Annotated in this window: 30 protein-coding genes and 2 pseudogenes; 22 read left to right on the top strand and 10 right to left on the bottom strand. The window is 63.7% G+C overall.

The genetic code is table 11. The features are described 5' to 3' along the window. Positions 1-379: 379 nt before the first annotated feature. From OZ10_RS20665 to OZ10_RS22875, 8 genes and pseudogenes are all read right to left on the bottom strand, one after another. Positions 380-1,702, bottom strand: coding sequence for an XVIPCD domain-containing protein (locus OZ10_RS20665; protein ID WP_039565234.1), 1,323 nt, complete (start codon positions 1,700-1,702; stop codon positions 380-382). Positions 1,703-1,861: 159 nt separating this feature from the next. After that, positions 1,862-2,491, bottom strand: coding sequence for a hypothetical protein (locus OZ10_RS22880; RefSeq protein ID WP_039565238.1), 630 nt, complete (start codon positions 2,489-2,491; stop codon positions 1,862-1,864). An 80-nt stretch (positions 2,492-2,571) separates the two neighbouring features. Then, positions 2,572-3,243, bottom strand: coding sequence for a hypothetical protein (locus tag OZ10_RS12725; RefSeq protein WP_052210028.1), 672 nt, complete (start codon positions 3,241-3,243; stop codon positions 2,572-2,574). An 86-nt stretch (positions 3,244-3,329) separates the two neighbouring features. After that, a pseudogene (locus OZ10_RS21350) lies at positions 3,330-3,541 on the bottom strand (SymE family type I addiction module toxin); the annotation flags it as partial. Positions 3,542-3,569: 28 nt separating this feature from the next. Further along, positions 3,570-5,048, bottom strand: a complete 1,479-nt coding sequence (locus tag OZ10_RS12715; RefSeq protein WP_039565232.1) for an XVIPCD domain-containing protein — start codon at positions 5,046-5,048, stop codon at positions 3,570-3,572. Positions 5,049-5,062: 14 nt separating this feature from the next. Then, positions 5,063-5,701 (bottom strand): hypothetical protein, encoded by a 639-nt coding sequence (locus OZ10_RS12710; protein WP_162183135.1) that lies wholly within the window; start codon positions 5,699-5,701, stop codon positions 5,063-5,065. An 86-nt stretch (positions 5,702-5,787) separates the two neighbouring features. Next, entirely contained in the window at positions 5,788-6,204 is a 417-nt protein-coding gene (locus OZ10_RS12705) for a SymE family type I addiction module toxin (protein WP_039565229.1), read from the bottom strand. Further along, positions 6,201-6,470: a hypothetical protein gene (locus OZ10_RS22875; RefSeq protein WP_236726977.1), complete on the bottom strand. Its 270-nt coding sequence runs from the start codon at positions 6,468-6,470 to the stop codon at positions 6,201-6,203. Before OZ10_RS22875 ends, OZ10_RS12705 begins: the two co-directional genes overlap by 4 nt. 443 nt (positions 6,471-6,913) lie before the next feature. Here OZ10_RS22875 and OZ10_RS12700 point away from each other — a divergent pair, with 443 nt between their 5' ends. Continuing rightward, positions 6,914-7,744 carry a hypothetical protein gene (locus tag OZ10_RS12700; protein WP_039565227.1) on the top strand — a complete coding sequence of 277 codons (831 nt, stop codon included), beginning with the start codon at positions 6,914-6,916 and terminating at the stop codon, positions 7,742-7,744. A 126-nt stretch (positions 7,745-7,870) separates the two neighbouring features. Here OZ10_RS12700 and OZ10_RS12695 read toward each other — a convergent pair whose 3' ends face one another. Both OZ10_RS12695 and OZ10_RS12690 read right to left on the bottom strand, forming a co-directional pair. Then, positions 7,871-10,840, bottom strand: a complete 2,970-nt coding sequence (locus OZ10_RS12695) for an ATP-binding protein (RefSeq protein WP_139051324.1) — start codon at positions 10,838-10,840, stop codon at positions 7,871-7,873. 209 nt (positions 10,841-11,049) lie between these two features. After that, a complete protein-coding gene (locus OZ10_RS12690) occupies positions 11,050-14,205 on the bottom strand; it encodes a TonB-dependent receptor (RefSeq protein WP_202903010.1) in 3,156 nt (1,051 codons plus the stop codon). Positions 14,206-14,994: 789 nt separating this feature from the next. Here OZ10_RS12690 and OZ10_RS12685 point away from each other — a divergent pair. From OZ10_RS12685 to OZ10_RS12580, 21 genes and pseudogenes are all read left to right on the top strand, one after another. Beyond that, positions 14,995-15,735, top strand: a complete 741-nt coding sequence (locus OZ10_RS12685; RefSeq protein ID WP_039565224.1) for a flagellar motor protein — start codon at positions 14,995-14,997, stop codon at positions 15,733-15,735. Positions 15,736-15,741: 6 nt separating this feature from the next. After that, on the top strand, positions 15,742-16,716 hold the full coding sequence (gene motD, locus OZ10_RS12680) for a flagellar motor protein MotD (protein WP_039565222.1): 975 nt from the start codon (positions 15,742-15,744) through the stop codon (positions 16,714-16,716). 1 nt (position 16,717) lies between these two features. Further along, positions 16,718-17,500, top strand: coding sequence for a ParA family protein (locus OZ10_RS12675; RefSeq protein WP_039413665.1), 783 nt, complete (start codon positions 16,718-16,720; stop codon positions 17,498-17,500). After that, positions 17,497-18,762 carry a chemotaxis protein CheW gene (locus tag OZ10_RS12670; protein ID WP_039565220.1) on the top strand — a complete coding sequence of 422 codons (1,266 nt, stop codon included), beginning with the start codon at positions 17,497-17,499 and terminating at the stop codon, positions 18,760-18,762. The genes OZ10_RS12675 and OZ10_RS12670 overlap by 4 nt, the downstream gene beginning before the upstream one ends. Positions 18,763-18,859: 97 nt before the next feature. Next, positions 18,860-19,168 carry an STAS domain-containing protein gene (locus tag OZ10_RS12665; RefSeq protein ID WP_039413671.1) on the top strand — a complete coding sequence of 103 codons (309 nt, stop codon included), beginning with the start codon at positions 18,860-18,862 and terminating at the stop codon, positions 19,166-19,168. Next, on the top strand, positions 19,165-19,530 hold the full coding sequence (locus OZ10_RS12660) for a response regulator (protein WP_002806565.1): 366 nt from the start codon (positions 19,165-19,167) through the stop codon (positions 19,528-19,530). The genes OZ10_RS12665 and OZ10_RS12660 overlap by 4 nt, the downstream gene beginning before the upstream one ends. A 33-nt stretch (positions 19,531-19,563) precedes the next feature. Further along, complete coding sequence (locus OZ10_RS12655) at positions 19,564-21,576, top strand: chemotaxis protein CheA (protein WP_039565218.1); 2,013 nt, start codon at positions 19,564-19,566, stop codon at positions 21,574-21,576. Between the two features lie 243 nt (positions 21,577-21,819). After that, on the top strand, positions 21,820-24,096 hold the full coding sequence (locus OZ10_RS12650; protein ID WP_039565215.1) for a methyl-accepting chemotaxis protein: 2,277 nt from the start codon (positions 21,820-21,822) through the stop codon (positions 24,094-24,096). A gap of 297 nt (positions 24,097-24,393) precedes the next feature. Next, entirely contained in the window at positions 24,394-24,927 is a 534-nt protein-coding gene (locus tag OZ10_RS12645) for a hypothetical protein (protein WP_039413694.1), read from the top strand. A 310-nt stretch (positions 24,928-25,237) separates the two neighbouring features. Next, positions 25,238-27,415 carry a methyl-accepting chemotaxis protein gene (locus OZ10_RS12640; RefSeq protein WP_039565212.1) on the top strand — a complete coding sequence of 726 codons (2,178 nt, stop codon included), beginning with the start codon at positions 25,238-25,240 and terminating at the stop codon, positions 27,413-27,415. A gap of 196 nt (positions 27,416-27,611) precedes the next feature. Beyond that, positions 27,612-30,319: pseudogene (locus OZ10_RS12635) on the top strand (methyl-accepting chemotaxis protein). 237 nt (positions 30,320-30,556) lie between these two features. Then, a complete protein-coding gene (locus tag OZ10_RS12630) occupies positions 30,557-32,809 on the top strand; it encodes a methyl-accepting chemotaxis protein (protein WP_039565210.1) in 2,253 nt (750 codons plus the stop codon). Between the two features lie 363 nt (positions 32,810-33,172). Next, entirely contained in the window at positions 33,173-35,431 is a 2,259-nt protein-coding gene (locus OZ10_RS12625; protein WP_039565207.1) for a methyl-accepting chemotaxis protein, read from the top strand. A 107-nt stretch (positions 35,432-35,538) separates the two neighbouring features. After that, positions 35,539-38,010 (top strand): methyl-accepting chemotaxis protein, encoded by a 2,472-nt coding sequence (locus OZ10_RS12620; RefSeq protein WP_039565206.1) that lies wholly within the window; start codon positions 35,539-35,541, stop codon positions 38,008-38,010. A gap of 647 nt (positions 38,011-38,657) precedes the next feature. Continuing rightward, on the top strand, positions 38,658-40,916 hold the full coding sequence (locus OZ10_RS12615; protein ID WP_039565203.1) for a methyl-accepting chemotaxis protein: 2,259 nt from the start codon (positions 38,658-38,660) through the stop codon (positions 40,914-40,916). Positions 40,917-41,625: 709 nt separating this feature from the next. Beyond that, the gene (locus OZ10_RS12605) at positions 41,626-43,869 is read left to right on the top strand and encodes a methyl-accepting chemotaxis protein (RefSeq protein ID WP_039565198.1); all 2,244 of its coding nucleotides are present in this window, start codon (positions 41,626-41,628) and stop codon (positions 43,867-43,869) included. A 452-nt stretch (positions 43,870-44,321) separates the two neighbouring features. After that, a complete protein-coding gene (locus tag OZ10_RS12600; RefSeq protein ID WP_039565196.1) occupies positions 44,322-46,994 on the top strand; it encodes a methyl-accepting chemotaxis protein in 2,673 nt (890 codons plus the stop codon). 1,311 nt (positions 46,995-48,305) lie between these two features. Beyond that, entirely contained in the window at positions 48,306-49,097 is a 792-nt protein-coding gene (locus OZ10_RS12595; RefSeq protein ID WP_039565195.1) for a flagellar brake protein, read from the top strand. Positions 49,098-49,220: 123 nt separating this feature from the next. Continuing rightward, positions 49,221-49,706, top strand: coding sequence for a chemotaxis protein CheW (locus tag OZ10_RS12590; protein ID WP_005993869.1), 486 nt, complete (start codon positions 49,221-49,223; stop codon positions 49,704-49,706). Positions 49,707-50,037: 331 nt separating this feature from the next. After that, positions 50,038-50,421 carry a hypothetical protein gene (locus tag OZ10_RS12585; RefSeq protein ID WP_039408161.1) on the top strand — a complete coding sequence of 128 codons (384 nt, stop codon included), beginning with the start codon at positions 50,038-50,040 and terminating at the stop codon, positions 50,419-50,421. Positions 50,422-50,502: 81 nt separating this feature from the next. Beyond that, on the top strand, positions 50,503-52,819 hold a 2,317-nt coding region (locus OZ10_RS12580; protein WP_039565192.1), incomplete at its 3' end, for a methyl-accepting chemotaxis protein.

Genomic DNA, 52,819 nt, shown 5'->3' with positions numbered 1-52,819 from the left:
GATCTAACGACAACGGCTGCGTACTGCGGCCGTTGTCGTTCCACTACCAGCATCGCTGCCGATCTATGCCGCCACGCGCGCAGGCATGGACGCGATGGTTTAGCGACGGCTAGGCTGCCGTGGACTTGAAGCTGGAACCGTCATTTGCGGGTTCCCCCTTTTTCCCGCGAGCGTTTCTCCTTCCCCCGCTTGCGGGGGAAGGTGCCCGGAGGGCGGATGGGGGCAGCGGTCTCGCGTTGTCCCTAGATGCAGCGCACGACCTCAACCGCGCGGGAGAAAGCGATGGATTGCCAGCGCTGCAGCAGTCCGGCCAACGCCTCTCCCTTATTGTCCTATTTGGGAACCGTTATTTGGCCCCCGTTATCTCGTTGCGAAACACTCAGCGCGTCATCGACGGACCAGCCTGGCTGACGGCTTGCTGGGGCTGCTCCAGCGCCTGCTGCTGTTCGCGCGCCTGGGCCTGAGTCTGGTTGATTGCCTGCAGGCGATCGAACGACTGGGTCTCTGGTGTCTGCACGGCGTCCACGGTCGGCATGTGTGCGCGCTGGTGTGCCGGATCGTTGAGGGCGCCCTGGACGACGAAGACCTTTTCGCCGGCGGCTAGCTGCGGTGTTGGGTTATTGAGCACCACATGGTCCACCCGCGACAATCCTTCCTCTTTTGCCAGCGCAAGCAGGCTGGCGGTCATGCGCTGGCTTGATGCATCCCACTCCCTGCCATGCAGGGCGTCTAGCTGCGTCACGCCACCCTTGATCTGCTGGTAAAGCGCGTGGTCTGGGTGGCCTGGCTGTGAAGGCGTCTGCGCCGGGGACCGTGGCGATTGTGGGTCGCGCTCTCGCAGCTCCTGCTCCAGCGCCTGAGCAGAAATCGGCGAGACGTGCAGGTGAGTGTCCTTGCTGTGCTGGAAGAGCCCAGGGGTTGGCGGCTGCTTACTACTGTCCAGGTATGGCATGGGACGGGTGTCGCTGCCCAGGTCAATGCCGTTGTGCTCCAAAATTTCTTCATTGAATCCCAGGCGTTGCATGTCCAGGATCATTGGCTGCTCCGGCTCGCCGGGCTTTGACTTGTTGTAGTGTCGCTCGTAGATGGCGGCTGTGCCGACCACCCAAGGACCGTAATGGTTGACGTAGTCGGACTGGCCCGCATGACCGATACGGGTGTCCTTGACCGACTTGTCGAAGTAATTCGCTCCCATTGCCTCGACATTATCCGCCGTGGGCGACAACGTCAGGTCGCTATTGAACGTCAGGTTTGCCTTGGGCGTATAGACGCTTGGATAACCGCTGCGCGTGACGAAATCTCTGGCCCGACCATCCGCAAACAGGTACACATCTTCAAGCGTAGGATTAGGATTACGACTCTTGACCGCGCTCACGATAGCGTTCCATCCGGCTATTTCGGCCGTTGCTTCGTCCGTACGATTACTGGCCAGCACCTTCTCGCCAGCAGCAGTGTAATCATGCGTGCTACGGGCAATTTTTATTGCCTCTGTTTTGAACTGTTCCCGCGCAAGCGCAGCAGTGGGGCTGTAAAGGCTATGCTGAATTTCATGTCCCATGACGAAGGTCAAATCGCCTGCTGCTGCATGCTTGCCGTTGGCATCATTCACCAGCGCTGCAAGCGGCAGATGAATTTTCTGATCGCGTGGATCATAGGTGCCTCCCGCATGCGGATCGTTTAACGGCGCGAAGCCTTTCAGCACCTTTTTTTTGCACCGCCTCGTTGATCTGGCGGGTCAACTCGGGCGAATCGTTCAGGACCCGGTTGAAGTTGTCCAGATGCTCACGTGTGACACCTGGTTGCTGACCAAATGACGCCACCACTGCACTTGCTTCTTGACTCAACATGTCCGCTCCTTGGACTAGCGAATTTGAACCCACTCTATGCACTGATGAGTGGTGCGCGCCAAAGGTTCGTCAGCCTCGCCACGCGGGAAGAGCTCCACGCGCATCCCTGGGCGTTGAAAAATATCGCTCATCCATCGCCCATCTTCGACAAGATTGCGCTGCCGCGAAAAACCCATTTTCTCGAGGTGCGCCGCAAATGCCTCGAAGTCGATCTGGCAGATATCCGACATAGTCGGAGACGCTTCTGGCGGATTAGGCAGGAACAGGAACTCGAACCATGCTCCCTTTACTTCGGTTTTGTTGACACCAAACCCGTAGTTCCAGTTTCGGGTCAGCACTCCGCTGGCACCGAACCGCCCGGAACCATCATCGCGATGCTGTACCGACTGGCCCATTGCTCGAGACACATGGTCGGCAGTGAACGATTCAATACTGGTGCTTGTGCGAATCAGCTCCAGTACCCGCTCCAATGCTTCCTGCGCGGTACGTGGTCCACCTTTGGAAGGATCTGCAGGTACGCGATCGGCTGAGGAACTCATGGCAGATGTCTCCGTGACGGTTGCCGGGGCTGGGGTGGCTGCTGTGTGGGCGCATGCGCCCAGGGCGAAGATGGCGAGCAAGGCGTAGAGGGGGCGCGCGATCATGAAGCGTCCGTTGTGCGCTGGTGTGGCTGCGACGCTAGTGGCATCGGGCACCGACGTCAATCGCAAGGTCTCTGGCACCCTCATCGCCGCACGCTGCGCACCTTGGCCGGCATCTCCACCGGCGGCAACACCTCCCTTCGGATGTAGACCCACTCGACGCATTTGTGCGCCACCAACTCTTGCGGTTCCGCAGCCTCGCCTCGTGGGAAGACCTCTACACGCATCCCTGGGCGGCTAAAGAAATCACTCATCCAGCGACCGTCCTCGACGATGTTGCGCTCGCGCGTGAATCCCATTCTTTCCAGCTGCTGGGTAAAGCGGTCGAAGTCCAGGCCGCAGATCTCGGTCATCGGGGGCGATGCGCCAGCCACATTGCGATCAAAACGGAATTCGAACCAGCGTCCATCGAGCTTGGTTTCATCGACACCAAAGCCGTAACTCCACTCTTTGGTGAGCCGGCCAAAGGCGCGGTATCGGCGTTCATCGTCTTTCACGAACTGAACCACCTGCCCCATCGCCGAATTCAGACGCTCGGGAGTGAAGTCGTAGATGGTCTGGCTGCCCTCGATCAAGGCAAGCAGCTGTCCAAGCAAATTCTCCGCAGTGGGCTTGTCAGGCGGCACAGTGGCAGGGCTGGATGAACTCAGGGCGGATGTCTCCGTGACGGTTGCCGGAGCTGCGCCGCCGGCCGCGTGGGCGCAAGCTCCCAGAGCCAGGATGGCGAGCAAGGCGTAGAGGGGGCGCGCGATCATGAAGCGTCCGTTGTGCGCTGGTGTGGCTGCGACGCTAGTGGCATCCGGCACCGAGGTCAATCGCAGGGCTTCTGGCAACCGCCGCATCATCGCCGCACGCTACGCGCCCTGGCCGGCGCCTCCGCCGGCGGCAACACATCATCAGCAGCTGCCCCGCGCTGGCGGTGATGCGCAGCTTGGTGCCGATGGCGAAGCCCAGTTGTTCCAGCCATAGGCCGCTGAGGCGGACATGGGGCACGTGCTGGTCGCCGGCGCCCGCGGCAATGAGGTAGCTGACGGCGGATTGGCGCGCTTGGCGTGTGGGCTTCACCCCGCTTTGTTGAACCTCAACGCGTCATCGACGGACCGGCCTGGGTAACGGCTTGCTGGGACTGCTCCAGCGCCTGCTGCTGTTCGCGCGCCTGAGCCTGAGTCTGGTTGATTGCCTGCAGGCGATCGAACGACTGGGTCTCTGGTGTCTGCACGGCGTCCATGGTCGACATATGGGCACGCTGGTGAGCCGGGTCGTTGAGGGCGCCCTGAACGATGAAGACCTTCTCCCCGCCCGCCAGCTGAGCCGTTGGGTTGTTGAGCACCACATGATCCACCCGCGACAACCCTTCCTCTTTTGCCAGCGCAAGCAGGCTGGCGGTCATGCGCTCGCTCGATGCATCCCACTGCCTGCCATGTGCGCTATCGAGCTTTTGCACCCCGCCTCTGATCTGCTGGTATAGCGCGTGATCCGCATGGCCTGGATCTGACGGAAGAAGGTGAAGTGACGTTCCTTGCGATGGGGATTCACGCGCACGGAGCTCCTGCTCCAGCTCTTGTGCAGAGATCGGCGAGACATGCAGATGCGTGTTCTTGCTGTGCTGGAACAAGCCCGGCGTCGGGGGCTGGGTGCTGCTATCCAGGTAAGGCATCGGGCGCGTATTGCTGCCCAGGTCAATACCATTGCGCTCGAGTATTTCTTCTTTCAATCCCAGACGTCGCATATCCAGAATCATCGGCTGTTCTGGCTCTCCGGGCTTTTGCTTGTTGTAGTGGCGCTCGTAGATGGCAGCTGTTCCAACTACCCACGGGCCGTAGTGATTGGCGTAGTCGGACTGACCCGTATGGCCGATGCGAGTGCCCTTGGCATCCTTGTCGAAGAAGTTTGCACCCATCGCCTCAACGTTGGCAGGAGTGACGGGCATCGTCATATCTGCGTTCAAGGTAAGGTTGGACTTGAGCGCGTAATTGAATTGCGGCATTCCGCCGGTTCGATCAATGAAGTCGTGCATACGGCCGGGTGCTTCCCGAAAGATATCTTCCAGGGAGGCATCCGGCTTCGCTTGCTTTACCCTGCTGACGGTTGCATTCCAGCCTGCAATTTCTGCGCTTGCTTCATCTACACGGTTGCTTGATAAAACCTTCTCCGCTGCGTCCGAATAATCGTGCGTGGTCTTGGCTATCTGCACCGCCGCGGTTTCGAACGCCTTACGGGAAGCAGCTGCGGTTGGGCTGTACATGGCGTGCTGTAGTTCATGCCCCAGCACAAACGTCATGTCACCGGAATCAAGCAACTTTCCGCCAGGCCCATTGGAAAGCCTGGACAGCGGTAGCCGGATGGAATGCTCACCTGGCGTGAACGTTCCGCCTGCATTCGGATCAGTCAGCGGCTTTAGACTGAGTACGCGCTGCTTGGCAACCGCATCATTGAATTGGTCAAGCAAAACGGGCGATGCGGCTAGCACACCCTGCAGATTGGTGACATGTTCCGGGGTGACACCTGGCTGGCGGCCGAAGTCATCAACAATGGCTTGCGCCTGTGGACTCAAAGGCATGACCGTTCCTTGGATTAACGAATGTAGATCCATTCAACACAGTGGTGCTCCACCCGCTCCTGCGGTGCATCAGCCTCACCTCGTGGAAACACCTCCACGCGCATGCCTGGCCGGCTGAAGAAGTCACTCATCCATCGCCCGTCTTCCACCATGTTGCGTTGACGTACAAACCCGGCGTTTTCCAGCTTCTTGGTAAACGTATCGAAATCGATCCCGCAGATCTCCGCCATGGACGGGGAAGCACCCGCTTGCGCCGGAATAAAAGTGAACTCGAACCAACGCCCCGCAGTAGGCGTCTGGTCCATGCCAAAGCTGTAACCCCACTCACTGGTAAGCGGAGCACTGGCGCCATAACGCTTGGGATCAGCTGCCGCACGCGTCACCGGAACCCCCATTTTGGACTGCAGGTAGTCAGGTGTCAGATCGTCCAGTCCATCAATAGCTTGAATCAATGCAAGCATGCGGGTGAGCGCATCCTCTGCCGTTCGTATTGGCCCACTGGGTTCACTGCCAGCGGGAGTGACTGCGGATTCGGATGAGGAACGCATGGCAGATGTCTCCGTGACGGTTGCCGCGGCTGGGGTGGCCGACGTGTGGGCGCATGCGCCCAGAGCGAGGGTGGCGAGCAAGGCGTAGAGGGGGCGCGCGATCATGAAGCGTCCGTTGTGCGCTGGTGTGGCTGCGACGCTAGTGGCATCCGGCACCGAGGTCAATCGCAAGGCTTCTGGCAGCCGCCGCATCATCGCCGCACGCTGCGCGCCCTGGCCGGCACCTCCGCTGGCGGTAACACCTCCATCAACAACTGCCCCGCGCTGGCGGTGATGCGCAGCTTGGTGCCGATGGCAAAGCCCAGTTGTTCCAGCCATAGGCCGCTGAGGCGGACGTGGGGCACGTGCTGGTCGCCCGCGTGGTCGTGGGCGCCGGGGTAATGGGTGTAGCTGACTGTGCATTGGCGCGGGCGGCGGGCGCGGCGGGGTGCGCGCAGCGTGCCGGGACCTTGCGGGGAGGCGTCCGGGTCGGGTGGCAGCATCGGTGGCAGCTTGGTGCGGTCGGGTTCCACAACGACCCACTGCACCCGCTTGGGTGGCGCGGAGCGCGCACGCGTGCGGGTGGGCCGTGCGTTGGCAGATGCCTTGGGTGGGCGGCGGCGTGTCATGGCGCCTCCGGGTGATGGCGGGTGATGGTTGCAGCGACGTACTGCTGCAATGGCACAGCTCTGCGTGCCGACAGGCGGCGCGAGGTGTGCGGCAATACACCGAGCTGGCGACTCAGCGGATGCGCGGTATGGTCTCTCGCCTGCTCAATAGCTGTGCTTGCATCGAGCCTGCGCAGCACATCGCCCAGATCCCACCGCAGGCGGTGAGCGGAAGCTGGCAACAGATCAACCGGCACAGATGCCGGCATGGATGGTGCGGTAGACATGGCAACGCCCTCCTGGAACAACCCAAGAACCGCCGCCAACGGCGACGGGATGTCGGGAGGTTCGAAACCGCACGTAGCCGGCGGGCATATTCCCCTTGCGGGTGTTGTATTAGCCGCCCTCCCGACGCAGGCATTGCGTCGGCTTGTACCTGCAGGATGCAGGCACAAAAAACCCACCGGTTTGACGGAGGTGGGTACCGCTACGTGAGGAGTTTCGACGCTCCTTGGGCCTAGATTGCAAGTACGCGGTCTGGCGTGTCAATACACGCTTGCGGGTCTCGCGCGGGTGTGTGCGCCGCTGGCGCAGTTCCATACGGGCCACGCAAGCCGAGCGCCGTCGTCTGATAAGTGCACCTGACGCCATCACGGTCCTTCCACAGCCCAGCAGCACAACGCATTAGGCCGGTGATGACGCGCCTCCCCAACCCCAGTAGCCTACCTTGATGGCCCTCTACAACATCACCGACCCGCTGGCCCGGGCAAGAGAACTTATCGCAACCGGCAACGAGCATTCACTGCTCTATGCAGCGCTTGAACTCCGATTCTGCTTCGAGTCCGTGGCCTACCAGAACTTGGCGGCATATGGAGAAGAGGTTTCGGCGGAGCTTACCCGCGAGTGGCGACCTGACCAGATCATCCGGATGCTGGCGCAATTCGACCCACACTCCGATCAAACGGCGAGCTTTTCCATCTCCGTTTCACCGCTTCCAGACGACCTCAACTTCGAAACCAGCGACTTGAAAAAGTTGTTTGGCGATCAAGAGTTCTTGCCCATAGGCGAAGCAAAGCGCATCCCTTGGTCAAAGTTCCGCACCTACTACAACACGCTGGGCAGCTACCTCCACCTCCAGAAGGACAGGCGCACGAAGCCCCCTAGGGTGGAAAAGCTCCAGCTTTGGATTTCCGAGCTGGAAGATGTAGCGAACTCAACCTTGATAGCGGCAGCCAAAGACATCGCCACCAGTAAGTGTTCGTGCGGCCAAGTGTTGATCTTGGGGCCCGCAGAACAAGCCGGTGACAAGGCAATCTTCTGTCCTAGCACCAAGTGCAACGCCAGCTACATCGCAATCAAGAACGATCCAGAGCATCGGATCGAAAAGATTCTGGCCGTCGGCCTTCTCTGCAAATGCACGGCCATGGTTCCCTTCGCCCCTGACAAGCTTCTCAAGCCAACCGTCTGCCCCAACTGCAAGGCATACGTTCGTGCGCATATCGGCGCTGACGTGATGATGCTTTCCGACCCACCCATGCGCGAAGACGAATCGGGCAGCTAGTTGCACCTCAAGTCCGACACCTCGTCCAGGCCCGGCAGGCCGCGTGGCGGTATGGGCGCGATTGTTTGGCGACGGCTGGGCTGCAATGAAATGAACCTGGAACCGTTATTTCAAGGCTAGCCCCCCCTACTGGTCCGCAGTCTCTCTTTCATCGGCCGACTCTGACTGTGCTTCCTTTGAGGGTCGCCTCTGACGTAAACAGAATTCAATATAATTTATCTGATCCTTCTTAAGTGCAGCTAAAGCTTTCAGCCGCTCGATTTCCATAGCATATTTAGCCTTCACCGCCTCCGGGGCCTGCGTTAATCCTGCGGTCTTTGTCTCAAGCCGATCGATCTTGCTTTCAGCAAGGACAAGCGAGCTTAAGCAGTACTCCTTTCGCTGAAGTGGGAAGAGTTGACATTCGAAACGATCAATTGCTTCATAAATGGCCAAAACTTCGCGACTTGTCTTAGAATGCACAAAATTAAAGCTGAATTCATCAAATGCATGATGCTCCTGATTTTGCGCCCCCCAATTTATCAGGTCGCGTTTAATGGCATGATAATTAGAAAAATCATAGGATATGTAATCCTCAACGAGGCTGAAGGTTTTCTCAAGACTTATTTGCAGTAAATTAGCTTTATGCCGCTGCCGGGGAGTAAAAGTCGCGGTAACCTGTATTTTATTATCTAAACAGAACTGGACAACCATTGTTTCGAACCAAATTCTGCAGTAGAGCAGAGCCTGTCTGATGTCGTAAACTTCTAACGCATTCTCTATCTTGGCCTTAAAGCCGCCTGCATAGTCAAAAGACACGATTCCATGATTAGTACACGTTAATATTCTGCTACAGCTTTGGTCTGCATGAGTACTACTTTCAGATACCATGCAAAATCGCTCCCAGAAGAGTCTGTCATGCGTCGTAACTACCATCTGAATTTTCTTCAAGTACGGATCATTAAAGAAAAGATGAATGATATTTGCCCTATGCTCAGTATCAATGGCGTTCACCACGTCATCAAATACAATGAGGGGCAAATTATTCTTCTGAGCCATCGCAAGAAGCAAAGATAGCCCAAGCACTCTCAAATGACCCTCACTTAGCGTGGCAAAAGCATCGGCAACTAGAGAGTCCTGGCCTTTGATATTGATTCTATAACCACCGTTCACACCTGAAAAACTGATACCAAGTATCTGCTCATGCTCGTCGTCGTGCGCATTAATTTCCTTGTAGTAATGCGCTGCCTTCTCTTCAATCCCTGAAATTCTGGCTTTTTCTATAGATACTTTGAAAGCGGCAAGATCTGAGTGCAGATTTGAGTATTCCACCTGCGTCTGCCTAATCAAATCGTTATAAGCGCTATCTCGACTGGTCAGCTCTTGCAGCCTTTTGATCTTAGCTAAAATATCCTGAATGCCGCGACCAGCAATCTTGTATGAGCTTTGACATTGCTTCTTATTCGAAAAAATACTTTTAATCTCGTCGAGCTTGTGCGAGATTTTTTTCACGTCGCCCAGAAGTTTCCGAACCCTCTCATCGCTGCTGCTGTACCTGTCAAATGCTTCTCGGCAGTGGCCCACGTATTCATCCACGGCACTTTCTTGCCCCGCCAAATTTGAGGCAATAGTGCTCAATAGAGATGTGGCCCCGCCAACTCGATCAGCAGAAATATGAAACACGCTGACGCTCTCAACAAACTCCGCTATGTCTCCCTTGAATTCTATTCCTGCCTTCTCATTGTCAAGAAAATCCTGGTACCAAGTAGCAATCCGTGCTGCCAATGCAATCGTCTTAAGCTCTAACGCGTGCTTGGATCGCTTTAAATCCGTTAACCTTTCAATGGAGCCAAGTTCATTTCTAGCACGCAGGAACGGATCCCTTGAGACTTTGTCCAGGGGAGTGCAACACGCGGGACAATAGTCAGGGCGCTCATCACCTTCCCCCATTGCCTTAATCGCTTCGAAAAGCGCCTGGTAGTTGATAGCTGATGAAAGTTTTGCGAACTCCCCATCGATCTTCTCAAGCCTTGATTTCAGCCTCGCCCCTATACTTATCACTCGATGGATAGCAGATTTACTGAAGACGAGCGGCTTGGCTGCCACCTTGAGTCGCTCAGCAACTCGAATCTTCATGTCGTGCAACTCTAAGAGCCTTAAATATCGAAGCCGGATTGCAGCAACCTCACCTTTAGGAATACCTAAAAGTCTCAGGACATTCTGAGTATCCAACGCCATGGATTGGATCGCAGAAGATCTCAGCCCCTTAAGCCGATCATGTTCCTCACGTGCCCGAGCTAGCTGCTCATAGTTGCCTGACTTTAGAAATCCCAGGAGATCGAAACTAGCTGGTCGGACGAACTTTGAAATGACGTCTTGTAGCTCCTCAAGACCGAAGAGCGTTGCCACTACATCGCTTTCGTTGCTTCCTGTGTCTTTAGAGCCCAGGAGCGAGAACTCCTGCAAACGATTACGATCTACAAAGCAAGCAGACCAAGATTGGCTTTTTACTATATCGACCCCATGCTTATCGCGCACAAAAACAGACTGCTTCTTACTGCCCCTTGCAATATAGTCTTTCAACTTCGTTTTGCGTCGATCTGCCTCTTTGATAGCCCCAGTCGTCCCGAACTCTATCGCTTCGCAAAGAGAAGTTTTGCCACCTCCATTAGGAGCATAAAAGATATTCTTTACTTTACCAAATCTTATAAACGTCCCCCTATCGTCGGCACTCAACTCCCCAAATCCTCGAAAATTTTTTACATTCATTTCCGCCAAGGCACTTAGGCCAGATGGGGCAACCCAGTCCAGTTCAGCCCTGCCATCGAGAACTTTCTTGAACCTAGCAGCGTTACGGGCTATACGCTCGCTAAATAACCCCTTACTGCTTCCATCAAATATTTTATCGCTGTTTCTCGAAAGGTAGCTTTTGATTTGATCGGAATATCTACCTGTTTTGCTGTACCCTTTATACAGGCACCACAACAAAATTAGGTAAGCCTCTGACTTACCTTCTAAATTGTGTTTTGCAAAGTTCAATAAGTATTGACTCACTCCCGCCCCGCCCCCTTCGACTAAGGACCGATAGTAAGCGGGGAATAAAAAGAATCCAATCACCAAATACTGTAGTGCCCGCTTAGCTCTCGACGGTGCGATAGGACTCTTGCGCCCTCGGCAATCATCCCGGAAAGAGTCTATGCAACTTGCTGCGAGCGAAATAACGGTCCGAAATAACGGTTCCAGGTTCACTTCCACTACAGCCCGGCCGTCACCGAACCATCGCGCCCACACCGCCACGTGGCAGGCATGGGCGCGACACGCTGGAGCTAGAACTTGTAGGTCAGCCCCAGGTACGCCAGCCGGCCTGCGTAGCCGCCGGTGTAGAAGCGGGCGCGGGTGTCTTCGCCCAGGTGCGAGCGGGACTCCTGCTTGGTCAGGTTCAGCACCGAGGCGGTGAGGCTGAGCGCCGGGGTGATGTTGTAGGCCGCGTTGATATCGATCTGGTAGTACGGCTCCTCAAAGACGTTCAACCCGTTGACCAGGCCTTGCACAAGCTCGCCGCGACGGTTGTACGAGGCGCGCAGCAGCAGGCTGTCGGTCTCGTAGAACACGGTGAGGTTGGTCTGGTTCTTGGCGCTGCCCGGCATGGAGGTCTTGCCGACCTCGGTGCCGTCCTCCAGCCGCACCGCGGCCTTGCTGGCATCGTTGTAGGTGTAGTTGAACTGCACACCAAGACCGAATGGCAGCGTGTGCTGCGCGTAGAGCTCCACACCCTGCGAGACCGCGTCCTGGCCGCCGGCCTGGGTGCTGTAGTTCTGCACGGTGACCGGTTGCCCGTCGACCATCATGTTCACGTCGCTGATGACGTCGACCGCAAAGTTCTCCACGTTCTTGCGGAACAGTCCCACACCTGCCACCGAGCCCGGCTGGAAATACCATTCCAGCCCCAGGTCGAACTGGTTGGCCTTGTACGGCTCCAGGTTCTTGTTGCTGCCCGAGCCGTACCAGCCCTGCTCGCTGGCACCGCCGGTCAGGCGCCGGTCGGCCACGTACTCGGGACTGTAAAACTCCAGGCTGCCGGGCGCGGCGATGTCGTTGTAGCTGGGACGTGCGATCACCTTGGCGGCTGCCGCGCGCAGCAGTAGGTTCTCGGTCAGGTCGTAGGCCAGGTTGAAACTCGGCAGCACGTCGGTGTAGTTGCGGTCCAGCCCGCTGACCACGAACGACTCGGTGCGTTGCACGCTGTCGGACAAACGCCAGTAGCCTTCGGTCCCGCAATAGGTGTCGGCCGGGGCGCCGCCGGGCATGGCGGCGCCCTGCTGGCAGGCCAGCGGATTGCCGTCGGCGCCATCGAAGAAGTAGTCGTTGTAGGCGGTCACCTTGTCGGTGGAATCGGCACGCTGGCCGGTGCGCGCCACCCGCACGCCGACGTTGCCACGCAGCCGCTCGGTGTGGAAGTTGAGTTGCAGGTAGGTGGAATAGATTTCCTCGTCGACGTTGTAGACGAAGTTGTCTTCGCTGCGGGTCTGCATCGCGCCGTAGGTCTGGTTCAAGTAGCCGATGTAACCCGGGAAGTTGATCGCCGGGAACGCGCTGGCGTTGACGCCACCGGCCAGGTTGTCCTGCGCGAACAACAGGCCCGGCGAGAACTGGGTGGCGATGGCATTGCAGCGCCCGTTCCAGTAGCGGTTGTCGTAGTCGCCCGGGTCGGTGCCCGGGCACACCCAGTAGTTGTTGCCGGTACTGCGGTGGATGCCGCCGTCGCGACGCTTGAGGCCGAACTGCAGCGAGTCGACGACCTCGCCATCGAAATGCCAGGTGGTATCGATCTGCGCGTACTGCTGCTGATTGGTGTTACGGGTCCAGGACGAGCCGGTCGAGCCCAGGTCGACCTGCAGGATGCCGTCGCGCAGGTTCTGCATCAGCTGCGGCGAGAATGTCATGGACGGCGTGCCGGTCAGGTCCCAGGCGCTGGCGAAGTTGCCATTGCTCCAGCTGCCATCGGCGTTCTGCAGGCGCGGCTTGATCGGCAGGGAGAACTGCAGCTCCGGCCCGCCCTTGGCCCAGGTGCGGCCGACCTTGAACGCCACGTCCACCTGCTCGCCACGCCATTCGCCGCCCAGGTCCACCGTCTGCGACTGCGATTTCTCGATGTTGTAGCTGCCGGTGATCTGCGGCGTCGGCACGGTGCAATCATCCGAGCCCCAGCCGCCCGGCGGCAGGCCGGCCGCGGCGGCCTGCGCCTCGCTGCAATAGTAGGTCTTGCCCGGACGCAGGCTGTAGGCGGCGCCAGTGACAATCGTGCCGCTGGGATCGAACTGCAGGCCGTCGAGCAGACGGCCGCCGCGCCAGTTGCCGTCGCCGTTATAGCGGGCAATGTTCCACTCGGGAATCTTGATGGTATTGGTCTGCGAGTCTTGCGACAGGTCGAAGCGGAAGTAGTTCGCGGTCAGGGTCAGGTCGTCGGTCGGCTTGAACTGCAAGGTCAGTTGCCCACCCTTGCGCTCGCGCTCCTCGCGTTTGGCCTCCAGACTGACCGCCGTCGGCATCATGAAACCGGTGGAGTAATTGCCGTCCTGGTTCCAGAAACCGGTACCGCCCCACCAGTTGGCGTTGAAGTCCGACGGATTGCCGTTGACGTCGACCGCCGGGCCGACTTCGTCGCGGCCGTACCACTGCCAGCTCTCGGTACTGGCATTGAGCGTGCGCGCGGTGCGCTTCTGCTGCGTGTAGCCAACGAAGACACCGAAGCGGTTGTCCTTGTCGTGCCACGAGTACGAACCGGAGAACTGGCCGTCGGTCTTCTTGCTGGTATCCGACCAGGTGCCCTCGGCCGAGACGAAGCCGGAATGTGGCTCCAGTTCCAGCGGGCGCCGCGTCTGCAGGATCACCGTGCCGCCGATGCCGCCTTCGTCGATGCGTGCTTCCGGGGTCTTGTACAGCTCCGCGCTGCCCAGCAGGTTCGACGGCAGCAGCGTGTAGTTGAACGAGCGCGTCGGGTCGCCGTTGGATTCGGCGGTGGCGATGTAGTTGCCGTTCAATTCGGTCAGCACCAGCTCCGATGACAGGCCGCGCACACTGACGTTCTTGCCCTCGCCGCCGTCGCGGCTGATGACCACGCCGGGCACGCGCTGCAGCGCATCGGCCACGTTCTTGTCGGGGAACTTGCCCACGTCCTCGGCGGTGATCACATCGACCACGGCGTTGGCGTTGCGCTTCTGCTCCAGGCTTTTTTCGATCGCGTAGCGGTAGCCGGTCACCGTCACCGCATCCAGGTCCGTGGCCTGCACCTCGGTCTGGCCGGTGGGCGCCGGCGTGGCGTCGGCCTGCTGGGCGGCAGCGGTGGTAGAGGCGGCGCTCGCGAACAAGACGATGGCGATACCGGCGGACAGCGTGCTGCGGTTGCGTGCGAATGGCATGCAGTTCATGTCGATCATGCTCTCCCAATAGTGATCGGCTTCGGCGGATTCCTGTCGATCCAACGATCGGACAAGAACGCCGCGCGAAGTGACACTGAAATAACCGCGCCGTTGCAGCGACCCGGCCCCCTCCTCTTGCGTCCGCTATCGTGCAGATGCAATTAGATCGTTCTAATGCAATGGGAAACTAAGTATCACAGCCCATGCAGCTACGCATTCTGCCGCGCAGCAGGCCCGCGGCGTCGTGGGGCATCCACGATGTGCGAAAGGCTTGCCACGCCTGAGCGGTGCACGGTACAGCCTGCCTGCAGCAACGCGCTCACGGACAGCAAAACGCCTCGCCCGCAACCAGACGCAAGCGGTTTATCGAAGCGACTGTACTCTTCCCTTCATTCGCAACCGAGCTCAACGCGAGACACGGCCGACATGCGTGTTGGCGCACGCCAGAACACGGCCCACCACACGCCGCTCGGCTCCCAGGGATGTGCCGTGATGGCGAGTCATAAAGCATGTTTGGGCAGCCGAAGAGACGTCTGTCGGCAGCGCTCGCACTTCTCATCGAAGCCGGCGACCGAAAGCTGCGCCTGGACGTACCCTCATCCCAACCCCTCTCCCGCAGGAGAGGGGCTCAACCCCGCGCAGGCGGTGCGTTTGCTCTGCTCTCCTAAAGCAGGGCTAACGCTGGGTATCACTGAGTTCGTTGAGACCTTTCCCGACCGGGAACCGATCCCCGGCCGTGCACACCGCCCGCGAAGCCGGCAATTGCAGACCCATACCCCGGAACGACAACTTTCTGGCGCCCCAACCCGGCGCATCTATCAAGTCCGCCGCGCTTGGGCCGATACCCCATGCATGGACAGATTGAGCATCATCGGACTGGTGCTGGCGATCGTGGCGATCGTCGGTGGCAGCGTATTGAAGGGCGCCGGCATTTCGTCGCTGTGGTCGCCTGCTGCCTTCGTGATCGTGATCGTTGGCACCGTGGCGGCAATCCTGCTGCACACCTCGCCGGCAGTTTTCCGGCGCGCGTTCAAGATTCTGCGCTGGGTGGTGCAGCCGCCGGCCAGCGACCGGCCGCAGCTTGTCGCGCGGATCGTGGAATGGAGCAACATCGCGCGTCGCCAGGGCCTGCTGGGCCTGGAAGACCAGCTGCCGCGCCAGAGCGACGCCTTCCTGCGCAAGGGGCTGCAGATGCTGGTCGATGGCGTGGAGCCCGAAGCCATGCGGCACATGCTCGAGATCGAAGTGGACAATCAGGAGCGTCAGGATCTTGCCGCGGCCAAGGTGTTCGAGGGCATGGGCATCTACGCCCCCACCCTGGGCATCATCGGCGCGGTGCTCGGGCTGATGGCGGTGATGAAGAACCTGGCCGACCCGGCCATGCTCGGCCACGGCATCGCCGCGGCCTTCACTGCCACCATCTACGGCATCGCCTCGGCCAACCTGCTGTTCCTGCCGGTGGCGGCCAAGCTCAAGAGCGTGATCCATTGCAGCACCAACGAACGCGAAATGGCGATCGAAGGGCTGATTGCGATCGCCCAGGGCGAGAACCCGCGCAACATCGAGTCGAAATTGGCAGGCTACTTGCATTAGCGCATTATGGCCCGTCGTCGCAAACACCACGAAGAACATGGCAACCACGAAGCGTGGGCGATTCCGTATGCCGATCTGATGACGCTGTTGCTGGCGTTTTTCGTGGTGATGTACGCCATCTCCTCGCTCAACGAAGGCAAATACAAGGTCATGGCGCAGGCACTGACCAGCGCCTTCGGTGGCTCGTCCAAGAATGCCAGCCCGGTCCAGCTGGGCAAGACCCAGAGCCTGGGCGCCGATTACGACCGGCCGTCGGTGATCAAGGCCGGCGCGCCGATGGCCGCCTCCAACGGTCCCACCGACCCCACCCTGCTGCCGTCCATGGCCGCGCAGATGCGCATGCCAGTGTCGTTGCGCAACCAGGCGCAGCTGGCGCGTGCGCAACGCCAGATGGATGCGGTGGCCCAGCAACTGGGCAAGACGCTGGCGCCGCTGATCGACAAGCAACTCATCACCATCCGCCGCAACGACCTGTGGATCGAGGTGGAGATCAACAGCGACATCCTGTTCGGCACCGGCTCGGCCTCGCTGGCCGGCAGCGCCCGCGGCACCCTGTCGGCGCTGGCCGCGGTGCTGCGCGATGCGCCCAATGGCGTGCGCGTGGAGGGGTATACCGACAACCAGCCGATCGCCACCGCACAGTTCCCCTCCAACTGGGAGCTGTCGGCCGCGCGCGCCGCCAGCGTGGTGCACCTGTTTGCCGACGACGGCGTCGCCCCGCAACGATTGGCGATGGTGGGCTATGGAGAATTCCGCGCACGTGCCGATAACAGCACTGAGGCGGGACGGAATGCGAACCGGCGTGTGGTGTTGATCATCCTCGCTGACTCAGCTGGCTCACTCGCACCCGATCCGCCATCGCAATTAAATGCGACCGCCGCCGGGGCGCCAAAGCTACCCAAGTCTGACGGCGGCCAAACGGCCGTCACCACCGAAAGCGGCACAAGTTCCGTCCCCGCCGTAATTCAAGGAGTGCAGTGAGATGCGTATCTGGGCAATCGCCAACCAAAAGGGCGGCGTCGGCAAGACCACCACGACGCTGGCATTGGGTCGCGGCCTGGCCGCGCTCGGCCACCGGGTATTGTTGATCGACCTCGATCCGCACTCCTCGCTCACCCGCGCGTTCGGCGTGGCGATCGACCCGCCGCCGCGCGGAGTGCTGGACCTGTTCGGCACCCCGCCCAGCGATCTGGCCAGCCTGGCGCACGAAAGCAGCATCCCCGGTCTGTCGTATGTCTGTGCCCAGGCCGCACTGGCCACCCTGGAACGCCGCAGCGCCAACCAGCCCGGCCTGGGCCTGGCATTGCAGAACGCCATGACCCGCCATGCCGGCCAGCACGATTACATCCTGCTCGACTGCCCGCCCACGCTCGGGCTGCTGATGATCAACGCATTGGCCGCCTGCGACCGCGTGGTGGTGCCGACCCAGGCCGAGCCGCTCGCGCTGCATGGCCTGGCCAGCATGGTGCGGACTGCCGACATGGTGCAGCGTTCGCGCCGCCGCGAGTTGCCGGTGTCGATCCTGCCGACCCTGTTCGACCGTCGCACCCGCGCCGGCACCGAGACACTCAAGGAGATGCAGGACACCTACGGCGCCGTCGTCTGGGAAGACGCGGTGCCGGTGGATACCCGAATCTGCAATGCCGCCGCACTGACTGTCCCCGCCACCGGCGGCGACTACCAGGGCCGCGGCCTGTCCGCCTATCGCCGCGCGCTGGAATGGGTGCTGGCCGATGACGCGATGCGTATGGAGCAAGCCGCATGAGCAACCACACCGCCAACGGTGAGCTGGACGATTATCTGGAAGGCCTGTTGCACGACGCCGGCGTCGAGATCCCCGCCCCGGTTGCTGCGGCCACTGCCGCCCCTGCTGCCAGCGAAACTCCGGCGCCTGCGGACGCAGACCTCGCGCTGGCCGAGCCGCCGGTGAAGGCTGCCGCGGCTCCCGAAGCCGCCGCTGTGTCGGAAGCGGCGACATCCAACGCGATTGCCGCGGTACTGAGCGCCGACGCGATCGCGGCCGATTTCCTCGCCGAAATGGATGCCGACCCGGCCTTCGGGCCGCCGGTGGTCGCCGCGCCCAGCGCCGCAGACATCGCTGCCGATTTCCTGGCCGAAATGGATGCCGACCCGGCCTTCGGGCCGCCGGTGGTCGCCGCACCCAGCGCCGCGGACATCGCTGCCGATTTCCTCGCCGAAATGGATGCCGACCCGGCCTTCGGGCCGCCGGTGGTCGCCGCGCCCAGCGCCGCGGACATTGCTGCCGACTTCCTCGCCGAAATGGATGCTGATCCGGCCTTTGCCACCGCTGCACCCAGCCCGTTCATGAGCACGGCCGACCTGATGGCCGAAATGGATGCCGACCCGGCCTTCGCCACGGCGGCCTCCGGCGCCGACCTGCTGGCGGCCGATCTGCTGTCGGAGATGGATGCCGACCCGGCCTTTGCCGATGCCGCACCTACCCCGCCGGCACCGGCGCGGCCTGCACCGGCACCGATGCAGGCACCGCACCGCGCACCGCCGCCGCCGATCTACCCGCAAGGCCTGCAGGCGCTGCTGGCGCCCGGCCAGGCCGAGCACATCCAGGCCGAGCGGCGCGCCAGCGAACGCAGTACGCGCTGGCTGCGCCTGCGCTGCGGCGAGCAGACCTACGCGCTGGAATTGCTCAAGGTGCAGGAAGTGGTGCTGCCGGTGCCGCTGCTGCCGTTGCGCGGCACCGCCAGCGCAATGCTCGGCATCATGAACCTGCGTGGCCAGGTGGTGCCGGTGATCGACCTGGGCATCCATTTGGGCTCGACGCCGATCGACATGGACCTGCAAACGCGTGTGGTGGTGCTGGAAGAAAACGGCGAAACCATGGGCCTGCGTGTGTCGGCCGTGGAAGATGTCACCAGCCTGACCGATCAGCAGATCGAGCCGCCGGACAACGCCCGCCTGTGCCGCATTTCCAACAACCTGTTCCGCGGTGTCGCGCGCCTGGGTCATCAGCCGATGATCCTGCTCGATGCCACGCACCTGCTGCATTGATACGCAGCTTGCACAATCTGGCGTGTTGCCGATTCACCGTTAAAGCTTTTCCGCCTTCCGCCGTTAGTACGCATAGAACCATCCGTTCGGAGCAACAATGAGCACAGTGACATTGGGTGAGGATCTCGGCATCGAGACCAGCGCCGACCTCAAGCAGAAGCTTGCCGGATTCCTTACCCAGGACGGCGACCTGGTGCTTGATGCCGGTGAAGTCCGGCGTATCCACACCGCCAGCGTGCAGTTGCTCTGCGCCTTTGTGCAGAGCCGCCGCCAGGCCGGTCTGCACACCGAGTTCGATGGCTGCAACGACACTTTTAGAGATGCGGCACGTCTGCTCGGCGTCACCGACGCACTGGGGCTTTCCGCATCCAATGACAACCTGAAATCTGTGGAGAACGCCGCATGAGCGCACGTATCTTGGTGGTGGACGATTCGGCGTCGATGCGCCAGATGGTCTCTTTCGCCCTCACCTCTGCCGGCTTTGCCGTCGAAGAAGCCGAAGACGGCGCCGTTGCGCTGGGCCGCGCGAAAGGCCAGCGCTTCAATGCGGTGGTCACCGACGTCAACATGCCCAACATGGACGGCATCTCGCTGATTCGCGAGCTGCGCCAGCTGCCGGACTACAAGTTCACCCCGATGCTGATGCTCACCACCGAGTCGGCGGCCGACAAGAAGTCCGAAGGCAAGGCGGCCGGGGCCACCGGCTGGCTGGTCAAGCCGTTCAATCCGGAACAGCTGATCGCCACCGTCCAGAAGGTTCTGGGTTAATTCCTTTTCGCTTCACTTTCGGATTTCACGCCCATGAGCATGGACCTGCAACGTTTCCACGCCACCTTTTTCGAGGAAAGCCGCGAAGGGCTCGATGCGATGGAGGCCGGGCTGCTGTCCCTTGAAGAGGGCAACCGCGACCCGGAAATCATCAACTCGGTGTTCCGTGCCGCGCACTCCATCAAGGGCGGCGCTGCCACGTTCGGGTTCGAGGCCGTGGCCGGCCTGACCCACGTGCTGGAGACGCTGCTGGACGAGTTGCGCTCCAACAAGCGCCAGCTCGAACCCAATGCGGTCGATGCCATGCTCGGCTCGGTCGACGTGCTGCGCGCCCTGCTGCGCGAAGCCGAACACGGCACGCCGGCCGACCCGGCCGCGGTCAAGGCCGTGCACACGCGCCTGAACGCGGTGCTGGCCGGCGAAGCCCCGGCAGCCGCCGCGGTTGCCAAGCCGAAGGAAGAAGAGCCCGAAGCCTGGCACATCGGCTTCACCCCGGCGCCGTCGCTGTTCATGAGCGGCAACGACCCGTTGCGCATCATCCGCGAGCTGGAGCATCTGGGCCCGCTGCAGATCGCCGCACGCCTGGAGCGCATGCCCGGCTTTGAAAACATCGACCCGCTGGAAGCCTATCTGGCATGGGATCTGGGCCTGATCGGCAAGATCCCGCGCAGCAAGATCGAAGACACCTTTGCCTGGGTCGTGGACGACTGCGAACTGGACATCCGCCCGATGGCGGTGCCCGGCCCGCCGCCAAGCCTGGCAGTGGACGCACCGGCCGCACCGGTGGCCGCCGCAGCTCCAGCGGCTCCGGCCGCTGCCGCCGAGCCGGTGGCCGCTGCTGCCGCAACGCCGGCCAAGGCCGCGGCTGCCGAAGCGGAAAGCTCGATCCGCGTCAGCGTCGACAAGGTCGACGCGCTGATCAACCTGGTCGGCGAACTCGTCATCACCCAGGCCATGCTCAAGCAGGTCTCCACCGGCCTGGACCCGGCGCATGCCGAGCGTCTGTTTGCCGGCCTGGACCTGCTCGAACGCAATACTCGTGACCTGCAGGAAGCGGTCATCGGCGTGCGCATGCTGCCCGTCGATGCGGTGTTCCGTCGCTTCCCGCGGCTGGTGCGCGACCTGTCCAGCCGTCTCGGCAAGCAGGTGCGCCTGCGCACGATCGGCGAAGGCACGGAACTGGACAAGGGCCTGATCGAAAAGATCGCCGACCCGCTCGTCCACCTGGTGCGCAACTCGATCGACCACGGTCTGGAAATGCCCGATGCGCGTCGCGCCTCCGGCAAGGACGAGACCGGCACCATCACGCTGGCGGCCTCGCATCAGGGCGGCCACATCGTGATCGAGGTCAGCGACGACGGCCGTGGCCTCAACCGCGCCAAGATCCTGGAAAAAGCCGCCGAACGCGGCATTGCCGTGCCGGACAACCCGACCGATTCGCAGGTGTGGGACCTGATCTTCGCACCCGGCTTCTCCACCGCCGATGCGGTCACCGACCTGTCCGGGCGTGGCGTGGGCATGGACGTGGTCCGCCGCAACATCCAGGGCCTGGGCGGCGAAGTGCAGCTGGAAAGCAATGCCGGCAGCGGCACCCGCGTGCTGATCCGTCTGCCGCTGACCCTGGCCATCCTGGACGGCATGACCGTGTCGGTGGCTGGCGAAACCCTGATCCTGCCGCTGGCCTATGTGCTCGAAGCCCTGCAGCCGGCCGCCGAAGACATCCGCTCAATGGCCGGCGACGGCCGGGTGCTGCGGGTGCGCGGCGAATACCTGCCGATCCTGTCGCTCACCGATTACTACGGCTTCGGCGGGCAGCAGTCCTCGCAGGAACCGCTGGTGGTGGTGGTCGAAGGCGATGGCCAGAAGATCGCGCTGGAAGTGGACGAACTGCTCGGCCAGCAACAGGTGGTGGTCAAGAACATCGAGAACAACTACCGCCGCATCCCGGGCGTGTCCGGCGCCACCATCCTGGGCGATGGCCGGGTCTCGCTGATCGTAGACATTGGTGGGCTGGTGCGCTCGCTGAAGGTACCGCAGGCCGCATAACGCACCACCTTGCGGCAGGGACGCCGCAATGCAAGGCTCCACGAGACGACCGCCAAGCGGCCGGACCCGGAGCGATCGCCGGCAGTATGGGGACTGCCGGCATCAGTGACACCCGTCCGGCCCGACACGACCGACGGAGATTCTGGCCCTTTGTCCGGATCTTTCGACTCCGCCATCGTCTTTGGCCCGCCTAGTGACGGCGCCCACGAGGCCAGTCGTTCTCTGCAACACGAGAAGACCACTATGAACTGGTTCCGCAATCTTGCCGTTGCCCGCAAGCTGGCCGTGGCGTTTTCCTTTACCGCATTGATCACCCTGAGCCTGGGCGTGTTTGCGCTTGCGCGCATGCAGTCGAGCGCGCACCTGTTGCGCGAGATCGGCAACGTGTGGGCGCCGGCAGTGCAGCAGCTGAGCGAAATGCGCGCGCTGCTTGGCGAATTCCGCACCTACGAGCTGGCCCAGCTGGCGCACGCCGACGACCCGAAGGCGGTGCAGAATTATTTCGAACGCATGGACAAGGCGCGTGCCGATGTGGACGCCGCGCAGAGCGCCTATGCCAAGACCACCACGCCGGGCAAGGAGACCGAGTTGTACGAGGCGGTCAAGCTGACCCTGGCCGACTATTACAAGGCCAACGCCGCGCTCAGCGCCGCAGTGCGCGCCGGCGATCTGGTGACCGCCAATACCGTGTCCGACGAGCAATCGCGTCCGGCGCGGCGCGAGCTGTTTGCCAAGCTGGTGGAGCTCACCAAGTTCAATACCGCACACATGACCAACGAGATCGATCAGGCCGAAGCAGCCTATCGACGCTCGGTACAGGTGATGGTTGCAGCGATGATCCTGGCGGTGCTGCTGGCCGCGTTCGCGGGCTGGTTCATCGCCCGCAGCATCGCCGGCCCGCTCGGCCGTGCGACCCGCGTGGCCGGTGCCATCGCCCAGGGCAAGCTGGATAACGTCATCCAGGTCGATAGCCGCGACGAAGCCGGGCAATTGCTGCACAGCATGCAGGGCATGCAGCAGCAGTTGCAGGCCGTGCTGGCCGCCCAGTCGGACATGGCGCAACGCCATGACGCCGGGCAGATCAGCTACCGCATGGATCCGCAGGCATTTCCCGGCGATTTCGGCACGATGGTGCACGACACCAACAACCTGGTCGGCGCGCACGTGACCCTGCAGACCAGTCTGGCGCAGATCATGTCGCGCTACGCCATCGGTGACCTGAGCCAGGACATGCAGCGCCTGCCCGGTGAAAAGGCCGTGCTCAGCGACACCATGGATACCGTCAAGGCCAATCTTTCGGCGATGAACCGCGAGATCAAGACGCTGGCGCAGGCCGCCGCCAACGGCGATTTCAGCGTGCGCGGCGATGCGCAGCGCTTCCAGTACGACTTCCACGCCATGGTGGACAGCCTCAACCAGCTGATGGCCACCGCCGACGCCAACCTGGCCTCGCTGTCCAAGGTGCTGCAGGCCATTGCCGCCGGCGATCTGAGCGAACGCATGCACGGCCAGTTCCATGGCGTGTTCGCGCAGATGCGCGATGACGCCAATGCCACCACCGAGCAGCTGTCGGGCATCGTCGGGCGCATCCAGCACGCCACCACCTCGATCAATACCGCCGCCAGCGAAATCGCCGCCGGCAACCAGGATCTGTCGCAGCGCACCGAGCAGCAGGCGGCCAGCCTGGAAGAAACCGCCGCCTCGATGGAAGAGCTCACCTCCACTGTCAAACAGAATGCCGAGCATGCACGCCAGGCGAACCAGTTGGCGATCGGCGCGGCGTCGGTCGCCTCGCAGGGCGGCAGCGTGGTGGCGCAGGTGGTGACCACCATGTCCGGGATCGAAGTCTCTTCGAAGAAGATCGCCGAGATCATCAGCGTGATCGACGGCATCGCGTTCCAGACCAACATCCTGGCGTTGAACGCGGCGGTGGAAGCCGCGCGTGCCGGCGAACAGGGGCGTGGGTTTGCGGTGGTGGCTTCGGAGGTGCGCACGCTGGCGCAGCGCAGCGCCGGTGCCGCGAAGGAGATCAAGCACCTGATCGACGACTCGGTGAGCAAGGTGTCCGAAGGCTCGGCGCTGGTGGACCAGGCCGGCAAGACCATGGCCGACATCGTGGCCAGCGTGCAACGCGTCACCGACATCATGGGCGAGATCTCCGCCGCCTCGCAGGAGCAATCGTCCGGGATCGAGCAGGTCAACCTCACCGTGACCCAGATGGATGAAGCCACCCAGCAGAATGCCGCTCTGGTGGAAGAAGCCACGGCGGCCGCGCGGGCGATGGAGGAACAGGCCGGCCAGCTGGCCGATGCCGTGTCGATCTTCAAGATCCATCCCGGCGCAACGCAGCCGGCGGCGACGCACCGCCCTGCCCCGCAACACCTGGCAGGCGTCGCTTCGACGGTCGCTCCCCGGCAGCCCGGATCTGCGACAGCCAGGCCTGCAGCCAGATCCGCCGCGGCGCAGCGGCCGGCCTTGGCAGTCGCTGCCGATAACGATGCGAGCTGGCGCGAGTTTTAAGTTCAGGGCTGCTGAACCGATCTCCCCCCGAGAGAGGGGTTGGGGTGCGGGTACGGCCCGACGCAACAGCGCCAGACAGCGCACAACCCGGCGCTTCAAGATCCGTCGAAACGCCCCGGCCACCCCGGGGCGTTCTGCTATCCGGACACAGGACCCCATCGCCGCGCACTTCACCAGGGCACCAATTCACCACGCTGCAGTGCCGTTGGTCGAAAGGTGATCAAGCACACGCGTCTGCGGCCGATACACATGGCACTGAGGGCCGCATCGCCCGCGCATCGTTGAAGGACGTCCCGCATGCACACCGCCAATCCCATCCGCTCTGCCCGCAACGTGCTGGGCGCCGTGTTTGCCGTTGCCGTGCTGGCCGCGGGCGTGTCGTTGCCACCCTCCTTCGCCGCGCCGGCCGCCCCGGTGTCCGTCTTGCTCGACAACGTGCCGGTCAGCGCACTGCAGTCGCTTGCCGTGGACCTGGTGCAGCTGCGCAACGATCAGCGTGCCCAGCTGGCCGCAGCGCAGGACCCGGCGCGCGTGCAGGCCTACGACGAGCGTCTGGGCAATCTGCGCCAACGCATCGCACGTCATGCGGGCTATTTCCAGGCCAGCGCGCCGCAGGGCGAACAGGCGCGCCAGTTTGCAGTGGTGCAGCAGCAGCTGGGCCAGTATCTGGCGCAGCACCGCCAGGCCAATCGCGCCCTGCATGACGGCGATCTGCACGACGCCCAGGCGCTGGCGCTGGGCCATGCCGGCGACACCCGCCAGCTGCTGTGGACCGAACTGCAGAACCTGCAGGCCTCGATCAGCCCCGTCGGCGCGTCGCCGCGGCACTGAGCTCGCCCGGTGTGCGGCCAGGCGGCCGCTCACCCTGCACCGCTGTCTGCCAGCCCCCACGCTGCGCATGCCATGCGCTCTGTCCTGCAGAGCGACGTGTGCGATGTGCGGTGCGATGTGCGGTGTGCCGCGCGTGAGCGCGTGCATCGGCGCGGGGCATCACGTCGGTTGAACGCTCAAGCGCCCGGATGGCGCTGAAATCGGCTGTGCACCTCGTTAGCACAAACAGCGTCAAGCGGTGCTCAACATTTTTCCCAATGGGTCGCTATTCGACTTATCCCGGTCACAATCCTCTCGCTGGATACCTGTCATGACGTTCAAGAGCTCGCTCGCAAAGACGTTGGCCAACGTGCCGCTCAAGCGCAAATTCCTCGCCCAGACGGCGCTGGTTGCGGTGGGCATCATCATCCTGGCCGTGATCGCGGCACGCATGCAGTACGTGGATCTCACCGACACCCGTCGCGATGGCCTCAAGAGCCAGATCGAGATGGCGATCGCGGTGGTCAATGGCTACGCCGAGCGCGCGCAAAAGGGCGAGATGGACGTGGACGCCGCCAAGAAGGCCGCGTTGCACACCTTGTCGACCATGCGCGCACGCGGTGGTGTGGATTACATCTATGTCACCGACCAGGCGCCGGTGATGCTGATGCACCCTACCCGGCCGGATCTTAATGGCAAGCCGCTCAACGACGTGCTCAGCCCCGACGGCAAGCGCATCTTTCCCGCGTTCGTGACCGCCGCGCAGGCCGGCGGCGGCTATGTCGATTACACCTGGGCCAAGCCCGGGCAGAAGGACCCGGTGCAGAAGACCTCCTACGCGGCGCTGTACAAGCCGTGGGGCTGGGTAATCGGCACCGGTGTCTACCTCGACGACACCCAGTCGCAGGCGCTGGCCTTCACCGGCATCGTGACGCTGGCCGGTGCCGTACTGGTGCTGCTCAACCTGCTGGTGGGCTGGATGATCGGCAACTCGATCCTGGAGCCGGTCTCGCGCGCCCTGGCAGCGATCAAGGGCGTGGCGCGCGGTGATCTAAGCGTGCGCACAGCCGACCACGGCAACGACGAAATCGGCCAGATGCTCAAGGCCACCGACGACATGGTGCACACCCTGGAGCGCTTCTCCGCGCAGACCAAGGTGATGATGCACATGCACGCCGGCGACGACGTTACCCACCGCATGCCGACCGACTTCCCGGGCGTCTACGGCGAACTGGCGGGCGGCATCAACACCATGATCTTCGAGCACCTGGATGCCATCGTCGATGCCATCGGCATCCTCAACGAATACGCGCAGGGCGACCTCTCGCGCGACGCCGCGCGCCTGCCGGGTACGCGTGCGGTGCTGCACGAAGCCATGGATGCGGCCAAGGCCAGCCTGCTGGCGATCAATAACGAGATCAAGCGCCTGGCGCAGGCCGCCGCCAACGGCGATTTCAGCCAACGTGGCGATGCCGCTCGCTTCAAGCATGATTCGGCGCGCATGATCAACGACCTCAACGCCATGATGGAGGTCAGCGACCGCAATCTAGGCAAGCTGTCCGAGCTGCTGACCGCGCTGGCCGAGGGCGACCTGACCGCACGCATGGACGGCGAGTTCCACGGCGTGTTTGCGCGCATGCGTGACGATGCCAACACCACCGCCACCCAGCTGGCCGGCATCGTCGGGCGCATCCAGCAGGCGGCCGCCTCCATCACCGGCTCGGCCAGCGAGATCGCTGCCGGCAACAACGACCTGTCCCAGCGCACCGAGCAGCAGGCCGCCAACCTCGAAGAAACCGCCGCCTCGATGGAAGAACTCACCTCCACCGTCAAGCAGAATGCCGAAAGCGCGCGCCAGGCCAACCAGCTGGCGATCGGTGCCGCCGGCGTGGCCTCGCAGGGCGGCCAGGTGGTGAGCCAGGTGGTGGAGACCATGTCCGGCATCGAACATTCTTCGAAGAAGATCGCCGAGATCATCAGCGTCATCGACGGCATTGCGTTCCAGACCAATATCCTGGCGCTCAACGCCGCGGTGGAAGCGGCACGCGCCGGCGAACAGGGGCGTGGGTTTGCGGTGGTGGCCTCGGAAGTGCGCACCCTGGCGCAACGCTCTGCCGGTGCGGCCAAGGAGATCAAGCACCTGATCGACGATTCGGTCGGCAAGGTCGCGCAGGGCTCGGCGCTGGTGGACCAGGCCGGCAAGACCATGGCCGAGATCGTGTCCTCGGTGCAACGCGTCACCGACATCATGAGCGAGATTTCGGCCGCTTCGCAGGAACAGTCCGCCGGCATCGAGCAGGTCAATCTCACCGTCACCCAGATGGATGAGAGCACCCAGCAGAACGCCGCCCTGGTGGAAGAAGCCACCGCCGCGGCCAATGCGATGCAGCAGCAGGCGCAGCAACTGGACGATGCGGTGTCGATCTTCCGGGTGGTGGCGACAACGGCCAGCTCCCACGGCAACGTGGGTGCGCGCGCACCCAAGCGCGTGGCGCTGGCCACCTACTAGCCGCGGCCGACGAATGTCGTGCGCGTGAGCTCCAGTGGGTGCGCACTGCGCGCCCGGATGGCAGCCGGCGCAGGCGCCATGCGGGGTTCTGATCGCAGCCGCACCTGCCCGGCGGTCGAACAGCAGGTGCGCTGCCTGCTTCGCCTGTAGATTCCCCGCCCCGGCGGGGCCTTCTCCCTTCTCCGCGGCCACACCCATGACTTCGCTTTCCACGCACTCACGTTTCGGCGGACGCCTGGCGTATCGCCTGATGTTCGGCACTGCGGTCATTGCGTCGTTGTGCTTCGGGCTGACCGCGGCCATCACCTACTGGCAGAGCAGCGGCGCATTGAGTACATCGGCGCAGGCCACGATGCAGAACGCTGCGCGCTACCAGGCCGAGCAGATCGGCAGCGAACTGGGTCAGGCGCTGACCACTGGTCAATCCCTGGCCACCACCTTGCTGGTGCAGCGCGCCAACGGTGGCATCAGCCGCGACACCGCCGCCGCGGTGGTGCACGATCAATTACAGGACCATCCCGAATGGGTGGGCATGGGCACCTTGTGGGAAGCGCAGGCCTTCGATGGCAAGGACAGCGCCTTCGCCAATGCCCAGGGCCACGACGCCACCGGCCGTTTCATGACCTACTGGGGACGCGACGGCCACACCCTGGTGCGTGAGCCGCTCACCGACTACGAAACTCCCGGCCTGGGTGACTGGAATCTCAAGCCGCGCGCCCTGCTGCGGCAGACCGTGGCCGAACCGTACGATTACAAGATCGGCGGCAAGACCGTGCTGATGACCACCTTGTCCACGCCCATCCTGCAGGACGGTACCTACCTGGGCGCAGTGACGGTGGACGTGGCACTGGCAGCGTTGCAACAGCGCCTGGGCGCCCTGCGCCCGATGGACAGCGGGTATGTGGAGCTGCTGTCGCCGGCCGGCGTGGTGCTGTCCTCGCGCGACAGCACGCGCATCGGCAAACCGCTGACCGATGCACGGCACCGCACCATGCTGGAGGCCATCACGGCTGGCAAGGATTCGGTCGATTTCACCCCCGACGCGGCCGGCATGGTCAGTGCCTATGTGCCGCTGCAGATCGGCAAGGCGCAGGAACGTTTCGCGCTGGGCGTGGTGGTGCCCTACGCGGCCATCATGCAGCAGGCGCATCGCCTGCTGTGGACGATCCTGCTGGTGGGGCTGGGTTCGGCGGTGGTGCTCAGCGGTGCGCTGTTCCTGCTGTTGCGTCGCCAGGTGGTGCGTCCGCTGGAGTCGGCGGTGGGCGTGGCCGATGCAATCGCCTCCGGCACGCTCGACAACCAGATCGCCGTGCAGCGCCAGGATGAAGTGGGCCGGCTGATGGGTGCGATGCAGCGCATGCAGAACGATTTGCGCGCGCGCATCGAGCGCGACACCGCCGTCGCCAACGAAAACCTGCGCATCCGCACCGCGCTGGAGCACTCCGAGATGGAAGTGCTGCTGGCCGACGAGCACCACAACGCGGTGTTCATCACCGAAGCGCTGCACACCTCGTTCAAGCAAGGCGAACCGGCCTTCCATGCCAAGGGCCAGGCCGGTTTCAGTGCGGATGCGGTGGTCGGCAAGCCGCTGGAATACGTGTTCGGCACCGACGCCGACGGCAGGGGGCGCACGCAGCGATTGCAGCAACTGCAGACCACCGTGTCCGAGCGTTACACCTTCGGCCCGGTGACCCTGGACCTGACCATGACCCCGCTGTACGCGCCGGACGGCCATCGCAGCGGCAGCATGCTGTTGTGGCGCAACGTCAGCGCCGAAGTGAGTACGCAAAAAGAAGTGGCCACTCTGGTGCAGTCTGCCTTGATGGGCGACTTCGGCCAGCGCCTGGCGCTGGACGACAAGCACGGCTTCTATCTGGAATTCGGCCGTCAGCTCAACGGCTTGCTGGAAACCACCTCGCAGGGGCTGGAGCGTATTTCCAGCCTGCTCAGCGCACTGGCCGAAGGCGACCTCAGCGTGCGCATGGATGGGCAGTTTGCCGGCGTCTTCGCACGCATGCGGGACGATGCCAATGCCACGGTGGCGCAGCTTACCGGCATCGTCTCCGGAATCCAGACCTCGGCCACGCAGATCAATGCCGCAGCCAGCGAGATCGCCGCCGGCAACAGCGACCTGTCGCAACGTACCGAGCAACAGGCCGCCAACCTGGAAGAAACCGCTGCCTCGATGGAGGAACTCACCTCCACCGTCAGGCAGAACGCCGAACACGCGCGCCAGGCCAACCAACTGGCCATCGGCGCGGCCGACGTCGCCGCGCATGGCGGCGCGGTGGTGGCGCAGGTGGTCACCACCATGTCCGGGATCGAGGTCTCTTCGAAGAAGATCGCCGAGATCATCAGCGTGATCGACGGCATCGCCTTCCAGACAACATCCTGGCCCTGAACGCGGCGGTGGAAGCCGCGCGCGCCGGCGAACAGGGGCGCGGTTTTGCGGTAGTGGCCTCGGAGGTGCGCACGCTGGCGCAGCGCTCTGCCGGTGCCGCCAAGGAGATCAAGCACCTGATCGACGATTCGGTGAGCAAGGTGTCCGAAGGCTCGGCGCTGGTGGACCAGGCCGGCAAGACCATGGCCGACATCGTGGCCAGCGTGCAACGCGTCACCGACATCATGGGCGAGATCTCCGCCGCCTCGCAGGAGCAGTCCGCAGGCATCGAACAGGTCAACCTCACTGTCACCCAGATGGATGAAGCCACCCAGCAGAACGCCGCACTGGTGGAAGAAGCCACCGCCGCCGCGCGTGCGATGGAAGAACAGGCCGGCCAGCTCGCGCAGGCGGTGTCGCGCTTCACGCTTGCCGATACGGCCCCAGCCATCGCATCCACCGGCAGGCCCACGCTCACCGCCGTCGCCGCCCTCCCTGCCAGGCCATCGCGCACACCGGCCTGAACCGCTGCGGTCGCGCCCGGTCACGGGCGCGGTAGCTGGGCGTGTGATACGTCACGATGACCTGCCGCACACGGCATGGTTAGACGCCGGACCGTGTCTTCCGTGGCGCGCTTCACCGCAGATCGCCACGCGGCGCGTCGCCGAACACGCCGCGTTCATCCTTGCAAAGTAAAGAATCCGGGCCCCGGGCCGTTAGCGTGCAGGACACACATCGCCTTGCATCGCCCGGAGTACATGATGAACAAGTTCAACGATTGGCCCATCCGCCGCAAACTGATGTTTGCGTTCTGCCTGAGTGCCGTGCTCACCGCCCTGCTGGGTGGGTTGGGCTTCTCGCGCATGAAGCAAATGCAGCAGCAGGCCGTGCTGATCAATGAAAATGTCGTGCCGGTGCTGAGCAGGCTGTCGGAACTGCGCGCCTTCGGTGGCGAATTCCGCATCTACGAGTCGGGCCAGTTCGTCAATCTGGATAATCCCGAGCGCTACGCCTACTTTCTCACCCGCATGGACGAGATCCAGGCCAGCTACCTCCAGACACAGAAGGCACTGGGGGCCAAGGTCGATGCCGGCTCGCCGCTGAAGGCCGGCTACGACAAGCTGGCCAAGGAAAGCGCAAGTTACTTCGAGGCCAACAAGACACTGCGTGCGCTGTACAAGCAGCCCGACTACGCCGCCGCCATCCTGGCGAACAAGCAGTCCGGCGACATCCGCAAGGTGCTGTTCCAGACCATCGACAAGATGTACGCCGAGCAGTCCACTGCACTGGCCAACATGGTTGCGGCCAGCAGCGCCTCGTTCAAGCTGACCAGTGCGGTGCTGCTGATCGGCACCTTGCTGATGGCGGCCCTGTCGGTGACCTTTGGCTGGTTGATTGCACGCAGCATCACCAACCCGCTGTCCAGGGCGCTGGGCGCCATCCAGGCAGTGTCGCGGGGCGATCTCAGCGTGCAGATCGGCAAGACCAGCAAGGATGAAATCGGCCAGATGCTGGACGCCACCGGCGGCATGACCCTGATGCTGCGCCGCTTCTCCGACGAGACCGCGCGCATGTCGCACCTGCATGCGGCCGAAGACATCACCCACCGCATGCCGGAAGATTTCCCCGGCGTGTACGGCACGCTGGCTGGCGGCATCAACACCATGATCTTCGAACATCTGGATGCCATCACCGACTCGGTGCGCATCCTCAACCAGTACGCACAAGGCGACCTGACCCAGGACGCCCGCCGTCTGCCGGCCAGCCGCGCGATCCTGCACGAAGCGATGGATGCGGCCAAGGCCAGCCTGTTGTCGATCAACACCGAGATCAAGCAGCTGGCGCAGGCGGCCGCGGCTGGCGACTTCAGCGCCCGCGGCGATGCGGCACGCTTCAAGTACGACTTCGCGGTGATGGTGGCGGATCTGAACTCGATGATGGAAGTCAGCGATCGCAACCTGGGCAAGCTGTCGCAGCTGCTGGGCGCGGTGGCCGATGGCGACCTGACCGCACGCATGGACGGCGAATTCCATGGGGTGTTCGCGCGTCTGCGTGACGATGCCAACGCCACCGTGCAACGCCTGACCGACATCGTGGGCCGCATCAAGCACTCCACCCTGGCCATCAACACGGCGGCCGGCGAAATCGCCGCGGGCAATCAGGATCTGTCGCAGCGGACCGAACAACAGGCCGCCAACCTGGAAGAAACCGCTGCCTCGATGGAGGAGCTCACCTCCACCGTCAAACAAAATGCCGAACACGCGCGTCAGGCCAACCAGCTGGCGATCGGTGCGGCAGGGGTGGCATCGCACGGCGGCAGCGTGGTCGGCCAGGTGGTCACCACCATGTCCGGCATCGAAACCTCGTCCAAGAAGATCGCCGAGATCATCAGCGTCATCGACGGCATCGCCTTCCAGACCAACATCCTGGCCTTGAATGCGGCCGTGGAAGCGGCGCGTGCCGGCGAACAGGGCCGCGGTTTTGCGGTCGTGGCTTCGGAAGTGCGCACGCTGGCGCAGCGTTCGGCCGGTGCCGCCAAGGAAATCAAGAGCCTGATCGACGACTCGGTGAGCAAGGTGGCCGAAGGCTCGGCACTGGTGAACCAGGCCGGCAGCACCATGAGCGAGATCGTCTCCTCGGTGCAGCGCGTCACCGACATCATGAGCGAGATCTCCGCCGCCTCGCAGGAACAGTCGGCCGGCATCGAGCAGGTCAACCAGACCGTGACCCACATGGACGAGGCCACCCAGCAGAACGCCGCGCTGGTGGAAGAAGCCACCGCCGCCGCGCGCTCGATGGAAGAACAGGCACAGCAGCTCACCGAAGCGGTGGCCTTGTTCCGCCTGTCGGCCGAGCTGGAAGCGGTGACCCGCGCCGCGCCGGTGGTGCGCCCCATCACCGCCAAGCGACCGGCGGCGGTCAGCGCGCCGGTCGCAACGCGTGCGGCCCGTCCTGCAGCGCGTAGCGCGGTTGCAGCGGCGCCGTCCAGCGAGTCGGATTGGGCGGAATTCTAAGCCCCAGTTTCAATGCGAGTTTCATCAAAGCCGCGCTCGCAGGAGCGCGGCTTTTTTATTGGCTACACACGCAGCAAAGCAGACACGGCAGTCAATCAATCCAATACTTTTATATCGAGCACATTCAATTACTGTATTAAATTAACTGCAGAGCTCGCCAGTCACTTTCCCACTCAACCGATATATGGAACGGACACATCCTTGAATCCATTTCACGACACCAACCTGGTTTATATATTTTCCATCACCCAGGTATAAAGTCTTTGCACAATGCCGCCGTTATTCGTCTTAGCGACATGTCACGCAGCAGAAGGTGGCGTCACCGGGTCGCTCCTTTCATCTCGAGCCTTCCAGGACCTTGTCATGACTGCATTACTCCAGCGGTACAACGTAGGCCCGCGCCTGGCGGCGGCATTTGCCGTGCTGATCGTGCTGTCCGGCCTGATTGCCTTCATCGGTTATCGCGGCCTCTCATCGGCACGCGCCCTGGTCGACGACATCGTGCACCAGAATATGGTGAAGATCCGGCTGTCCAACGACATGATCAATGCCAATTTCATTATCGGCATGCAGCTGCGCAATGTGGTGCTGCCCACCACCGATGAAGAGAATCGCCAGTTCATCGCCATCATCCAGTCGGCACGTGCCGATTACAACAAGGCGCGCGAAGCGCTGTATGCCATGCCGCCCTCGGACCAGGGCAAGGTGTTGCGCGCCCAGATCGATGCGCGCCGTGCCGAGGTCAAGGTCTTGAACGACAAGGTGATGGACCTGGTGATGACCGGCCATAGCGACGAAGCCCTGCCCTTGCTGCTCACCAAGGCCGCGCCGGCCATGCAGGGCTGGCAGGACAAGATCGCCGAGAACATCGCACTGCAGGACAAGATGGCTGCCGACGCATCGGGTGTTGCGTTGAAGTCGATGGACGACTCGCGCAAGCTGCTGATCGGCGGCACGCTGCTGGTGGTGCTGCTGAGCGGCACCCTGGGCCTGTTGATCACCCGCAGCCTCACCGCACCGTTGAGCCGCGCCACCCGCGCAGCCGAATCGATTGCCGGCGGCAAGCTGGACAACGACGTCGATACGAAGTTCAACGACGAAACCGGCCGCCTGCTCAAGGCCATGCACAAGATGCAGCAGCAGCTGCGCAACCTGCTGGCCGCGCAGACCGACATGGCCCGCCGCCACGACGAAGGCCAGATCAGCTTCCGCATCGATGCCGATGCGTTCCCCGGCGAATACGGCCGCATGGCCAGCGACACCAACAACCTGGTGGCCTCGCACATCGCGGTGAAGATGAAGCTGGCGCAGATCATGGGCCGCTATGCCATTGGCGACCTCAGCGAAGACATGGACAAGCTGCCCGGCGAGAAGGCCGTGCTCACCGAGACCATGGCGCAGGTCAAACTCAACCTGGGCGCGATGAACACCCAGATCAAGCACCTGGCGCAGGCCGCGGCCAATGGCGACTTTAGCGCACGCGGCGATGCCGAGCGCTTCCAGTACGATTTCCGGGTCATGGTGGAAAGCCTCAACACCTTGATGTCCACCGCCGACGGCAACCTGCAGTCGCTATCCGGTCTGTTGCAGTCCATTGCCGCAGGCGACCTGACCGCGCGCATGAGCGGCGACTTCCACGGGGTGTTTGCGCAGATGCGCGACGATGCCAATGCCACCGCCGTGCAGCTGGCCGAGATCGTCACCGGCATCAAGGCGTCGGCCATCTCGATCAAGGGTGCCGCCAGCGAAATCGCCGCCGGCAACCAGGACCTGTCGCAGCGCACCGAGCAGCAGGCCGCCAATCTGGAAGAGACCGCCGCCTCGATGGAAGAGCTCACCTCCACCGTCAAACAGAATGCCGAAAGCGCGCGCCAGGCCAACCAGCTGGCGATTGGTGCGGCCGGCGTGGCCTCTCAGGGTGGCGAGATCGTCAGCAAGGTGGTCGAGACCATGAGCGGCATCGAAGCCTCGTCCAGGAAGATCGCCGACATCATCTCGGTCATCGACGGCATCGCGTTCCAGACCAACATCCTGGCCTTGAACGCGGCGGTGGAAGCCGCGCGCGCCGGCGAACAGGGCCGCGGCTTTGCGGTGGTGGCCTCGGAAGTGCGCACCCTGGCGCAGCGCTCCTCGGGCGCGGCCAAGGAGATCAAGGACCTCATCGACGACTCGGTGCAGCGCGTGGCCGACGGCTCGGTGCTGGTGCACGACGCCGGCAAGACCATGGGCGAGATCGTCTCCAGCGTGCAGCGCGTCACCGACATCATGGGCGAGATCTCCGCCGCCTCGCAGGAGCAGTCTTCGGGCATCGAACAGGTCAACCAGACCGTCACCCAGATGGACGAAACCACCCAGCAAAACGCCGCTCTGGTGGAAGAAGCCACCGCCGCGGCGCGTGCACTGGAAGAACAGGCGGTCGGGCTGACCGAGGCCGTGGCGGTCTTCAAGACTGACGCCGGCCATGCATCGGCGCCGCCGTCGCCGGTGCGTGCGGTCCCGTCGCGGCCGGCGGTGAGTGCCGTGCTCAAGGCGCCGGTTGCCGTGGCCGGGCGCCCTGCTGCCTCCAAGCCGCGCGCGGTGGTCACCGCGTCCAGTAACGACACCAGCTGGCAGGAGTTCTGAGCAAGCGAGCAGGACTGGCTGAACGGTTCCGGTCGGCAGCGATGCCGACCGGCTCAAGGCATAACTGGTATCGGCCGATACCCAGCGTACGCCCATGAGACGCATCGATGACCACTTCGCCCGCGCAGTTGCCGCAGCCCCATCCCCCTTCCCCGCGCCGCTGGACCAGGCGCTGGGATGATCTGGCCATCGCCAGAAAACTCGGCGCGATCGGTGTGCTGGCGCTGGTGGGGCTGATCATTCCGGTGCTGCTGTACAGCGGCAAGCTCAATGAAAGCGTCACCATCAGCAGCAACGAATTACGCAGCTACGGCCCACTCGGACAGATGCTGGGCCTGATCACCGACCTGCATGCGGCCCATGTCGACAGCGGCAGCGCCGCCAGCGCGGCGTCCAGCCGGGCCGAACGCGACCTGCAGCAACTGCTTGTGGTCACTGCGGCAATGCCCGGCTTCGAACGCAGCCAGAAACAACTGCTGGCGCTGCAACAACGCCCTCTCGCCAGTGCCGACGCCAACGCCTATGCCGGCGTGAGCGAACAGGCCTTCGCTGCGCTCGACGCCTTGCGCGACGACAGCCAGCTGGTCTACACCCCGTATATCGAAAGCTACCACCTGGTGGTGGCCACGCTGATCTACAGCCCCGATGCCACCGAAGCGCTGACCCGCCTGGATGCGGCCAGCGATCCATCGCAGGCCGGCGACAGCCGCGCCATGCTGCGCGAGCAGCTCAACCAGCTTCAGCGGCACCATGTGCGCTTCCGCCATGAGCTGAACAAGGCGATGGGCCTGCTGGAACAGCCCGACCCCGCCCTGGCCGATGCCGCCCGCACCGAAGCCACGCGCGCCACTGCAGCACTGACGGCGCTGGCCACCGCGCTGGACGGCAGCGATACCCAGGCCGACACGCAATGGAATGCTGCGCTCGATGCACTTGGCCAGGCCATGCAGGATCTCAGCAGCACTTCGCTGCAGGCCTTGCAGCGGCAGTCCCAGCGGCACCTGGCGGATGCGCGCAATGCCATGTGGCAGGCCATCGCCGGGCTGTCGCTGCTTGCGCTGCTGATCGCCACGCTGTGCTGGTACACATTGTCCCGGCTCACCCGGAACGTGGGCCGCGCTGCGGCAGTGGCGGCCAACATCGCGCGCGGCGACCTGGACGAGCGCATCGTGGCGCCCAGCCACGACGAGACCGGCCAGCTGCTCGACAACATGCGCAGGATGCAGGAGCAGCTGCAACGCGTGCTGGCGGCACAGAGCGAGATGGCGCAGCGCCATGACGCGGGCCAGATCAGCTACCGCATGCAGGCCGACAGCTTCCCCGGCGCCTACGCCACCATGGTGCACGACACCAATGCGCTGGTCGGCTCGCATGTCGCGGTGAAGCTGCAGCTGGCGCAGATCATGTCGCGCTACGCCATCGGTGACCTGAGTCAGGACATGGACCGCCTGCCTGGCGAAAAGGCCGTGCTCACCGACACCATGGACACGGTCAAGCGCAATCTCTCGGCAATGAACAGCGAGATCAGTCTGCTGGCGCAGGCCGCCGCCAACGGCGATTTCAGCGTGCGCGGCGACGCGCAGCGCTTCCAGTACGATTTCCGCGCCATGGTCGACAGCCTCAATCAGCTGATGGCCACGGCCGATGCCAATCTGCAGTCGCTTTCCACGGTGCTGCAGGCGATTGCCGCCGGCGACCTCACCACCCGCATGCACGGCGATTTCCATGGCGTGTTCGCACGCATGCGCGACGATGCCAATGCCACGGTGACCCAGCTGGCCGATATCGTCGGGCGCATCCAGCGCTCCACCGACGCCATCAACGAGGCCGCCAGCGAGATCGCGTCGGGCAATCAGGATCTTTCGCAGCGTACCGAGCAACAGGCCGCCAACCTGGAAGAAACCGCCGCCTCGATGGAGGAGCTCACCTCCACCGTGCGCAACAACGCCGAGCATGCCCGCCGCGCCAATCAGCTGGTGGTCGGCGCCGCCTCGGTGGCATCGCAGGGGGGCGAGGTGGTTGGCCAGGTGGTCGGCACCATGGCCGGCATCCAGGCGGCCTCCAAGAAGATCGCCGACATCATCGGCGTCATCGACGGCATCGCGTTCCAGACCAACATCCTGGCATTGAATGCCGCCGTGGAAGCGGCGCGTGCCGGTGAACAGGGACGCGGCTTCGCCGTGGTGGCCTCGGAAGTGCGCACCCTCGCCCAGCGTTCTGCCGGTGCAGCGAAGGAAATCAAGCGGCTGATCGACGACTCGGTCAGCCGGGTGGACCACGGCAATCAGCTGGTCGGCCAGGCCGGCCGCACCATGCAGGACATCGTCGACTCGGTGCGTAACGTCACCACGATCATGCAGGAGATCAGCGAGGCCTCGCAGCAGCAGTCGCAAGGCATCGATCAGGTTGGCCAGACCATCGCGCAGATGGACCAGGCCACCCAACAGAACGCAGCGCTGGTGGAAGAAGCCACCGCCGCGGCACGCTCGATGGAAGAACAGGCGCAGCAACTGCGTGATGCGGTCTCGGTGTTCCAGCTGCACGCGGCCGCACCGGCGCGCCTGGGGCAGGCGGCCTGAAAACGGCAGGGCGCGGGCCACGGCATCCGTCGATGGCCCGGCCCCTGCGACCCATGCGTTGACCGAAGACACCGCCGCCTGACCATGGCACCGGCTGCCGTGGACGTGATGTTGGTCGGCACGCAGGCAGCGCGCCTGCGGCCGCCATCGCGCACCACGATGGCCCCGATGCCGCGCCCTTCAGGAATTGCGCCAGCGCGCCGCATACCTCACCGGTGCCTCCGGCGCGCCGCCACCCTCGCCTCACCCTCGCCTCACCCTCGCCTCGCCGGTGCATCCACCCGGCACCACACCTGCCTGCACACACCCATCACGCCCGACGCGTGATCGAGCGGTGAATTGCCCGCGCGCGTAACGCTTGGCGGTCATCCAGATATCGGCCTTTCCAGCCCTCGCGTGCACGCCCGCATCACCTCGGTGACGGCTGCCCGTACACGGCCGCGCAAGCGAGTTCAGGCGCCGCAGCGGTCGCCGTTACCGAACACAAGCATGCAGACCTGCCCCGCAACCGATTGCCGCGTGACACCTCTCACCGGCATCGATGGAGGGCTGGATGCCTGCCTGCCACGGCCCGGCTCGACATCGTGATCCACGCGACCTGGCCGATGCGCATTCCCCCTTCCCGCCCATTGCCCCGAGATTTCAACATGATCGCTCTTCTACAACGGTATAACGTCGGCAAGCGCCTCACCTTCGCCTTCGGCACGCTGATCCTGCTGTCCTGCGGTCTGGTCGCCACCGGGCTGTACACCGTGGCGCAAGCACGCGAGCGCATCGACACCGTGGTCAACCGCAACATCACGATCATGCAGCACCTGCAGGACATGACCAACGCCAGCTCGGCGGTTGCCGTGCAACTGCGCAACATCGTGTTGCCCACCTCCGAGGCGGACAACCTGCGCTTTGCCGGCATCATCAAGGACAAGCTCGCTGCCTATGAAGACAGCCGCCGCACGCTGTACCTGTTTTCTGCATCGCCGGAGGCCACGGCCCTGCGACAGAAGATCGATCAGGCCAGCGAGGCGGCCAACAAGGTCAATGCGCAGGTCGCGGCGCTGGGCTTGAGCGGCAAGCCCGACGAAGCACTGGCACTGCTGCTGCAGAAAGCTGCGCCGGCCACCGAGCAGTGGCAGGACGCACTGGCCGACTACGCGGCGTTGCAGCGCCGTCGCGCTACCGAAGCCTATGAAGCCGCCACCACGGCCATGGCACGCGGCCGTGCGATGCTCATCGGCGGCGGCCTGGCGGTGGTGTTGATCAGCGGCCTGCTGGGTTGGGCGATCACCCGCAGCCTGGTGCGTCCGCTGACCCAGGCCACGCGCGCCGCCGAGGCCATTGCCAACGGCAGCCTCGATAACGATGTGCGCACCCAGGCCAACGACGAAACCGGCCGCCTGTTGCAGGCCATGGACAAGATGCAGGACCAGGTGCGCAACCTGATCACCGCGCAGCTGGACATGGCCAAGCGTCACGACGAAGGCCAGATCAGCTTCCGCATGGATGCCGGCGCGTTCCCGGGCGACTTCGGACGCATGGCCAACGACACCAACGAGCTGGTCGCCGCGCACATCAAGGTCAAGATGCAGACCATTCACCTGGTGGAACGCTATGCCATCGGCGATCTGAGCGAAGACATGCCGCAATTGCCCGGCGAAAAGGCCGCGATCACCACCGCGATGAATCAGGTCAAGCACAACCTGTCCACGATGAATCACGAGATCAAGCACCTGGCCCAGGCGGCGGCCAATGGCGACTTCAGCGCACGCGGCAATGCCGAGCAGTTCCAGCACGACTTCCGCCTCATGGTCGAAAGCCTCAACCACCTGATGGCCACCGCCGACGGCAACCTGCAGTCGCTCTCGGGCCTGCTGCAATCGATCGCCGCCGGCGACCTGACCGCACGCATGAGCGGCCAGTATCAGGGTGTGTTCGCGCAAATGCGCGACGACGCCAACGCCACCGCCGAACAGCTGGCCAACATCGTCGGCCGCATCCAGGAAGCGGCCGGTGCGATCGGCCTGGCCTCCGGCGAAATCGCCACCGGCAACCAGGATCTGTCGCAACGCACCGAGCAACAGGCGGCCAACCTGGAAGAAACCGCTGCCTCGATGGAAGAACTCACCTCCACCGTCAAGCAGAATGCCGAACACGCCAGCCAGGCCAACCAGCTCGCCATCGGCGCCGCTGCGGTCGCCTCGCAAGGCGGCGAAGTGGTGGCCAACGTGGTCACCACCATGTCCGATATCCAGGCCTCGTCCAGGAAGATCGCCGAGATCATCAGCGTCATCGACGGCATCGCCTTCCAGACCAACATCCTGGCACTGAATGCCGCAGTGGAAGCGGCACGTGCCGGTGAGCAGGGCCGTGGCTTTGCGGTGGTCGCCTCCGAGGTGCGCACCCTCGCCCAGCGCTCGGCCAGTGCGGCAAAGGAAATCAAGCACCTGATCGACGACTCGGTGGACAAGGTCGCGCAAGGCGCCACCCTGGTCGACCAGGCCGGCACCACCATGGCCGACATCGTTGCCAGCGTGCAGCGCGTCACCAACATCATGGGCGAAATTTCCTCGGCCTCGCAGGAGCAGTACGCCGGGATCGAGCAGGTCAACCAGACCGTGACCCAGATGGACGAAACCACCCAGCAGAATGCCGCGCTGGTGGAAGAAGCCACCGCCGCCGCGCGCGCCATGGAGGAGCAGGCACAACAGCTCACCGAAGCGGTGGCCGTGTTCAAGGTGGCCAACACCGCACCGGTGGCGCGGCGGCTGTCGGCCATTGCCAATGCACCGGCCAATGCGCGCCCCGCAGCGCGCCCGATTGCCGGTCCCGGCACCGTCGCCGCCCGGCAACGCGGCTCCGCCCATGCCGCGACATCGACCGCCGATCTCGGTGACTGGCAGGAGTTCTGAGCTCCCCGCGATGCACCGCACGCCTTGAGCATGGGTGACACTGCCGCTGACGGCAGTGCGCGCTGTCGGAGTCGCACGCACCGCGATCAGCGCTGAACATCGCACGACATCGACACAAGGCTGGCCCGGTGACGGGCCGGCCTTGTGTCTTCTCTGGTCCACACAGACACCGCGGCTGCGACCACCCGGATCGCAATGCAGTGGTCCTGCGCGTCGACCAAGCGGCATTGCATCCGCGCGTTCGTGGATATTCCACCCGCTGGGCGTATCGCGGTCGTCGGCAACGCAAGCGCGACGCGCAAGGCGCCCTTCGAAGAGGCGGCGCGATCGAGGCGAGCAGTGCTGAATGCCATGAGATCGTCCAAGCATCGCCGTCGCTATCGTCATGGCAGCCTCGCGTTGCCCACCCACGCCGTGCATGCCAGGTGAAAGCGCAGTTGGGCCGCACTGCAGCGGCGCGCGTAGGGCACGCAGAATGGGTGAATTCAGGCGCTGCCGGCCAACAATTCGGCACAGTTCAACCACAGCGACAACACATCCGCACGCGCCCCTCACCTGCGTGATCCAGCGCTGTACCGGCAGTGTGCATCCCGCTCAATTCGCCGATTGCCGCGCCGTTACCACTGGGCGCGCTGCAAGCGGACACGAGCGCACCGCAGCGCGTCGTCCGCCGCCAGCCACGCAACCCACCTTCGAGTCGAGCGACCCCATGAGTTCTTTTCTGCAGCGCTTCAATGTCGGGCCACGTCTGGCCGGCGCCTTCACCGTATTGATCCTGCTGTCCGGCTTCATCGCCTTCATCGGCTATCGCGGCCTGAGCTCGGCGCGCGGGCTGGTCGATGCGCTGGTGCACCAGAACATGACCAAGATTCGTCTGTCCAACGACATGATGAATGCCAATTACGTCATCGCCGCCGAGCTGCGCAATGTGGTGCTGCCGACCAGCGACGCAGACAACCTGCGATTCATCGAGAAGATCAAGACCGCACGGGCCGACTACGCCAAGGCCAGGCAGGCGCTGTACGCGCTGCCCTCGTCCGAGCAGGGCAAGGCCATCCGCGAAGATATCGACCAGCTTACCGGTCCGGTGCGGGAGTTGAACAACAAGGTGATCGACCTGGTGATGTCCGGCCACAGCGATGAAGCGCTGCCGCTGCTGCTCACCCAGGCCGCACCGGCGCTGCAGCAATGGCAGGACAAGATCGGCGACAACATCGCACTGCAGGACAAGCTCGCCGCCGAAGCCGCGGCCGTGGCGCTGCAATCGATGGACGATTCGCGCAAGCTGCTGGTCGGCGGTTCGCTGCTGGTGCTGCTGCTCAGCGGCACCCTGGGCCTGTTGATCACCCGCAGCCTCACCGGCCCGTTGAACCGCGCCACCGGCGCCGCCGAAGCCATTGCCCGCGGCAAGCTGGACAACGCCGTGCACACCGATGCCCGCGACGAGACCGGCCGCCTGCTGCAGGCCATGGACGCCATGCAATCGCAGGTGCGCAACCTCATCACCGCCCAGCTGGACATGGCCAAGCGCCACGATGCCGGCCAGATCAGTTTCCGCATGGATGCCGGCGTGTTCCCAGGCGACTTCGGCCGCATGGCCGGCGACACCAACACCCTGGTCGACAGCCACATCCAGGTCACCACGCGCCTTGCGCAGATCATGGGCCGCTACGCCATCGGCGACCTGAGCGAAGACATGGACCAGCTGCCGGGCGAAAAGGCCACCCTCACCGACACCATGGCGCAGGTCAAAGCCAATCTGGCAGCGATGAACCAGCAGATCAAACAGCTGGCAACGGCCGCGGCCGATGGCGATTTCAGTGCGCGCGGCGACGCGGCGCAGTTCCAGTTCGATTTCCGCATCATGGTCGAAAGCCTCAACCAGCTGATGGCCACCGCCGACGGCAGCCTGCAATCGCTGTCGGGCATGCTGCAGGCGATTGCCGCCGGCGACCTCACCGCGCGCATGGACGGCGACTTCAAGGGCGTGTTCGCGCAGATGCGCGACGATGCCAACGCCACCGCCACCCAGCTGGCCGGCATCGTCGGGCGTATCCAGACCTCGGCGGTGTCGATCAATGCCGCTGCCAGCGAAATTGCCGCCGGCAACAACGACCTGTCGCAGCGCACCGAACAACAGGCTGCCAACCTGGAAGAAACCGCAGCGTCCATGGAGGAGCTCACCTCGACCGTCAAGCAGAATGCCGAGGGCGCTCGGCAGGCCAACCAGCTGGCCATCGGCGCGGCCAGTGTGGCTTCGCAAGGTGGTGAAGTGATCGGCAAGGTGGTCGACACCATGGCCGGCATCCAGGCGTCCTCGAAGAAGATCGCAGACATCATCTCCGTCATCGATGGCATTGCCTTCCAGACCAATATCCTGGCCTTGAACGCCGCAGTGGAAGCGGCGCGCGCCGGCGAACAGGGGCGTGGGTTTGCGGTGGTGGCCTCGGAAGTGCGCACCTTGGCGCAGCGTTCTTCGGCGGCCGCCAAGGAGATCAAGGACCTGATCGGCGACTCCGTGCAACGTGTGGCCGATGGCTCGCAGCTGGTGGACCAGGCCGGCCGCACCATGGCCGAGATCGTGGCGTCGGTGCAGCGCGTCACCGACATCATGAGCGAGATCTCCGCCGCATCGCAGGAGCAGTCGGCCGGCATCGAGCAGGTCAACCTCACCGTCACCCAGATGGATGAGGCCACCCAGCAGAACGCCGCGCTGGTGGAAGAAGCCACCGCCGCCGCCCGCGCCATGGAAGACCAGGCGCAGCAACTGACCGAAGCGGTGGCCGTGTTCAAGATCGAGAGCCATCCGCCGCTTGCTGCTCGCAGTGCGCCGGTTGGCCACGCACGTGCCGTGCCGCGTCGCGTACCGCGCCCGGTTCTGGCTTCCACCGCCACCCGCAGCAGCGCCGGCGCTGCGGCCACCACCACGATTGGCGAATGGCAGGAGTTCTGAGCCGTTGATCGGCCTGACGTGCGCCGCGCACTCCCCTGACACGGTGCGGCGACCGGCCTGACCGCGCGGGACGGCGGCACCACTCGCCGGCAGCGGGCGGCAGCCGCCGGCCATTAAGCAGCTCCGCAACCCGTTCGCCGCACCACACAGCATTCGAGAGCGTTCGATTCGCCAACTGCGAATCTTGCAGGCCGCTTCCCTGGCGACGGGGAGCGGCCCTTTTTTTGGGGTGCCCTACCCGGTCGCTGACCGAGCCAGACGCGCCGATATTCATGCATTCATAACAAATGCCAGAAACGCTCAAGGTGCTGAAAGCGATTTCATAAACTGGAAACCCAACGCAATGCACCGTTTTATGCAGATTTCGGCATAAAACATCAATTTCAAGCATAGGCGGCCGCTATCGACTTCACGCATCCGTAACGCCCTCCCCCGGGCAAGGTCGATTCCTCATGCATTCCTTCAACCGCCTCTCTGTCGGCACGCGGCTCTCCGCACTGCTGACCCTGGTCATCGCCATCTCGTTGGGCCTGCTGGCCCTTACCATCTACCGTCAGTCCGCTGGCGACATCGAATCGCAGGTCAAGGCCGAGCTGCGCTCCAGTACCCGGTTGATGCAGCAGTCGGTGGCGATGTACGACGTCACCCTGACCGAAGGCACCCAGCGCCTGGGCAGCGTGTTCGATGACATGCTCCCCACCGGGGCGCGCGAACTCGATAGCGCCAGCACCGTCACCATCGGCGAGCAGAACACCCCGTCGCTGCGCGCCGGCAAGCAGGCGCTGAATCTCAACTTCGAGGCAGTGGACCGCTTTGCGCAGGCCACCGGCGGCGTTGCGACCATCTTTGCGCGCACCGGCGACGACTTCGTGCGCATCACCACCTCTCTGCGCAACAAGCAGAACGAGCGCGTGATCGGCACCCTGCTCGACCGCAAGGGCAAGGCCTACGCCGCACTGTCCGAAGGCAAGCCCTTCACCGGCCAGGCGCAGCTGTTCGGCGAGCAGTACATGACCCATTACCAGCCGCTGCGCAACGCCGCCGGCGAGGTGATCGGTGCACTGTTCGTCGGGCGCAACTACACCCAGGGCCTGGCCGCGCTGAAGGCGCAGGTCAGCACCACCAAGCTGGGCCAGGACGGTTATTTCCTCATCGTCGACATGGCGCCGGGCGAGCGCCAGGGCCAGATCATCGCCGCACCGCCCGGTACGCCTGCGACCTTGTCGGCGCTGGCGTCGGCCGACCAGCAGGCCGCGCTGCAGTCGGTCCTGGACGGCAAGCAGCCCAGCGCCAACCTGCAACTGCGCGATGCCAAGGGCAACAGCCAGGCCTTCGAAGTCACCGCACAGCGTTATGCACCCTGGCAGTGGGCGGTGATCGGCACCCAGCCGCGCAGCGCCATCGACGGCCCGCTCAACGAACTGCTGGGCAGCATGCTGCTGTTTTCGCTGGTGGTGCTGGCCTTGTGCATCGCGGTGGTGTTCATCGCCGCGCGCAAGATGGTCACCCGTCCGCTGGCAGCAGTGGAACGCGTGCTTGGCGATGTTGCCGCCGGCCGCCTGGACAACCCCATCGAGATCGACCGCCACGATGAACTCGGCCGCCTGCTGCTCAGCGCCCGCACCATGCGCGACGACCTGTGCGCACGCCTGGAACGCGACCACCTGATCGCCAGCGAGGCGCTGCGCGTGCGTACCGCGCTGGACGATGTCAGCACCAACGTGATGATCGCCGATGCCGATCGCCGCATCATCTACGTCAATCGTCCGCTGCAGCGCATGCTCAAGAGCGTGCAGGACGAGCTGCGCCGCGACCTGCCCAACTTCGACGCCGATGCCCTGATCAATGCCAGCATCGACCAGTTCCATCGCAAGCCCGAGCATCAGGCGCGCATGCTCGACCAGCTCACCAGCACGCACGTGGCACAGATCCATGTCGGCGGCCGCACCATGCGCCTGGTGGTCAGCCCCGTGCTTGGCGCCGCTGGCGAGCGCATGGGGTTTGTGGTCGAGTGGGCCGACCGCACCCAGGAAGTCCAGGTGGAACAGGAAGTGGCCCGCATCGTGCAGGCCGCCGCCGCCGGCGACCTGAGCGAGCGTGTCAGCATCGACGGCAAGCAGGGCTTCCTGCTGTTGCTTGCCCAGCAACTCAATGCCCTGCTGGACAACAACGCCGACGGCCTGTCGCGCGTATCGTCGTTGCTCTCCTCGCTGTCGCAGGGCGACCTGACCGCGCGCATGGACGGCGACCTGCAAGGCGTGTTCGCCAACATCCGCGACGACGCCAATGCCACCGCCGACCAGCTGGCCGGCATCGTGCGCCGGATCAAGGACTCGTCGCTGGCGATCAACTCCGCGGCCACTGAAATCGCCACCGGCAACGGCGACCTGTCGCGCCGCACCGAACAGCAGGCTGCTGCGCTGGAAGAAACCGCCGCCTCGATGGAAGAGCTCACCGCCACCGTCAAGCAGAACGCCGACAATGCCGACCAGGCCAACCGCCTGGTGCTGGATGCCGCCGGCGTTGCGGCCAAGGGCGGCGACGTGGTCGGCCGCGTGGTCAGCACCATGGCCGACATCGACACCTCGTCCAAGAAGATCGCCGAGATCATCAGCGTCATCGACGGCATCGCCTTCCAGACCAACATCCTGGCCTTGAACGCCGCCGTGGAAGCCGCCCGTGCCGGCGAACAGGGCCGTGGCTTTGCCGTGGTCGCCAGCGAAGTACGCACGCTGGCCCAGCGTTCGGCCGGCGCCGCCAAGGAGATCAAGCACCTGATCGAAGATTCGGTGACCCGCATCGGTAACGGCGCTGCACTGGCCTCCGAAGCCGGCAGCACCATGCAGCAAGTGGTGAGCTCGGTGCAGCGCGTCACCGACATCATGGGCGAAATCACCAGCGCCTCGCGCGAGCAGGCCGCCGGCATCACCCAGGTCAACCAGACCGTCACCCAGATGGACGAAACCACCCAGCAGAACGCCGCCCTGGTGGAAGAAGCAACGGCAGCCGCACGCGCGATGGAAGACCAGGCCGCGCAGCTGGTGGACGCAGTGGCTGTGTTCCGGCTCGAACAGGAAGATCGCCTGAGCACCCTGCTGGCCAACGCACGTCACGCCTACAGCTGATTCAAGGCGCCACAACGACGCGCGCGCAGAGCGCCATGCTGCAAGGACGTACTTGCAGCGTGTCCTGGGATGGTGGGCCGGCCGGGATCCTGCAGCAAAGGCGCAGACCATCCGCTCTGCATCTTTGCTGCCGGGATCAGGCAATCATGTAGCGACATCTGCATCGTGCGTGTAGCGATCGCTTGGCTGTCTTCAAGTCCGGTCGAGGGCGCGGTGCCCTCACCGCTCGCGGGACACGCCGCAAGTACGTCCCTGTAGGCTCGGTGGCGGCATCCATGCCGCCACACGGTCCCGCAATCGGCGAGGACACCACGCCAGACAGTTGGTTGGTGGTTTTGTTGAAAAGCAAAGTTCACCGCATCGCCAGCTTGCTGGGCGCTGGTTGAGATCCTTGCACACCGACCATCTCGACTGGTCCTTGCCCGCCCACCGTCGCAGGACCCTTGGCGGCATGGATGCCGCCACGGAGCCTACAGGGATGTACTTGCGGCGTGTCCTGCGATGGTGGGCGGGCAAGGGCCCTGCAGTAAAGGCGCAGACCATCCGCTCTTCGCCTTTGCTGCCCGGGTCAAGCAATCAGGTAGCGACAACTGCATGGTGAGTCTCGCGAGCGCTTGGCGATCCGCAAGTCCGGTCGAGGGCGCGGCGCCCTCACCGCTTGCGGGACACGCCGTGAATCCGTCCGTGAAGGCTCGGTGGCGGCGTCCATGCCGCCACACGGTCCCGCAATCGGCGAGGACACCACGCCAGAAAGTTGGCTGGCGGTTTTACTGAAGAGCGAAGACACCGCATCGCATGGTTTGCTGGTTGCTCTGCTGATAGCTCTGCACACCGACCAACACGACTGGTCCTTGCCCGCCCACCGTCGCAGGACCCTTGGCGGCATGGATGCCGCCACGGAGCCTACAGGGATGTACTTGCGGCGTGTCCTGCGATGGTGGGCGGGCAAGGACCCTGCAGCAAAGGCGCAGACCATCCGCTCTGCGCCTGATCCGTCCGTAGCGAGCGATCAGGTCGAGACGCCTAAAATGCGCGTCTCGCAAACCCTTGGCGATCTTCAAGTCTGGTCGAGCGCGCGGTGCCCCCACTGCTCGCGAGACACGCCGTGAATCCGTACGTGGAGGCTCGGTGGCGGCATCCATGCCGCCACACGGTCCCGCAATCGGCGAGGACACCACGCCAGACGGTTGGCTGGTGGTTCAGCGAACGCATCTTGTCAGCAGCGCTTAAAGATTTCACTTTGCCGCCGATATCAAGGCGACGCCGGGACAACCTTCCGGGCCTCATCCCGCTTCCACTGTGCTTGTGCCCATGTCCCAAGGCGATACCTCAGAGTCAGAGCTGGACCACGATGCCGATCACCTCGCCGAAGGTGACGAGCGTTACCTGCTGCGCAACAAGCGGCAGATCCGTGGGTTGTTGCGCCAGCTGTTGGACCAACGCGCCGTGGTGACCATGCACGTGGCCGGCCGCGACATGGCCGTGCCCACCGCCGTGCTGGAAATCGATGAGGACGACGACTGCGTGATCCTGGACGGCAGCCATAACGATGCCTCCAATCGCGCCATCGAAGGCGCCAAGTACCTGCTGTGCTACGCCCAGCTGGAACGGGTCAACATCCGTTTCCGCCTGGACAACGCCGAACGCCTGGAGCGCGACATCCACGTCGCCTTCCGCGCCGAGCTGCCGGAAGTGATGTATCACCTGCAGCGTCGCGAGTCGTACCGGCTGGAGACACCGATCACCGACTCGCCCATCTGCATCATCCGCCAGGATGACGCGCAGGGAGGCAACCTCAACCTGCAGCTGCGTGTGATCGACATCAGCAGCGGCGGCCTGGCCGTCTCGCTCACTGCCGGCATGCCCCTGCTCGAACTGCAGCGCACCTACCGCAACTGCACCCTGCAACTGCCCGATGCCGCGCCGATCGCGCTGCCGCTCACGGTCTGCAGCCAGTACAAGCAGACCATGCCCAACGGCAGCGAAGGCTTCCGGGTCGGCATGCAGTACAGCGACCTGCCGCGCGGCGCCGATGAAACCATCCAGCGCTACATCTTCCGGGTCGACCGCCAGCGCAATGCGCGCAAGAGCGGCGTGTTCTGAACCCGACCGTACCGTCCCCGGCACGCACCTAAAGTTGCCGAGCGCGGCGCCGATGTTGCTATGGCAACCCTCTTCCAACCCTGTGCCGCAACCTGACACTCAGCCGCAACGCCCGGAGTTTTCATGAACGACAAAAGCACTGCCACCGGCACCGGTGGTGAATTCCTCAGCTTCGCCCTGGGCGAAGAACACTACGGCGTGGACATCCTGAAAGTGCAGGAAATCCGCGGCTACGATTCGGTCACCCGCCTGCCGGACGCACCCGATTACATCAAGGGTGTAATCAACCTGCGCGGCACCATCGTGCCGGTGATCGACCTGCGCCTGAAGCTGCGCCTCAAAGAAGCGCGCTACGACGCCTTCACCGTGATGATCGTGCTCAACGTCGAAGACCGCGTGGTCGGCATCGTGGTCGACAGCGTCTCGGACGTCATCCCGCTCAACGACGACCAGATCCGCCCGACCCCCGAATTCGGCGCCTCGGTAGACACCCGCTTCATTTCCGGCATCGGCACCCAGGACGATCGCATGCTGATCCTGCTGGACATCGAAACCCTGCTGGACAGCACCGAGCTGGGTCAGCAGCAGCTGGCCGAAGAAGCCGCCTGATCGGCGTTGCCGATCGACGCGTCCGAGCGACGCAACGGAAGTAGCGGTGCCCGCGGTCGTCAGATGGCGTGTGACTGGCAGTGACTGCGATGTGCGTTTGCACGTCGCTCGCCGTCAGCCCACACGCAATCAGACGGCCGCAGCGGTTTCTGGAGGTCCTGTACGACCATCAGGTGTCAGGAGCGTCCCGACACGCGACGCACGACCGAATCAAAGTGCGATGCGATTCACGTTTTTTGGATTCAAGTTGAACCGGAGCTAGCCGATAGCTGAATAGAAGCCCGTGTTAACAAACGGGTCACTGTTCGACTTTCGATTCTGGAGAATCCACATGAAGTTCCTGCTCTCGCTCCTCCCCGTTGCTGCTCTCGTGATCGTTGCTCCCACGCTGTCGGCTCAATCGCAGGAAATGATTCCGCCGGAGATGGCCACCCGCTTCGTCGGCAAGGACGGCATGGTGTGCGGCAAGGTCGAAAAGGCCAAGTACGCGCAGAGCTCGGAAGGTGAGCCCACCTTCCTGTACATGGGCGGCATGTTCCCGCGCCACACCTTCTCGGCCCGCATCGATGGCGCCAACCGCGGCAAGTTCAGCTTTGCCCCCGAATCCCTGGAAGGCAAGGACGTCTGCGTCCTCGGCAAGATCCAGCGCGACAGCTCGCGCGCCGAAATCGAAGTCAGCTCCCCGGCCGGCCTGAAGCTCGCCACCATCAAGTAATCGCCTCGCACATCGCCACGCCCACGCGTGGCGATGTGCTGTGTGGGTTATGCGGACTGACTTCTACGGGGAATCGTGTCAATGCAATGGATCAATAATCTGAAGTTGATGCCGCGCCTGATGCTCGCATTCGGCATCGTGCTGCTGATCATGCTGGTGCAGGGAATCATCGCCTACGCGGGCCTGGCATCGCTCAACAACGTCACCCGCGACCTGGCCGGCAACACCATGTCCAGCGTGCGCGAAGCCGGCGATCTGCGCGGCATGCTCGGCGAATACCGGAATGCGGCTTATCAGAACCTCGTGCGCGCCAGCGACGCGGTCAAGCAGGAAGCCAAGGTCCGCGCCAAGCGCCTCAATGGCGAAATCGAAGCCACGATCAAGGGCTACCCGCGCCTGATCGAAAGCCCGCAGCAGAAAAAACTCTTTGACGTCTTCGTGGCGGACTGGAAGAAGGCCGCCGCCTCCTACGCCAGCGTCGACGAGATGGTCGAACTGAACCTGCCCGACGATGCGGTCGACACCTTTGTCGGCGAAACCCGCACCCTGCACAACAAGGCCAAGGATTCGCTGGCCGCGTTGATCGCCGAAGACAACCTGCTGGCACAGGCTGCCAAGACCAAGGCCGAAAAGGTCCACGCTACTTCGGTCACGCTGACCCTGCTGGTGTTGCTGATCGGCATTGCCGGCGGCCTGGGCCTGGCGTTCCTGTTTGCCCGCGCCATCGTGCGCAGCATGCGTGGTGCGGTCAGCACCGCCACCGAGATCGCCGGCGGCAAGCTGGACGGCCAGATCAATGTGCAGGGCCAGGATGAAGTGGCCGAACTGATGCGTTCCATGCAGCGCATGCAGCGCGATCTGAAGGAGCGCATCGAACGCGACCGCACCATCGCCGACGAAAACCTGCGTATCCGTACCGCGCTGGACAAGTCGTCCACCGGCACCTTCATCACCGATCCCGACCGCGTCATGATCTATGCCAACGACGCGTTCAAGAAGATCGTTGCGCAGTACGAGAGCAGCATCCGCCTGGCCTCGCCGGAATTCGATGCCAATAAGGTCATCGGCCAGCACATCAGCTACCTGGGTCTGTCGGATGCAACCGTGCGCAAGGCCATCGCCGCGCTGGAACGCGATGGCGTCACCAGCTTCGAAGAGCGCTTCGGCGAAGTGGTATTGGCGCAGACGGTCACCGGCATCAAGAACGAGCACGGCGAGAATACCGGCGAGGTCTGCGAATGGCGCGACCGCACCGTCGAAGTCCAGGTCGAAGAAGAAGTCGCCCGCATCGTGCGTGCCGCCGCCAGCGGCGACATGAGCGGCCGGGTGGAATCCGACGGCAAGCAGGGCTTCTTCCTGCAGCTGGCGCAGCAGCTCAACGGCTTGCTGGATGCCAACGCCGCCAGTATCGAGCAGATTTCGTCGCTGCTGTCGGCACTGTCGCGCGGCGACCTCACCGTGCGCATGCACGGCCAGTTCAGCGGCGTGTTCGCGCAGATGCGTGACGATGCCAATGCCACCGCCGAACAGCTGGCCGACATCGTCGGGCGCATCAAGTCTTCGTCCACCGCCATCAACGCGGCGGCCGGCGAGATCGCCTCCGGCAACACCGACCTGTCCCAGCGCACCGAGCAGCAGGCCGCCAACCTGGAAGAAACCGCCGCCTCGATGGAAGAGCTCACTTCCACCGTCCGGCAGAACGCCGAAAGCGCCCGCCAGGCCAATCAGCTGGCGATCGGCGCCACCGGTGTGGCCTCGCAGGGCGGCGAGGTGGTGTCGCAGGTGGTCACCACCATGTCCGGCATCGAAGCCTCGTCCAAGAAGATCGCCGACATCATCAGCGTCATCGACGGCATTGCGTTCCAGACCAACATCCTGGCCTTGAATGCCGCCGTGGAAGCCGCGCGTGCCGGCGAACAGGGCCGCGGCTTTGCGGTGGTGGCCTCGGAAGTGCGCACGCTGGCACAGCGCTCGGCCGGTGCGGCCAAGGAGATCAAGGGCCTGATCGACGATTCCGTGCACAAGGTTGCCGAAGGCTCGGCACTGGTGCGCAAGGCCGGTGCCACCATGGCCGACATCGTGGCCAGCGTGCAGCGCGTGACCGACATCATGGGCGAGATTTCGGCCGCTTCGCAGGAGCAGTCGGCCGGCATCGAGCAGGTCAACCAGACCATCACCCAGATGGACGAAACCACCCAGCAGAACGCTGCATTGGTGGAGGAAGCCACCGCGGCCGCCCGCTCGATGGAAGAGCAGGCCGGCCAACTGGCCGAAGCGGTGTCGGTGTTCAAGCTGGACGAACCGGCCGCCGTCGCCGCGCAGGCCCGCGTGCGTCCGGTCGCATCGCGTCCGGTTGGCGTCAAGACCGCCGCCAAGCCGGCCCCGCGCACTGCGGCAG

Source organism: Xanthomonas cannabis pv. cannabis, from assembly GCF_000802365.1.
GTDB lineage: Bacteria > Pseudomonadota > Gammaproteobacteria > Xanthomonadales > Xanthomonadaceae > Xanthomonas > Xanthomonas cannabis.
The sequence above is the reverse complement of the archived record's forward strand: the minus strand, read 5'-3'. Positions and strand labels throughout refer to the sequence as shown.

Coding starts and splice junctions, on each gene's coding strand:
- OZ10_RS12640 (WP_039565212.1), top strand. CDS start 25,238: ATGACGTTCAAGAGCTCGCTCGCAAAGACGTTGGCCAACGTGCCGCTC.
- OZ10_RS22880 (WP_039565238.1), bottom strand. CDS start 2,491: ATGATCGCGCGCCCCCTCTACGCCTTGCTCGCCATCTTCGCCCTGGGC.
- OZ10_RS12615 (WP_039565203.1), top strand. CDS start 38,658: ATGATCGCTCTTCTACAACGGTATAACGTCGGCAAGCGCCTCACCTTC.
- OZ10_RS12630 (WP_039565210.1), top strand. CDS start 30,557: ATGAACAAGTTCAACGATTGGCCCATCCGCCGCAAACTGATGTTTGCG.
- OZ10_RS12700 (WP_039565227.1), top strand. CDS start 6,914: ATGGCCCTCTACAACATCACCGACCCGCTGGCCCGGGCAAGAGAACTT.
- OZ10_RS12660 (WP_002806565.1), top strand. CDS start 19,165: ATGAGCGCACGTATCTTGGTGGTGGACGATTCGGCGTCGATGCGCCAG.
- OZ10_RS12600 (WP_039565196.1), top strand. CDS start 44,322: ATGCATTCCTTCAACCGCCTCTCTGTCGGCACGCGGCTCTCCGCACTG.
- OZ10_RS12650 (WP_039565215.1), top strand. CDS start 21,820: ATGAACTGGTTCCGCAATCTTGCCGTTGCCCGCAAGCTGGCCGTGGCG.
- OZ10_RS22875 (WP_236726977.1), bottom strand. CDS start 6,470: ATGTCTACCGCACCATCCATGCCGGCATCTGTGCCGGTTGATCTGTTG.
- OZ10_RS12585 (WP_039408161.1), top strand. CDS start 50,038: ATGAAGTTCCTGCTCTCGCTCCTCCCCGTTGCTGCTCTCGTGATCGTT.
- OZ10_RS12590 (WP_005993869.1), top strand. CDS start 49,221: ATGAACGACAAAAGCACTGCCACCGGCACCGGTGGTGAATTCCTCAGC.
- OZ10_RS12670 (WP_039565220.1), top strand. CDS start 17,497: ATGAGCAACCACACCGCCAACGGTGAGCTGGACGATTATCTGGAAGGC.
- OZ10_RS12665 (WP_039413671.1), top strand. CDS start 18,860: ATGAGCACAGTGACATTGGGTGAGGATCTCGGCATCGAGACCAGCGCC.
- OZ10_RS12725 (WP_052210028.1), bottom strand. CDS start 3,243: ATGATCGCGCGCCCCCTCTACGCCTTGCTCGCCATCCTGGCTCTGGGA.
- OZ10_RS12655 (WP_039565218.1), top strand. CDS start 19,564: ATGAGCATGGACCTGCAACGTTTCCACGCCACCTTTTTCGAGGAAAGC.
- OZ10_RS12625 (WP_039565207.1), top strand. CDS start 33,173: ATGACTGCATTACTCCAGCGGTACAACGTAGGCCCGCGCCTGGCGGCG.
- motD (WP_039565222.1), top strand. CDS start 15,742: ATGGCCCGTCGTCGCAAACACCACGAAGAACATGGCAACCACGAAGCG.
- OZ10_RS12705 (WP_039565229.1), bottom strand. CDS start 6,204: ATGACACGCCGCCGCCCACCCAAGGCATCTGCCAACGCACGGCCCACC.
- OZ10_RS12595 (WP_039565195.1), top strand. CDS start 48,306: ATGTCCCAAGGCGATACCTCAGAGTCAGAGCTGGACCACGATGCCGAT.
- OZ10_RS12620 (WP_039565206.1), top strand. CDS start 35,539: ATGACCACTTCGCCCGCGCAGTTGCCGCAGCCCCATCCCCCTTCCCCG.
- OZ10_RS12715 (WP_039565232.1), bottom strand. CDS start 5,048: ATGCCTTTGAGTCCACAGGCGCAAGCCATTGTTGATGACTTCGGCCGC.
- OZ10_RS12605 (WP_039565198.1), top strand. CDS start 41,626: ATGAGTTCTTTTCTGCAGCGCTTCAATGTCGGGCCACGTCTGGCCGGC.
- OZ10_RS12710 (WP_162183135.1), bottom strand. CDS start 5,701: ATGATCGCGCGCCCCCTCTACGCCTTGCTCGCCACCCTCGCTCTGGGC.
- OZ10_RS12685 (WP_039565224.1), top strand. CDS start 14,995: ATGGACAGATTGAGCATCATCGGACTGGTGCTGGCGATCGTGGCGATC.
- OZ10_RS12645 (WP_039413694.1), top strand. CDS start 24,394: ATGCACACCGCCAATCCCATCCGCTCTGCCCGCAACGTGCTGGGCGCC.
- OZ10_RS12675 (WP_039413665.1), top strand. CDS start 16,718: ATGCGTATCTGGGCAATCGCCAACCAAAAGGGCGGCGTCGGCAAGACC.